General features: G+C 71.5%; 51 protein-coding genes and 1 riboswitch (1 of these 52 running past the window's edge). Of the genes, 31 read left to right on the top strand and 20 right to left on the bottom strand.

Annotated features, from left to right (window positions below):
• The 4 genes from ADL05_RS08015 to ADL05_RS08010 form a co-directional block, all read left to right on the top strand.
• Positions 1-471: the 3' portion of a GntR family transcriptional regulator gene (locus ADL05_RS08015; RefSeq protein ID WP_053616237.1), read on the top strand. It extends 288 nt beyond the left edge of the window; only the last 471 of its 759 coding nucleotides appear in the window; the start codon falls outside the window, past its left edge; it ends in the stop codon at positions 469-471.
• On the top strand, positions 426-983 hold the full coding sequence (locus ADL05_RS32390) for a GNAT family N-acetyltransferase (protein ID WP_082376196.1): 558 nt from the start codon (positions 426-428) through the stop codon (positions 981-983). Before ADL05_RS08015 ends, ADL05_RS32390 begins: the two co-directional genes overlap by 46 nt.
• On the top strand, positions 980-1,300 hold the full coding sequence (locus ADL05_RS30390; RefSeq protein WP_156365762.1) for a hypothetical protein: 321 nt from the start codon (positions 980-982) through the stop codon (positions 1,298-1,300). The genes ADL05_RS32390 and ADL05_RS30390 overlap by 4 nt, the downstream gene beginning before the upstream one ends.
• Positions 1,301-1,575: 275 nt before the next feature.
• Positions 1,576-2,661, top strand: coding sequence for a DUF1152 domain-containing protein (locus ADL05_RS08010; RefSeq protein ID WP_082376195.1), 1,086 nt, complete (start codon positions 1,576-1,578; stop codon positions 2,659-2,661).
• A gap of 77 nt (positions 2,662-2,738) precedes the next feature.
• Here the strand turns inward: ADL05_RS08010 and ADL05_RS08005 are convergent, their stop codons facing one another.
• On the bottom strand, positions 2,739-3,143 hold the full coding sequence (locus ADL05_RS08005) for a hypothetical protein (RefSeq protein WP_053616235.1): 405 nt from the start codon (positions 3,141-3,143) through the stop codon (positions 2,739-2,741).
• Positions 3,140-3,406 carry a hypothetical protein gene (locus ADL05_RS08000; RefSeq protein WP_053616234.1) on the bottom strand — a complete coding sequence of 89 codons (267 nt, stop codon included), beginning with the start codon at positions 3,404-3,406 and terminating at the stop codon, positions 3,140-3,142. Before ADL05_RS08000 ends, ADL05_RS08005 begins: the two co-directional genes overlap by 4 nt.
• 417 nt (positions 3,407-3,823) lie before the next feature.
• Here ADL05_RS08000 and ADL05_RS07995 point away from each other — a divergent pair, with 417 nt between their 5' ends.
• The 3 genes from ADL05_RS07995 (at position 3,824) to ADL05_RS32115 (ending at position 5,804) form a co-directional block, all read left to right on the top strand.
• Complete coding sequence (locus ADL05_RS07995) at positions 3,824-4,774, top strand: replication-relaxation family protein (protein WP_053616233.1); 951 nt, start codon at positions 3,824-3,826, stop codon at positions 4,772-4,774.
• A gap of 478 nt (positions 4,775-5,252) precedes the next feature.
• Entirely contained in the window at positions 5,253-5,630 is a 378-nt protein-coding gene (locus tag ADL05_RS31680) for a hypothetical protein (RefSeq protein WP_231640659.1), read from the top strand.
• 42 nt (positions 5,631-5,672) lie between these two features.
• The gene (locus tag ADL05_RS32115; RefSeq protein ID WP_255351837.1) at positions 5,673-5,804 is read left to right on the top strand and encodes a hypothetical protein; all 132 of its coding nucleotides are present in this window, start codon (positions 5,673-5,675) and stop codon (positions 5,802-5,804) included.
• Positions 5,805-5,999: 195 nt separating this feature from the next.
• Here ADL05_RS32115 and ADL05_RS31675 read toward each other — a convergent pair whose 3' ends face one another.
• The 3 genes from ADL05_RS31675 to ADL05_RS07980 form a co-directional block, all read right to left on the bottom strand.
• The gene (locus ADL05_RS31675; RefSeq protein WP_231640658.1) at positions 6,000-6,482 is read right to left on the bottom strand and encodes a hypothetical protein; all 483 of its coding nucleotides are present in this window, start codon (positions 6,480-6,482) and stop codon (positions 6,000-6,002) included.
• Positions 6,483-6,935: 453 nt separating this feature from the next.
• Positions 6,936-7,496 (bottom strand): hypothetical protein, encoded by a 561-nt coding sequence (locus ADL05_RS07985; RefSeq protein ID WP_156365761.1) that lies wholly within the window; start codon positions 7,494-7,496, stop codon positions 6,936-6,938.
• 661 nt (positions 7,497-8,157) lie between these two features.
• Positions 8,158-8,394: a hypothetical protein gene (locus tag ADL05_RS07980; protein ID WP_053616230.1), complete on the bottom strand. Its 237-nt coding sequence runs from the start codon at positions 8,392-8,394 to the stop codon at positions 8,158-8,160.
• Between the two features lie 120 nt (positions 8,395-8,514).
• Here ADL05_RS07980 and ADL05_RS07975 point away from each other — a divergent pair, with 120 nt between their 5' ends.
• On the top strand, positions 8,515-9,264 hold the full coding sequence (locus ADL05_RS07975; protein ID WP_053616229.1) for a glycosyltransferase family 2 protein: 750 nt from the start codon (positions 8,515-8,517) through the stop codon (positions 9,262-9,264).
• Positions 9,265-9,735: 471 nt separating this feature from the next.
• Positions 9,736-11,592, top strand: coding sequence for a GDSL-type esterase/lipase family protein (locus ADL05_RS07970; protein WP_053616288.1), 1,857 nt, complete (start codon positions 9,736-9,738; stop codon positions 11,590-11,592).
• A gap of 192 nt (positions 11,593-11,784) precedes the next feature.
• On the opposite strand, the gene ADL05_RS07965 is transcribed toward ADL05_RS07970, so the two are convergent.
• Both ADL05_RS07965 and ADL05_RS07960 read right to left on the bottom strand, forming a co-directional pair.
• Positions 11,785-12,405, bottom strand: a complete 621-nt coding sequence (locus tag ADL05_RS07965; RefSeq protein WP_053616228.1) for a TetR/AcrR family transcriptional regulator — start codon at positions 12,403-12,405, stop codon at positions 11,785-11,787.
• Positions 12,406-12,608: 203 nt separating this feature from the next.
• Positions 12,609-13,331 (bottom strand): glycerophosphodiester phosphodiesterase, encoded by a 723-nt coding sequence (locus ADL05_RS07960; protein WP_053616227.1) that lies wholly within the window; start codon positions 13,329-13,331, stop codon positions 12,609-12,611.
• Between the two features lie 252 nt (positions 13,332-13,583).
• Between ADL05_RS07960 and ADL05_RS07955 the strand changes: the two genes are divergently transcribed.
• Positions 13,584-14,354, top strand: coding sequence for a DeoR/GlpR family DNA-binding transcription regulator (locus ADL05_RS07955; protein ID WP_053616226.1), 771 nt, complete (start codon positions 13,584-13,586; stop codon positions 14,352-14,354).
• A gap of 103 nt (positions 14,355-14,457) precedes the next feature.
• On the opposite strand, the gene ADL05_RS07950 is transcribed toward ADL05_RS07955, so the two are convergent.
• Entirely contained in the window at positions 14,458-14,910 is a 453-nt protein-coding gene (locus tag ADL05_RS07950) for a VOC family protein (protein ID WP_053616287.1), read from the bottom strand.
• 97 nt (positions 14,911-15,007) lie between these two features.
• Positions 15,008-16,294: an MFS transporter gene (locus ADL05_RS07945; RefSeq protein ID WP_053616225.1), complete on the bottom strand. Its 1,287-nt coding sequence runs from the start codon at positions 16,292-16,294 to the stop codon at positions 15,008-15,010.
• A 214-nt stretch (positions 16,295-16,508) separates the two neighbouring features.
• On the opposite strand from ADL05_RS07945, the gene ADL05_RS32265 reads away from it, so the two are divergent.
• The 3 genes from ADL05_RS32265 to ADL05_RS07930 are packed head-to-tail and all read left to right on the top strand — an operon-like array spanning position 16,509 to position 19,510.
• Entirely contained in the window at positions 16,509-18,113 is a 1,605-nt protein-coding gene (locus ADL05_RS32265; protein ID WP_053616224.1) for a sensor histidine kinase, read from the top strand.
• Between the two features lie 55 nt (positions 18,114-18,168).
• Entirely contained in the window at positions 18,169-18,825 is a 657-nt protein-coding gene (locus ADL05_RS07935; RefSeq protein ID WP_053616223.1) for a response regulator transcription factor, read from the top strand.
• A 13-nt stretch (positions 18,826-18,838) separates the two neighbouring features.
• A complete protein-coding gene (locus ADL05_RS07930) occupies positions 18,839-19,510 on the top strand; it encodes a metal-dependent phosphohydrolase (RefSeq protein ID WP_053616222.1) in 672 nt (223 codons plus the stop codon).
• Positions 19,511-19,534: 24 nt separating this feature from the next.
• On the opposite strand, the gene ADL05_RS07925 is transcribed toward ADL05_RS07930, so the two are convergent.
• Positions 19,535-19,819 carry a DUF4031 domain-containing protein gene (locus tag ADL05_RS07925; RefSeq protein WP_053616221.1) on the bottom strand — a complete coding sequence of 95 codons (285 nt, stop codon included), beginning with the start codon at positions 19,817-19,819 and terminating at the stop codon, positions 19,535-19,537.
• Positions 19,816-20,283, bottom strand: a complete 468-nt coding sequence (locus tag ADL05_RS07920; RefSeq protein WP_053616220.1) for an Lrp/AsnC family transcriptional regulator — start codon at positions 20,281-20,283, stop codon at positions 19,816-19,818. The genes ADL05_RS07925 and ADL05_RS07920 overlap by 4 nt, the downstream gene beginning before the upstream one ends.
• A 199-nt stretch (positions 20,284-20,482) precedes the next feature.
• On the opposite strand from ADL05_RS07920, the gene ADL05_RS07915 reads away from it, so the two are divergent.
• The 3 genes from ADL05_RS07915 (at position 20,483) to ADL05_RS07905 (ending at position 24,368) form a co-directional block, all read left to right on the top strand.
• Positions 20,483-21,385 carry a tryptophan 2,3-dioxygenase gene (locus tag ADL05_RS07915; protein ID WP_082376194.1) on the top strand — a complete coding sequence of 301 codons (903 nt, stop codon included), beginning with the start codon at positions 20,483-20,485 and terminating at the stop codon, positions 21,383-21,385.
• Positions 21,386-21,498: 113 nt separating this feature from the next.
• On the top strand, positions 21,499-22,743 hold the full coding sequence (gene kynU, locus ADL05_RS07910; protein ID WP_053616219.1) for a kynureninase: 1,245 nt from the start codon (positions 21,499-21,501) through the stop codon (positions 22,741-22,743).
• A gap of 749 nt (positions 22,744-23,492) precedes the next feature.
• Positions 23,493-24,368, top strand: a complete 876-nt coding sequence (locus tag ADL05_RS07905; RefSeq protein WP_053616218.1) for a hypothetical protein — start codon at positions 23,493-23,495, stop codon at positions 24,366-24,368.
• A 160-nt stretch (positions 24,369-24,528) separates the two neighbouring features.
• Here ADL05_RS07905 and ADL05_RS07900 read toward each other — a convergent pair whose 3' ends face one another.
• From ADL05_RS07900 to ADL05_RS07890, 3 genes are read right to left on the bottom strand one after another with little or no spacing between them, the layout of a single operon-like run.
• Positions 24,529-25,947 carry a dihydrolipoamide acetyltransferase family protein gene (locus ADL05_RS07900; RefSeq protein ID WP_156365760.1) on the bottom strand — a complete coding sequence of 473 codons (1,419 nt, stop codon included), beginning with the start codon at positions 25,945-25,947 and terminating at the stop codon, positions 24,529-24,531.
• Positions 25,944-26,966, bottom strand: a complete 1,023-nt coding sequence (locus tag ADL05_RS07895) for an alpha-ketoacid dehydrogenase subunit beta (protein WP_053616216.1) — start codon at positions 26,964-26,966, stop codon at positions 25,944-25,946. The genes ADL05_RS07900 and ADL05_RS07895 overlap by 4 nt, the downstream gene beginning before the upstream one ends.
• Positions 26,966-28,078, bottom strand: coding sequence for a thiamine pyrophosphate-dependent enzyme (locus ADL05_RS07890; protein ID WP_053616215.1), 1,113 nt, complete (start codon positions 28,076-28,078; stop codon positions 26,966-26,968). The genes ADL05_RS07895 and ADL05_RS07890 overlap by 1 nt, the downstream gene beginning before the upstream one ends.
• Before the next feature lie 133 nt (positions 28,079-28,211).
• Between ADL05_RS07890 and ADL05_RS07885 the strand changes: the two genes are divergently transcribed.
• Both ADL05_RS07885 and ADL05_RS07880 read left to right on the top strand, forming a co-directional pair.
• Positions 28,212-28,649, top strand: a complete 438-nt coding sequence (locus ADL05_RS07885; RefSeq protein ID WP_053616214.1) for an Lrp/AsnC family transcriptional regulator — start codon at positions 28,212-28,214, stop codon at positions 28,647-28,649.
• A gap of 80 nt (positions 28,650-28,729) precedes the next feature.
• Positions 28,730-29,524 carry a PhzF family phenazine biosynthesis protein gene (locus ADL05_RS07880; RefSeq protein WP_053616213.1) on the top strand — a complete coding sequence of 265 codons (795 nt, stop codon included), beginning with the start codon at positions 28,730-28,732 and terminating at the stop codon, positions 29,522-29,524.
• Positions 29,525-29,758: 234 nt separating this feature from the next.
• Here ADL05_RS07880 and ADL05_RS07875 read toward each other — a convergent pair whose 3' ends face one another.
• Positions 29,759-31,513 carry a Na+/H+ antiporter NhaC family protein gene (locus ADL05_RS07875; protein WP_053616212.1) on the bottom strand — a complete coding sequence of 585 codons (1,755 nt, stop codon included), beginning with the start codon at positions 31,511-31,513 and terminating at the stop codon, positions 29,759-29,761.
• An 830-nt stretch (positions 31,514-32,343) separates the two neighbouring features.
• On the bottom strand, positions 32,344-34,074 hold the full coding sequence (locus ADL05_RS07870; protein ID WP_156365759.1) for a CdaR family transcriptional regulator: 1,731 nt from the start codon (positions 34,072-34,074) through the stop codon (positions 32,344-32,346).
• Between the two features lie 101 nt (positions 34,075-34,175).
• Here ADL05_RS07870 and lysA point away from each other — a divergent pair, with 101 nt between their 5' ends.
• From lysA to ADL05_RS07835, 7 genes are all read left to right on the top strand, one after another.
• The gene (gene lysA, locus ADL05_RS07865; protein ID WP_082376193.1) at positions 34,176-35,528 is read left to right on the top strand and encodes a diaminopimelate decarboxylase; all 1,353 of its coding nucleotides are present in this window, start codon (positions 34,176-34,178) and stop codon (positions 35,526-35,528) included.
• 185 nt (positions 35,529-35,713) lie between these two features.
• Positions 35,714-36,139, top strand: a complete 426-nt coding sequence (locus tag ADL05_RS07860; RefSeq protein WP_053616210.1) for a hypothetical protein — start codon at positions 35,714-35,716, stop codon at positions 36,137-36,139.
• Between the two features lie 32 nt (positions 36,140-36,171).
• Positions 36,172-36,477, top strand: coding sequence for a hypothetical protein (locus tag ADL05_RS07855; protein WP_053616209.1), 306 nt, complete (start codon positions 36,172-36,174; stop codon positions 36,475-36,477).
• 330 nt (positions 36,478-36,807) lie between these two features.
• Positions 36,808-37,113, top strand: a complete 306-nt coding sequence (locus tag ADL05_RS30385; protein WP_053616208.1) for a hypothetical protein — start codon at positions 36,808-36,810, stop codon at positions 37,111-37,113.
• Between the two features lie 162 nt (positions 37,114-37,275).
• Positions 37,276-39,036, top strand: a complete 1,761-nt coding sequence (locus tag ADL05_RS07845; protein WP_053616207.1) for an ABC-ATPase domain-containing protein — start codon at positions 37,276-37,278, stop codon at positions 39,034-39,036.
• 234 nt (positions 39,037-39,270) lie between these two features.
• Positions 39,271-40,197 carry a proteasome assembly chaperone family protein gene (locus ADL05_RS07840; RefSeq protein WP_053616206.1) on the top strand — a complete coding sequence of 309 codons (927 nt, stop codon included), beginning with the start codon at positions 39,271-39,273 and terminating at the stop codon, positions 40,195-40,197.
• A gap of 3 nt (positions 40,198-40,200) precedes the next feature.
• Positions 40,201-41,343, top strand: a complete 1,143-nt coding sequence (locus tag ADL05_RS07835) for a quinone-dependent dihydroorotate dehydrogenase (protein WP_053616205.1) — start codon at positions 40,201-40,203, stop codon at positions 41,341-41,343.
• 304 nt (positions 41,344-41,647) lie between these two features.
• Here the strand turns inward: ADL05_RS07835 and ADL05_RS32260 are convergent, their stop codons facing one another.
• Positions 41,648-43,189 carry a polysaccharide deacetylase family protein gene (locus ADL05_RS32260; RefSeq protein WP_053616204.1) on the bottom strand — a complete coding sequence of 514 codons (1,542 nt, stop codon included), beginning with the start codon at positions 43,187-43,189 and terminating at the stop codon, positions 41,648-41,650.
• A gap of 138 nt (positions 43,190-43,327) precedes the next feature.
• On the bottom strand, positions 43,328-44,881 hold the full coding sequence (locus ADL05_RS07825; RefSeq protein WP_053616285.1) for a polysaccharide deacetylase family protein: 1,554 nt from the start codon (positions 44,879-44,881) through the stop codon (positions 43,328-43,330).
• 259 nt (positions 44,882-45,140) lie between these two features.
• Positions 45,141-45,317: riboswitch (cobalamin riboswitch) on the top strand.
• 160 nt (positions 45,318-45,477) lie between these two features.
• On the opposite strand from ADL05_RS07825, the gene metE reads away from it, so the two are divergent.
• The gene (gene metE, locus ADL05_RS07820; protein ID WP_053616284.1) at positions 45,478-47,772 is read left to right on the top strand and encodes a 5-methyltetrahydropteroyltriglutamate--homocysteine S-methyltransferase; all 2,295 of its coding nucleotides are present in this window, start codon (positions 45,478-45,480) and stop codon (positions 47,770-47,772) included.
• A gap of 229 nt (positions 47,773-48,001) precedes the next feature.
• On the opposite strand, the gene ADL05_RS07815 is transcribed toward metE, so the two are convergent.
• Positions 48,002-49,027 (bottom strand): hypothetical protein, encoded by a 1,026-nt coding sequence (locus ADL05_RS07815; protein ID WP_053616203.1) that lies wholly within the window; start codon positions 49,025-49,027, stop codon positions 48,002-48,004.
• Between the two features lie 589 nt (positions 49,028-49,616).
• Positions 49,617-50,696: a hypothetical protein gene (locus tag ADL05_RS07810; RefSeq protein ID WP_053616202.1), complete on the bottom strand. Its 1,080-nt coding sequence runs from the start codon at positions 50,694-50,696 to the stop codon at positions 49,617-49,619.
• Between the two features lie 621 nt (positions 50,697-51,317).
• Between ADL05_RS07810 and ADL05_RS07805 the strand changes: the two genes are divergently transcribed.
• The 5 genes from ADL05_RS07805 to ADL05_RS07785 all read left to right on the top strand — a co-directional run bounded on the left by ADL05_RS07805 (position 51,318) and on the right by ADL05_RS07785 (position 56,942).
• Positions 51,318-52,274 (top strand): methionine ABC transporter ATP-binding protein, encoded by a 957-nt coding sequence (locus ADL05_RS07805; RefSeq protein ID WP_053616201.1) that lies wholly within the window; start codon positions 51,318-51,320, stop codon positions 52,272-52,274.
• Positions 52,275-52,285: 11 nt separating this feature from the next.
• Positions 52,286-53,014 (top strand): methionine ABC transporter permease, encoded by a 729-nt coding sequence (locus ADL05_RS07800; protein WP_053616200.1) that lies wholly within the window; start codon positions 52,286-52,288, stop codon positions 53,012-53,014.
• 75 nt (positions 53,015-53,089) lie between these two features.
• Positions 53,090-53,959, top strand: a complete 870-nt coding sequence (locus ADL05_RS07795; RefSeq protein ID WP_053616283.1) for a MetQ/NlpA family ABC transporter substrate-binding protein — start codon at positions 53,090-53,092, stop codon at positions 53,957-53,959.
• A gap of 388 nt (positions 53,960-54,347) precedes the next feature.
• Positions 54,348-55,772, top strand: coding sequence for a GH1 family beta-glucosidase (locus ADL05_RS07790; protein WP_053616199.1), 1,425 nt, complete (start codon positions 54,348-54,350; stop codon positions 55,770-55,772).
• A gap of 135 nt (positions 55,773-55,907) precedes the next feature.
• On the top strand, positions 55,908-56,942 hold the full coding sequence (locus tag ADL05_RS07785) for a LacI family DNA-binding transcriptional regulator (protein WP_053616198.1): 1,035 nt from the start codon (positions 55,908-55,910) through the stop codon (positions 56,940-56,942).
• Positions 56,943-57,080: the final 138 nt, after the last annotated feature.

Raw genomic sequence — 57,080 nt, 5'->3', positions numbered from 1 at the left:
GATGCGTGGGTGAGTGACAGCCAAGAACACGGGCGTGCCCCGGGGCAGCAGATTGAGGTCGGGGTCGTTCACGCTGACGCGGAGATCGCTGGCTACCTTGGTCTCAATGAGGGAGAGTCGGTCGCGGTGCGGCGGCGCTTGCGCACGTTGGATGGTGAGCCGAGCAACCTGGCCGACACCTACTATCCGATGGACATGGTGCAAGAGGTAGCCGAGATCCTCGATCCGGCCGACGTGCCACAAGGGGTTGTGGCCTTGATGGCAGAGCGCGGTCTCGTTCAGACGCGCTACCGCGACCACCTACGTTGGCGGCCGCCGACACCCGAGGAAGCTCGAAAGCTCCGCATTGGAGCGGGCGTTTCGGTGCTGGTTCAACACCGCATTGGCTATGTAGGTGATCGGCCTGTAAAGGTCAGTCGGCACACATGGCCGGGCGACACGATCGAATTGATCTACGAGCTGCCAGCATGACTCAGTGGAGAATTCGTTCTGCGGCGCCCGAGGACACGGAAGGCGTAGTCGATCTTCTCAACTACGCTGCGGATCAACTGCGGGAGCGCGGTATCAGCCAGTGGCATCCTGGTTGGATGAACTCGGAACGCATGCTCCCCATGATCCAGCGGGGCGAGACATTCGTTGTGCATGACGCCGTTGGGAATCTTATTGCTACCGTTTCTCTGAACGATAGACCCGACCAAGATTTTTGGACACCCGATGAGCAAAAGGTGCCCGCATTGTACCTGAGTAAGCTGGCAGGGCGTGTGTCAGGGGTCGGAGGATGGCTATTGGATTGGGCGGTCCAGCGGGCTTATTCCTTAGGGTATGAAGCGGTTCGACTAGATGCCTGGGCAACCAACGAGGGGCTGCACAAGTATTACAGGGAGCGAGGATGGGCGCACCTGCGGACCATGCGCATTCCTGGGCGGAACAGTGGCGCCCTCTTCGAATTCAGAACTAAAGCACCTTCAAGGAGTGCACAGTGATCACCATTCGCACTACCGTCCATGACCCTGCCGAGGAATCGGTTGCAGCGGATCCGGGGATCTCCGTTCACTATGTGCACGGTTCTTCAGTGGCAGGAGTGCATCCCTTCGTTGAAGAAGCCCACGAACTCACGCTAGCGGTCGGTGACCACCGCCAACTCTGGTACGACGGCAGGCAGTGGCGTGTGGGACAGAACGGCTGGGGGGCCAGTTACGCCGATCGCGTCATTCGTTGGGACGCGCTTAACGAGCTTGATACCGAGGGGCGTTACGTCATCTCGGACGAAGGTGATGCAGTCGTTCTAAAAGCTACTTGAGCTGAGTTTTAGTAGAGCCCGCTGTGAAGGTTCACAGCGGGCTCTGGCGTCTCACTGAGGAACACGAGCTTCATGCCCAAGCTGCCCCGGGAATGTGGCAGATCCTGTCGAGCTAGCCATTGGGGGGTGCGTTGTTCCTGTTGAGTGCATGCGCTGGATCGTCTGAGCTTCCTCTTGTTGACAGGGGAACTCGGGGAGCGGAACGAGGGCCAGGGCTCCGGTGTGGTTCGTGGAAAATGGGCACTCGTAGTCGACCACACCGCTAGTCTTTTGAGATGACCTTTTTGCTTGTGGCGGCCGGCGGTGGCGGCGATGCTCTGGGAGCTGCAATTCTGGCGCGGAGCCTGGGACTCGCCATCGAAGAAACAGTCATCGCCACGTTCGCCTGGGAGCGTCTGCGGGTCGACCCCCTTCCCGGTCCTCGCGGCACAGGTTCCTTCCATGGGTTGACATGGCGAACTCCTGACTGCGCACTCGTGACCGCACGGACTTCCCCGGTTTCGCCGTCCGGGTCCACCCTTCCGAGGCTCTCTGGCGACCTGGGGCGTCCGCTCGTCCTGTTGGACCCCCACGGCGGTGAGATCAGCCTCCGAAAGCAGCTGGTCGAAGCGGTCGACGCCTTCCAAGTCGATGAGGTCATCGTGGTCGATGTCGGTGGTGATGCCCTCGCGCGAGGAAACGAAGCCGGACTTCGTAGCCCGCTGGCGGATGCCCTGGTTCTCTCTGCTTGTGCGGCGATCGACCGGCCTGTCCACGTGAGTGTGCTCGGTCCGGGCCTAGACGGAGAGCTGTCCGAGCCCGAGGTCATGGCCAACTCGAGGGCCGCTGAGTGGCGCGTTATCGAGCGGCGGCATGTGGGGGAGTTCACTTCGATTCTGCGCTGGCATCCCTCCGAGGCCACTGGCATGCTCGCGGCGGCGGCCCGTGGGGCCCGGGGCACCGTGGAGGTACGTGGAGAGGGACTGCACGCCGAATTGACGGAGCTCAGCGCTGGCTATCTGTGGCTGCCGTTGGAGGACGTGATCGCACTCAGCGGGTGTGCACGGGCTATGAGCGGCACGTCATCGCTCTCTGCAGCGGAAGAGGCGGTCATCGCGGTGACAGGGCGTTCCGAGATCGAGTTCGAGCGGGTCAAGGCTCGGCGGCTGTCCGACACCGGTGTTCGCCAGGGCACGAGGAAAGGCTTCGCCGACAGGCTGAGGGGATTCAGTGAGGCAGCGGCCGAACGCGGGTCCGACTACGTGACCTCCCGGCGGATCGCGGAAGCGCTGGGGCTTTCCGCCTCTGACGAAGAGCTACGCGGCCGTCTGGCAGAGATCGACCCTGACCGTTACGTGGCGCCGCTGTGGCGCACTCGATGAAGCAGAGCGGCTCTCAGAGCCGATTCAGCTCGCGACCTCCCCTTGTTCCGTAAGCATCACGGACGCGTGGTCCGCACTTAAGGAAGCGTCTCGACCGGGGTGTCGGGCAGGTAGCGCTCCCACTCTTGCGCAGGGGAAGTCGTGACGATCGGCCAGCCGGCATAGCGGGTCATCGCTTCATGGACGGCATGGGCGTCAGCCAACGTCAGGCCGTCGTCTTGCCAACGGGTGGCGATGCGTGCGACCGCTGCCGCCGTGTCCCTGTCGACGTGGCCGAAGGTGAAGATCGGCCCGTCCAAGCGCTCCTCGACTCCGGCCGCGCGGACAGGCGCCACGGTGTGCAAGCCGGCGGCCAGTGCCAGTGTCGGGACGTGAAGCGGGATGACACGGCGTTGGGCGACGCCGACCAGGGCGGACATGTAGACCGAGCCTTCTGCCCAGGCGTTCAGTGCGGACGCGGTCAGGATCTTGCCACCGATCACGCGGCCTGGCCCTCTTCCCCGCCGGCGATGTCCTGCGCCCACTGCATGGCGCGCTCGTACTCCTGCGGGTCGCTCTCCCGAGCTTGGACCAGGTCCTGCTCGATGAGGAGCTGCGCACGCTCCTGGCGGCGCTTCTTCTCGGCCAGGGCTGCGTTCACCCAGGCCGACACCGACCGGGCCTCGCCGGCGTCCACGGCGGCCTCGGCGACCTCCAGGAGTTCGGGGTCCAACGTGAGCGTTACACGCTTCTTCGCCTCACTCATACCTTCATCATACTCAGCGCAGCCTTCGGGGCCAGAGCGAGCGGCCTGTGCGCTGTGCGCGGCGCGTTCGTGATCTTCGGCAACCCCTGTGCGCAACCGAGGCCGAGTGCGGCAAGGCCGGCGCTACGCCTACTACCTGTCACAAGCTGAGCATGAATCGGCTTGCCCTTCTTGAGAGGGGAAGGCACTGGCCTTGCCGACAGGGCTCGCAGGAAGGCACCTGGAAGGGCTCGCAGACGGGTGAACCCCTTCTGCCGGGCCATTCGGCTGCATGGCCTGCCACGTCAGGCTTGCGGACCTGTTGCCGACGTCGTGACATCTTCACCTCATACACGTCCCAGTTGGATGAGGTGAAGACACACTCACCACCGTGCCAGTGCACCTCTCTGTTGATGCCGTCTCGACAGACAGGACCACATGCCCTCAGCACAGCAACGCTCAGCACCCGAGCGCACCCGGCTCACCCCGATCCAGTCCGCCGTCCTGATGGTCCTCACCCATCACCGGCTCATGACCACCTCGCAGATCCAGCGACTCCTCCGTCCGGATGCCGCACACCCGCACTACCTCCGCAAGACGTTGAACCGACTCCGTGCTGTAGGTCTGGCCGACCGGGTCTTCCGCCCCCGCGGTGAGGACAGCGTGTGGTTCACCACCCCGGCTGGAGCGGAGCTGGCGCATGCCCACGGCGGTGTCCCGGAACGCCCCTACCGGATGGACGCCGCACGCGCCCGCGGACCCCTGCAGCGCCACTCACTGGCGGTCGTTGACACGGGCCTGGCCTTCCTTGACCACGCACGCGGCCAGGGCCTGTCCCTGAGCCCTTTGAGCTGGACACCCGAGGTCGCCCACCGCTACCGCAGCGGGAGATCCTTCCGGAACTCCAACCTCATCACGGACGCCGTCCTGGACTACGTCCACGTCGAAGGCGGCACCCGCTGGGACATGTCCTTCTTCCTGGAGATCGACCGGGGAACCATGCCCCTCCACCGCCTGGTGGAGAAGGTCAACCAGTACCGGCGCTACGCCGACTACGCCCCGGGCCGCCATCCCAGGGGCCGGCGCGTCCTCATCGGCGACCTGTCCACCCGCCCGGCCTGGCAGCGCCGGTACCGGTGGTTCCCCACGGTCTTGATCGTGTTCGCCAACCCGCAGGCATCCCGCATGATGCGGACCCGTCAGTACTCGCTCCAGCGCATGATGCCGCGTTGGTCCTACCGAGGGGGCACCGACACGGTCCTGCAAGCCGGTGTGGTGCTGCTGAGTGACCTCCAGGAGCACGGGCCCGCGGCGGACATCGTGGTGCCGCTCCACTACGACTCCGATGGAGAGCGCACCAGCATCGTGTTCCGGTCCAGCGGAGGCTAACGCGGAGGCTGCGGAGGCTAGCGGAGGCTGGGTTGCCTGCCCAGTCTCCGCCGTATATCGGCAGGCCAGGAGTCGTTTTGCGCGTCGTGCGGAGGCTGCGGAGGCTGCGTCTTCTTACTCTCTAAGAAGGTGAAGAGCACAGGCAGGGGGAAGCCCCCCAATGGCTAGCCCTGGATACGTCACCATCCGTTCGGGCGCGGCAGCGTCGGTGGGCTCTTCGGCTGGCGGGTTGGTTGAGCAGGCAGTGAGAGCGAGCGTTGCCGCGGCTGCGGTGGTGGTCATGGGGTTCGTATGGGGCCTCTGTTCTCGGGGTTGCTGAGACGGTAGGGCGCCGCACGGACGTTACGGGCGGGTACGCCCACATAGAGGTTCCCCAGGCGACACACTGGTTTTTCTCGCGTCGCCCGCTTCGGCGCTTCCGTCTACTGCTGGAGGCCTGATGTCTGTGTCGCGTGCGCTGGTGTGTTTGGGTGCCGTCGTGGTGCTGTCCGGATGCTCCTCGCCTGAGCCTGCCCCTGAGGAGGAGTCCACGCCGGCTGCTTCGGTGGCGTCGCCGTCCGCGCCGCCGGAGGTTGAGGTTGACCCGGAGTCAGCGAAGTGGATCTGTAACGACCTTCGGATGCGTGATGTCTACCGGGAGGCGGATGATCTGGCCCCGCACGAGGAGGCGCAGATCGTCATTCTGGAGATGGAGGCGAACACGAAGGCGTTGGAGGAGGACGCGGAGCCCGCGCTGCGGGAGATTGCGTTGGAGCACATGGGGGATTCGGAGGCGGGGGCGGACGCGATGATCCCGTGGTGTCAGGAGAACACGGAGCCGGTGGGTGACGGGATCATCGACGGTTACCCGTGGTGACTTTCTCGCTCTCAGGACGACCCGAAGCCGGAACACGCCGCGATGCTGCTCCTGCGCTCCTTCGGAATCGAGCCTGTCGTAGACCAGGTGGAAGCCCTCAAGGGCGCGATGGACCGCACCTGGGATGATGCCGACGAAGCGCGAATGAAGCGTCTACAGAGGCGCATTCTCTGACCGCGAATCACGAGAGGCCCGGGTGCATGACCCGGGCTTTCTTGTTGCTATAGCACCAGCAGCAAAGTCAGGGCTGCAGTGATATTCTTTCGGCTCGTCATCAGAGGGCACCTTCTCGACAGCGCTGACTTTTTCTGATGCACATTGATATCACGATATTCTGCCGTTTGAGATCTGCATCCTCATAAGAGTTGTTTAGGGTTTGTTTATCCATTCTACGAAACGTGCAAATCGGCCTGGTTTTCGAGTTTTCTGAAATATCATATCCTCATTATTTCGGAAGAAGTTGATCGTTGGGTGCTCGTAGTGGAAGAACTGAGATCTCTGGTCCGATGGGATTCCATCGGCCACCCACTCATATCTAATGCCCATTGATCCAATGTAGGAAGCCATGACGCATCCAATGAAGCGTGTCCGTTCGCGATCCATTATGGCCATTGTGGGGCTAATGTGCATCCCACGCCCGTATTCACGGTGCACGGAATCTGTGGAGATGATCACCATTTGCCCATCGTCCATGTCTTGCGCGCCATTCATGAAATCACGCAGTGATTGCGGTATAGGGATGCGGTCCATGGCCATGCGGCAGCCGAAGTGTTTGGCATGGTAACGGGCCAGGTCGAGTGACTTATCCTGCCAATCTGACTCGTATATCGATCCCATGTCCACCACGGGCATTATCCTCATTATATGGGTCTCGACGTGCTCCGCATAGGTGTCGTATGCTATGTCGAAGGGTTGAGACAGATCGTTGTTGCACGGAGCACACAGCGACTTTGGAAATTTTATTACACCGTATCGATCTCGCTTGATTCCGCTCTTTCCGCGAATTTCGCGTCGCTGTTTTCCATCTCTCCAAACCAACATTTGCCTGTCGTCCATCAAGCGCGTCAGGCTCGAACGCTTGTATTTGTGTTCGCCCGTGGTGGCTGGTCGAGTTCTACACCACCAGCACATTTTATCTGCGGGTGCGAGAAGATGGGCATAGATTTCTGGGGGCTCGAAATCTGTCGTACTGGATGCAGTCTCTGGGGTTGAGTCCTCGTTCCCCCTGTTTTCGGGTTTTCTGTGATTACTATCTGAGCTCATGGTGTCTCCAACCCAAAGACGTCCTTCCGCGTGTTTCGCCAGCTAGACCCCGAACTCTCTCCTTCGACGCCACTGCCACCAACGCGGTATGCTGATGGGGGATCCTAGTTCCAAGATTTTCTTGGACACCAAATCGAGAAGCTCTCCCTCATCATCGAACCGTTCATCGAAGAAGTACTCAACTGCTAACACGACATCTTTGTCGCCCGATGAGGCTGCAAGGTTCACCATGTTCTGCCAGTGATCATCGGCCATACTTGGGGCCGCACTGTTTGACAGAATGATGTAGCGCCCTCGCTCATGGAGCAACTGCTGCAAGTCTTCTCGCTTGCTGGCGCGAATGCTTCGCTGCTGTTCAATGGCTGCGTCTTGGAGGACGTACCGACGCTTCCTACGCTCATTGAGACCAGTGGCAACCCCCGTCCCGACGGCCCCGACGAGGACCAGAAGGATTGGCTCGAGAACTTCCACAAGTGCGAGGAACGCTTGCATGAGGGCTCGCTTTCTCAGGCTACTCGTCCGCCCCGTCTGCCTCTCATACTCCCCCTTTGACATGTCGGTCCGGGTAAGGACATGGCCAAGCCCATGGCCGGTAGCGGACACGCGAACGGTCCCCAGAGCGTCGCCTGAGGGCTGTTGGCGCGGTCGTCCGGCCTTGGTGAGCGGGCACGCACAAGGCCCCGCGGGAAAGGGGACGACGCTCAGTCCGCAGCCAGGTCCGGGGCGGCCTCCCACAGCAAGTCCACGGCTGAGTCCGTCTGAGCGTCCACCTCCGCTCGGCGCGCGCATCTCCCGGGGCAGAGACTCGCTATCCGGGACGGTTTTGTCCCCGGCCGCGCTCCTTGCTAGCGCCGGCTGCCAGCCCTCACCACTGGGGGAGAAGGGCGGCCTGCAGTGGAGGTCTGTGCTGAATGCATGTTGAAAAATCGTGAGTCCATCCCACTCTGGGTGCTCCTTCACAGGTCAGGATGGGTGTGCCGTCGTCACGGTCGGTGGACTCATAATCCCTGGGTCGCGGGTTCGAGTCCTGCCCGGCCTACCCCCTGTGAACTGCGGCGGAGTCCATCCGGGGCTCCCGTGTGCCCGGGTTCTGACAGCCATTTTGACACCCTGGGCCCTGCAAGTCAGCGCGAACGGCACGCCCTCGGCGGCGTGCCGCCTGCCCCTTCTCCACGTGCGCCCGCACCACGCTCATGACATGGCCCGTCCGCGGCCTCGACGGATGTGCGGGGACTCGCTGGCGGATGCCCAGACCTGAGGGTCGTCACAGGTGGATGTCGCCGTAGAGGGCGTCCGTCTGGACGACGGTGCCGGTCGACCGGCCATCGATGATGTTGACCGTCGGGAGCCGGTCGTCCGGGAACGTCAGCTCCACCCGTCCGCTTCCGGGATCGGTCCCCACCGCGACCAGCGGTCGGCCGCTGCCGGAGGCGACGACGATCGCGTCGTCGGGCAGGTCGGCCAGGGCTTCGCGCAGGGCGGCGACGGTCATGAGTTCCATGGGACTCTCCCGCAGTGTGGTGGGGCTGTCTCCGGCATCCTCTCGCGGGGGCCGGGTACCGGGAACCACTCCTGCGGGCCGGAGAGCGGGTCGAGGCCCGGCCACGGCAGGATGGCGGGTATGACCAGGACCGTCACCGTCGTCACCGCCGTGCACGCCCCCGCCGCCCGGTACCTGACCGAGGCCTATGCCTCCCTGGCCGCCCAGCGCCTGCCCGACGGCTGGGACTGGCAGTGGGTCGTCCAGGAGGACGGGGAGACCGGTGACGTGGCCCCGTACGTGCCCGACGATTCGCGCGTGGCCTTCGGGCAGGGCCGCCCCGGCCGCGCGGCGACGGCGCGCACGCTGGCGCTCTCGCGTGCCGTGGGGGAGTTCGTGCGCGTGCTCGACGCCGACGACCGGCTCACGCCCGGCGCGCTCGCCCGTGACGTCGCCGCGCTCACGCGGGAGTCCGGTACCGGATGGGCCGTCTCGCGCGCGCTCGACCTGCTTCCCGACGGATCGACGGTCGCCGTGGACGACGGTCCCCCGGAGGGCCCGATCGCTCGCGGAACCGTCCTGGCGGCCTGGCGCGAGCGGGACTTCCTCCCGCCGGTGCACCCGGCCACGCTGTGCGTCCGGCGCGACCTGCTGCTGGCCCTGGGCGGCTGGATGGCCCTGCCCGCCTCCGAGGACACCGGGCTCCTCCTGGCACTGGACGCCGTGAGCCCGGGCTGGTTCACGGCGGAACCGGGCCTGTTGTACCGCAAGTGGCCCGGCCAGGCGACCGCGGCCGCCGCGCACAGCGACGCCGGGGAGCGGGCCGCGCGCGCCGCGGTCATGGCGGACCGGGCCCGTGCGCTGGCGAAGCTGGGATGGAGGGCACCCTGAACCCGGTCGGGCACCTGCCTGGCACCTCAACCGCGCACCCGGTCGGCCCCACTCCAGAGCCTCAACCGCGCACCCGGTCGGGCTCGTTCCCGACACCCCAGCCCCGAATCCGGTCGGGCGCCTGCCTCGGTATTCCTGCCGTGCATCCCGTCGGGCCCAACCCCGGCGCCACCCCTTGCGCCCGGGCGACGGCGGGCCCCGACACCCAAGCCGTGAACCCGGCCCGGACCGTGCCTCGATAGCGGTGGAGAAGACCGACGGACACTCCGGACTTTTCTCGACGCACCCGGGTCGGCGACCCGGTTCCCCTAGACTGATCGACGGTCGAGGGACGTGGTGGTACACGTCTCGACAACCACCGCGCATCCGGCGTCGTCCGATCGGTCGGTGGACAGATGCCTCCGGGAAGGGCGTGTGGTGGGCGGGAGCGGGAAGCACAGGTCCGGCCAGGCCCGGCCCCGGGGCCGGCGGATGTGGACCCATCTGCTGCGGGGCACCGGGGCACTCGTGATGCTGGTGGTGCTGCTGATCGTCGTCAACAGCACCGTCTTCCGCGACGTCGACGCCCGCCCCCGGAGCGAGCGGCCGTCCGGTCCGGTCCCCAAGGCCTTCTCCACCTTCATCGACCGGGCCGGGATCTCTCCCGACGGAGCCGCCACCTCCGCCGACCTCGACGGCTCGGGCAACAGCCTCTCCGCGCGGTCGCTCGCCGCGGCGGGCTGGGTGCCCGGCGGCGACGTCGTCCTCCTGGGGACCCCCTTCCGGCTCCCCGCCTACTCCCGGGGCCGCCCCGACCACCTGCTCGCCGACGGCCAGCCGGTCGTCCTGGAGGACACGCGTGTGCGCTCGGTGGGGTTCCTGGTGACCGGCTCCCGGGTCGGGGGCGGCGGCGACGACGTCCTGGGCACCGGCACGGTCGTCTACGCCGACGGCACCGAGCAGGACTTCACCCTCAGCGTCCCGCACTGGACCGAGGGCCCGGCCGGGGACGCCGTGCTCACCCTGCCCTACGCCAACTCCTCCAGCGCCATCGAGAACGATCCCTCCGGGCCCGTGCGCCTGTACGCCCGCAGTGTGCCGGTCGACCCGCTCCGCGAGGTCGACCACGTGGTCCTGCCCGAGGTGGCGGAGGACTCGGCGCGCATGCACGTGTTCTCGGTCGGCGGCCGGTCCGCGGGCGAGGACTGGACCGGGACCTGGGCGCGGGCCACCTCCGGGTACATGGAGGTCGGCCCCTGGGAGGACCAGACCCTGCGGCTGGCGGTGCGCTCCACCGCCGGCGGCCACCGCGTCCGCATCCGGTTGGACAACACCTTCGCCGAGCGTCCCGTCCGGGTGGGTGCCGCCTCGCTGGCCCTGCGCGGGCAGGGCGCCGCCACGCGGGGCTCGGCGCTCCCGCTCGCCTTCGGGGGCAGGTCCGAGACGGTCATCCCCGCGGGCGGGCAGGTCTTCAGCGATCCGGTGGAGATCCTGCTCCCGCCGCACACCGACGTCCTGGTCTCCCTCCACCTGCCCGACCGGGTGACGGCGGCCCCGGTCCACTACGCCTCCGTGGACACCAACTTCACCAGTGCCCCCGGCACCGGCGACCAGACCCTCGTCGCCGGCGGGGAGCCGTTCACCGGGCGGGTCGACCAGTGGCCGTTCCTCGCCGGGGTCGAGGTCCTGGACGGGCCCGGCGCCGTGGTCGCGTTCGGGGACTCCATCACCGACGGGACCCGGTCCACCCGCGACGCCCACGCGCGGTGGCCCGACGTGCTCAGTGCCCGGCTGGCCGAGCAGCCCGAGCTGCCCAACCTGGGTGTGCTCAACATGGGCGTGGCCGGGAACCACGTGGTGACGGACGGATACCCGGGCTCTGGGGTGTCCACCTACGCCAACGGCGTCGCGATGACCCACCGCGCGCAGCGCGACGTGTTCACCCGTGAGGGCGTGGGCACGCTCATCGTCTTCGCCGGGATCAACGACCTGCGCTGGGGCACCGACCCCCGTGAAGTGATCGCCGGGCTGGAGTCCATCGCGGACACGGCCGACGAGCACGGGGTCCGGGTGTTCGTGGCCACGCTCGGCCCGTGCGGCGGCGAGGCCCGCTGCACGGAAGCGGTGGAGCGGGCCCGCCAGCTGGTCAACACCCACCTGCGCGGGCAGGCCGACGACCCCGCCAGTGTCTTCGCCGGGGTCTGGGACTTCGACGCGGTGCTGCGCGACCCGCAGGACCCCGCCCGGATGCGTCCGGAGTACGACTCGGGCGACCACCTGCACCCCGGCGACGCGGGCCTGCGCGCCCTGGCGGAGTCGGTGGACCTGCACCAGCTCGTCGGGGTGTGAGGCCGGGCGGTGTCAGGACGGCGACCCCACCAGGACCGCGGTCACGAGCGCCATCGTGCCCACGACGACGCGCGTCACCCCGAGTGCCCTCGCCTCCACTCCGCCGCCGCTATGACCGGGGCCGGGGCGGGCACTGCGGCCGGGGTGCCCGCCCCGGCGGTACCGGTGGAACCGGCCGCGCGGGGCCGCGGCTCAGCGCGGGCTCTTGAGGTGGTGGTGGATCACCAGGTCCACGTAGACGGTCGCCAGGTCGGGCAGGCTGAGCCCGCCGTCGGGTTCGTACCAGTGCAGGACGGAGTCGAGCGTGTCCAGGATGTCGTCGGCCGTCCGGCCGGCGTCGCGGACCTGGAAGGCGCCGGAGGCCACGCCGCCGACGATGATCTCCCGGACGTGCTCGCGGTAGGTGCGCGTCAGCGCCGTGATGTCCCGGTGCCGGGGCGGGTCGATGGCCCGCAGGACCGGCAGGATCTCCTCACGCAGCGCGGTGGCCGACCGGTGCTCCCAGCCCGTCTGCACGTGCCGTCTGACCAGGAACGACATCCGGTCGGTGGGACACGCGCGGACGTCGTCCTCGGCCAGTTGGCCGTTGACGCGTTCCCGGGTCGAGCGCAGCACGACGGCGAACGCCAGGTCGAACCGCGTGGGGAAGGCACGCCTCAGGGAGGCGGTGTCGATCCCGGTGTCGGCGGCGATCCGGTGGGTCAGTGCGGACATGGGCATGCCGCGCGAGCCGTGCTCGGCGAACAGGCGCGCCGCGCAGTCCAGGACGGGAGCCGTCGTGCGCAGCACGTGAGGGGAGATATCGGCCGTCATATGAAGGTGTCTCGTCGCTCGTGGTACCGCCGTGAAGGGGAGGGCGGCGCATGGTCGATTCGCGGAGAATCCTTTTCGAGCTTAACCCTGGGCGGCCGACGAAACGCGTAGAACAACAGAACTCGTCGAAGAATGTGGCGGTTGTGTGGCGCATGATGCCCGAGTGTCCCGCGTGCCCTACTACGTGCGGCTTTCCCGCTTTCTCACATCGCTCCCGCGGTCGCGGCGTCCCCCAGTTCACGTCCCGTTGTCAACGACACCAGGTCGTCCACCCGTTCCGTGGCCAGGGCGTCGACGCCCATTCCGATCAGGCGGGCCATCTCCGGGAACTCGTTCACCGTCCAGGCCGTGACGCGATATCCCGAACGGTGCATTTCGGCGATGAGATCACGCGTCAGCAGAGTGAAGTGAGTTCCGAGAAAGGCGGGGCGCAGGGTGCGGGTCAGTTCCTCGGGCGGCATCCCGGACTGGTCCCAGGCGAGCAGCAGCGGGACCTCCGACGACCGCTCGCGCAGTGCGGTGAGCGTCTCGGTCGTCCCGGTGAACAGCACCTGGTCGGCGAGTCCGCGCTCACGCAGCAGGGCGTCGGCGGCCAGCGCGGCCTCCGTCGACCCGGCGTCGAGCAGCAGCGGCGGGACGTCCTCGCCCCGGTGCTCGGCCAGGACCTCCATGAGGGTCGGCACGCGCCGCTCGACGTCCTCCCTGGCGGCTGCGAGTTCGGCCAGGGTCTGGTCGGCCACACGGCGGGGCGGGGAGCCCGGCGGGCCCATGACCCGCTCGTCCGCCAGGACGGGGTAGCCGTCGGCGGTCAGGTGGAGGTCCACCTTGACCAGGTCGGCCCCGGCACGCAAGGCTGAGCGCAGGGCCGGGAGCGTGTTTCCCGGATGGTGTGCGGTGTCGCCGCGCAACGCGATGGACAACGTCATGGTGCCAGGGTGACAAAAATGGGCGCTCCACGTGACGCAAACTGGAAAAACTGCCCGCAAGGTGAGACGAGAGGGGCCTGTGGGGCGGAAGCGGTGGACGTGGCGCATGCGTCGTGAGGGCGTCGCGGCATGAGTGCGAGAGGACTCACGTCGCGAGATCGACCTCTGGGGTGCGCCGTACTGGGAAACTTTGTTACATGACGTCGTGACAGCACGGTGTCCCGAGCCCGGCCCCCGAACGTGAGGCGAACGATGATCCCGGACCAGCGGCGAGAGCACATCCTCAAGCTCCTCCAGGAGCGCCACGTGCTGAGCATCAACGAGCTCACGTCGATGCTGTCCGTGTCCCACATGACGGTCCGGCGCGACATCCAGGCGCTGGAGAACGACGGCAAGGTCCTGTCGGTCACCGGCGGGGTGCGGCTCGCGGCGCGGCTGAAGAGCGAGCCCTCCTACCTCGCCAAGGCACAGCTGGAGGTGCCCGCCAAGCGGGCGATCGCCAGGGCGGCGGCGGACCTGGTGCGCGAGAACTTCACCATCTACCTGGACGCCGGCACGACCACCCTGCAGATGGTCCCGCTGCTCACCGACAAGGTCGGGCTGACCGTCATCACCAGCGACTTCAACGTCGTGGGACACCTGATGGAGTACCCGGGGATCGAACTGATCCACACCGGGGGCGTGGTGTCGCACTCCGACCACTCGTCGGTGGGCCGCTTCACCGCCGACTTCCTGCGGCAGGTCAACGTGGACCTGGCCTTCATCGCGAGCAGCTCGTGGGACGCCGAGCGCGGTTCGACGACCCCGTCGGAGGCCAAGGTCGTCGCCAAGCAGGCGCTGCTGCGGATCGCCTCCAAGAGCGTCCTGACCGTCGACAGCACCAAGTACGGCAAGTTCGGCACGTTCCGGGTCGCCAGCCTGGAGGAGTTCGACCTCATCATCACCGACGACCGGCTGCCGCGTACCGCCGTGGAGGAGTTGGCCGAGCGCGACATCCGGCTGAAGACCGTCGCCGCGGAGTAGGCGCGCGTCCGCCCCGTGCGTCACCGCCCGCGCGTGACCGCTCCGCGCGGGCACAGGGGCCCGTGAGCGCACCCGCGCGAAGGCGCGCTTGGCCGCGCCGGGGTCAGTCCTCGCGGCCGTCGACCTCGGCGGGCGCGTAGAGGGCCAGCTCGGTGCCGTCGGGGTCGTAGAAGAGGATCTTGGACCCGGCCTCGCCGTGCATCACGGGGGAGTGCTCCACGTCCATGTCGCCGAAGCGCTCCTCCCACGCCTCCAGCTCGCCCAGGTTCCGCACGCCCAGGGTGAGCCGGTCCAGGCCGCAGTGGCGCCGGTCGAACCTGTTCTTGAAGTGGTCGCGGTGCTGGATGAGGGCGATCAGCAGCCCCGAGGCGGGGTGCTGGCACTCGGTACGGAGCGTGCCGCCCTCGTCACGCTTGTTCTGTACCTTGAATCCGAGGACCGTCTTGTAGAAGCGGACGCTTTCGTCACGGTCGCGGACCGACAGGGTGACGCGCGCGAGCCCGGTGAGCTGGGGCACGGATACCTCTCTTCGGCGGCGGGAGTTCTTCGAGTTCATGGTGGTCAGTAGGTCGAGCACGATCCATGAGCCTAGGGCCCGTGGATGAGTCCTGGACCGCTCTTTAACGCGCGCTTAACGCCCGATGTTCCCCGTCTCACCCCGTGGCGGCGCCGGCGCCCGGCGTGTTCGGTCCGGGCGTGGCGGATCGGACACCGGAACCGGTCCGCGCGGGCTCCGCGCGCTCGTACCAGCGGGCCCTCAGCACGAGCACCGTCACCGTCAGCGAGACCAGGCCGCCGACCGTGGCCAGCGCGAACGCGCCCTGGTGCCCGAACCCGTCGGCGAGCGCCCCCGCCACCACCGACCCCAGCGACTGGCCGAGGATGAGGCTGCTGAGGACGACCGCCATCGACTGCGACAGGCGGCTCGGCGGCGCGGCGCGCTCGATGAGCCCGAACAGGCTCACGATGTGCGGGCCGATCGCCGCCCCCAGGACGAAGATCGCCACCGCCAGTCCCACCGCGCCGAGCGGCAGGTAGAGCGGCAGGGTGAACAGGAACAGCGCCCCCGCCGCGATCCTCGTGCGCGCCGTGAGCGTGAACCCCGCGGGCAGGGAGGCCATCATCAGCCCGGCGGTGGCGCTGCTGACCCCCATGACCGCGTACATCAGCCCCGACAGGTCGGCGTGCCCGGAGGCGGCGGCGAAGGCGGTCACGCCCGTGGACATCCCGCCGAAGAACAGCCCCTGGCAGAACATGGGCACGGTGAGCAGGAGCAGGGCCGGCGTGGCGATCCGGTCGCCCCCGCCCCGCACCGGGGCCGAGCCGGGCGGGGCGGTGGGGTGCAGGGCGAAGTGCGCGCCGAACACCCCGATGAGGACGCCGGCGCCCAGGACGCTCGCCGCCGGCGACAGGGTCACCGTGAGCACGCCCACCAGCGCCGGGCCCAGCACGAAGGCGGCCTCGTCCAGGACGCCCTCGACGGCCATCGCCGCGCCGACCGAGCGCTCCCGCTCGGCTCCCCGCCAGGGACCGCGCTTGATCAGCACCACCCAGCGGGTGCGGGCCATCGGGCCGATCTGGGGCATGCACGCGCCCCCGACGGCGGCCAGGGCGGTCAGGGCAGCCAGGGGTGCCCCGGCCGTCACCGCCGCGACCAGCGCACCGATCAGGACCGCGTCCACGACCGACATGACCAGGACGGGCCGGCGCTGTCCGTGGCGGTCGGCGAAGCGTGCGATGACGGGTCCGCCCACGGCGCCGCCGAGTGCGAAGGCGCCCGCCACGATCCCGGCGCTGCCGACACTGCCGGTCGAGGAGGTGACGAGGGTCAGCAGACCGATCAGCGCCATGGAGATCGGCAGCCGTGCCAGGAAGGAGGCCAGCAGCAGCGGCCGGCCAGCGACCTCGTGCATGCGTCGCAGGGTCTGCAGTGGTGACATCCGCCCTCGTCCCGATCGGGTACCGCGCCCTCTGGATTCCAGCACGGCGGTCGGGCGCGGGGCATCGTCAGAGAGACCAAAATTCATCCCATGATATGGGCGGTCCGCGCGCGGAACGCCGGTCGCTCCGGGGCCTTCCGTACGACCATCCGGTGCCCGACCTCCTGACTTTCGAGGGTGCCGGGGGCCGTGCACCGGTCTGTAGGTTCACCCCATGGACTTCTCCGAGCCGATCCGGACCGTCCGGCGGGTGCTGGGCCCCGTGGGCGGCCGACCGACCCGGCGCGCGCTCGTGTGGGACGGGGCCCTGGCGCTGACCGCCGCCCTCGGCGTCGCCGCGGAGGCCTACGCCGCCCTGGCCTGGGTGGTGCCGTCCGCGCCCGCCCCGGCCTGGATCACCCTGGCCCTGATCGCCTCCTGCGTCGTGGCCGCCGCGTCCATGCGCCGGTACCCGCTCCTCGCGGTGGTCGTCCTCCTGCCGGGGTCGATGGAGTCCATCACCCTGTCCCTGCTGCTGATCTACGCGTCCTACCAGCTGGGGCGGCGGATGCCCCGGGTGTGGCCCGCTCTGGCCGCCTTCGGACTCGGCCTCGGCCTGTGGCTGCCGCACGTGCTCGTCCTGTGGGCGGACGACACCTTCGTGTGGGTGGCCACCGTCGTCACGTTGGCCGTCAACCTCGCCCTGCCCTGGCTCGTCGGCGTGTACCGCCGCCAGCACCAGGAGCTGGCCGAGTCGGGCTGGGCCCACGCCCGCCACCTGCAGCAGGAGCAGCGGCTCGTGGCCGACCAGGCACGGCTGCGCGAGCGCTCGCGCATCGCCCGGGACATGCACGACTCCCTCGGCCACGAGCTCGGCCTCATCGCCCTGCGCGCCGGCGGCCTGGAGGTGGCCCCCGACCTCGACGACCGGCACCGGCGGTCGGCCGCCGAGCTGCGCGCCACCGCCGTCAGCGCCACCGAGCGCCTGCGGGAGATCATCGGGGTGCTGCGCGACGACGCCGATCCGGTCCCCCTCGTGCCCGTGGACGAGGGCGTGCCCCACCTGGTCGAACGCGCCCGTGACTCCGGGATGCGGGTCATGCTCGTGCGGGACGGCCCCGTGCGGGACCTGCCGCCGATGGTGGACCGGGCGGTGCACCGGGTGGTGCAGGAGTCGCTGACCAACGCCGCCAAGTACGCCCCGGACGCGGAGGTGACCGTGTGGCTGGCCAGCACCGACGAGCGTCTGGAGGTGGGCGTGACCAACGCCGAGCCGAGCGGCGCGCTCCCGCCCGGCGGGCAGGGCGGGCGCCGGGGCCTGATCGGGCTGCGCGAGCGCGTGCGCCTGGCGGGAGGCACGTTCGCGTCGGGACCCCGGGAGGGAGGCTGGGAGGTTCGCGCGACCCTGCCGCTCGTGGGCGCGGCGGCGCAGGACCCCGAGGAGGACGAGGCCGCCGAACTCGACCAGTTGCACAGGGTCGCCCGCCGCCGGGTGCGCGGATGGACGCTCGCCCTCGTCGTCCTGCCGGCGGCGGCCATGGCGGCTCTGATCGCGATCGGGGCGCTGGCCTTCGCGGAGACCGTGCGGGACTCGACGCTGGAGCCGGAGGTGTTCGACTCGCTCACCGTCGGGGACGCGCGGTCCGACGTGGAGGAGGTGCTCCCGCCCGTCACCGTGGAACCGGGTCGCGGCGATTCGGCGGAGGACGCCGTCCCCGAGGGCACCACGTGCCGCCACTACCGCGGCGGCGCGGGCCCGTTCGACCTCGACCACGTGACCTACCGGCTGTGCTTCGCGGAGGGGCGGCTGTCGAGCAAGGAGGAGGCCCCGGTACGGTGACCGCGCGGACACGGCCCGGCGGTCTCCGGAGCCGGGATCGAGGAGGGACACGGCAGTGATCAGAGTGCTGCTCGCCGACGACGAGGCGATGATCAGGGCCGGTGTGCGGGCGATCCTGGCCAGCGACCCGGAGATCGAGGTGGTCGCCGAGGCCGCCGACGGGCGCGAGGCGGTGGACCTGGCGCTCTCCCACCGCCCCGATGTGGTGCTGATGGACATTCGGATGCCGAGGCTGGACGGACTCGCCGCCGCCGCGGAGATCCACCGCCTGGCCACCGGCACCGCCGTGGTCATGCTGACCACGTTCGGGGAGGACGAGTACGTCTCCCAGGCGCTGGGCGACGGCGCCAGCGGCTTCCTGCTCAAGGCGGGCGACCCGCGCGAGCTGATCACCGGCGTGCACGCCGTCGCCGACGGCGGCGCCTTCCTCTCGCCCAAGGTCGCGCGGCAGGTGATCGCGCAGTTCGGCGGCGGCCGCGCGGCGCGCCGGTCGGCCGCCGCGGCCAGGGTCGAGGAACTCACCGAACGCGAGCGCGACGTGCTCGCCCTCATCGGCGCCGGGCTGTCCAACGCCGACATCGCCGCGCGCCTGTTCCTCGTCGAGGGCACGGTCAAGAGCTACGTCAGCGCGATCCTCGGCCGGCTGGGGATGCGCAACCGGGTGCAGGCGGCCATCCTGGCCTACGAGGCGGGACTGACCGCCCACACGTGAGGGGAACGACGGAGTGAACCGTGATCACGGACCCGGAGACGGGCGGCACGAGCCGGCGCTGGTGGCCGCCTGGCGCGACCTGGCCGGGACGACTCCCGAGGCGGTGGCGGTCGGTACCGAGCTCCTGGACCGGTGGAGCGAGCCCCACCGCCGCTACCACACGGTCGCGCACCTGTGGGAGACGCTCACCGCCGCGGAGCTCCTGCGGGGGGAGTCCCGCGACCCCGACGCCGTGCGCTACGCCCTGTGGTTCCACGACGCCGTCTACGAGGGCCGCCCGCTGGAGGACGAGGAGGAGAGCGCCGCCCTGGCCCGGCGCCTGCTCGCCCTCATGGGGGCGCCCGCGGCCCTGGTGGCGGAGGTGCCGCGCCTGGTGCTGCTGACCAGGACGCACCGTACGGAGGAGGGCGACGCCGACGGCGCGGTGGTGTGCGACGCGGACCTGGCCGTGCTGGCGGGCACGCCCGACGCCTACTTCACCTACGCCGCCGCGATCCGCGCCGAGTACGGGCACGTCCCCGACGAGGCATTCCGGCAGGGGCGGCTGGGCGTCCTGCGGAACCTCCTGGCGGCGCCCCACCTGTACCGCACCCGGCACGGCCGGGAGCACTGGGAGGCCCGGGCCCGGTCCAACCTCCTCGCCGAGGTCCACCGCTGGGAGACGGGTACGGAACCGCCGCCGTGAGGTGTCGGCGGCGTCGCGGGAGGGTCAGGCGCTCGGCCGGGGCGCGGTCCTCTTCCTGGGCCGGCGCAGCCCGGCGGCCCGCAGCCGGGTGACCAGCTCACGCCCGCTCACGTGTTCGGCGCCCAGGGCCAGGGCACGCTCGTGCAGGTGAGCCGGGATGTCGTAGTGGTCGCGGTCGAAGGCGCGCCCACTCACGCCGAGACCGCGCGCGAACGCGTGGAGTTCGTCGTGGGAGCGGTCGCTGACCATGTGGCAGAACAGCCAGCCGTACGGCCCGGGCCAGACGGGCGTGTCGATGAGGACGCTCATGAGGTGCGCGCCGCCGTGACGGCGCGCCAGGGCACCGGGCTGGACAGGACCATGGTGCTGGAGGGGCGGCCGTGTTCGGCCAGCTGGTCGATGACCTCCTCGAAGTGCTCCATGGAGCGCACCGCGATGAGCAGGACGCAGCACGCGTCGCCGGTGACCCGGTGGACCTGGAGGATCTCCGGGAGCTCCATCGACGCCCGCTCCCGCAGCAGGCACGTGGCGCCGAAGCACTCCATGCGCACCAGCGCCGTGACCGGCAGGCCGGCGGCGGCCGGGTCGACGTGCGCGTGGTAGCCGGTGATCACCCCGCGGTCGGTCAGGCGGCGGACGCGGTCGGCCACGGCGGGCGCCGAGAGGTTGACGCGCCGGGACAGCTCGTTGAAGGACAGGCGGCCGTCCTGCTGGAGCTCGGAGAGGATCCGCAGGTCAACGCCGTCCAAGGGGGTGGTCAGTCCTGAGGCCATACTTTGCGATCCCAAAGTCGAAGGGCGAGACGTGTGATGAATGCTAACCGAATGTCCGACTTGCGTGTGCGTCGTCCCTTCCTTGTTCCGGTGATTTGTTCGATCATGTGAACTCGCGTACACAGCGTGGTGCACCGGGTCCCCGGGGCTCCGCGCCGGATGCGCCCACCGGTTCCGCGCAGTACCACGAGAGGTCTCCATGCTCACCACGACGTCCGCCCAGCAGTGCCCGTTCATGCCGGGGGGTGAGGGCGGTGACGCCGCCCCCGAGCAGGGGGCGGGCGCGGAGCGGGGCGGCCCCACCCTGTCCTTCGGCGGCACCACGCCCTACGTCGACTACGCGGGCATCGACACGCTGCTCGGTCTGCAGCGGACCCGTACCGACGAACCCGCCGAGACCGCCTTCCTCATCGCCACCCAGGTCATGGAGCTGCTGTTCACGCTGGTCCGGGAGCGCTGGGAGGCCGCCCGCGACGCGCTGGAGGCCGACGACGTCCCCGGCGCCCTGGCCTGGCTGCGCCGCGCGTGCCACGCCCAGGACGTGCTCAACGACTCCTGGGGCCTGATCAGCGACATGACCCCCACGGAGTTCAACCGCTTCCGCGACTCCTTCGGAGAGGCCTCCGGCTTCCAGTCCTACGGCTACCGCAAGCTGGAGTTCCTGCTCGGCAACAAGTCCTCGGCGATGATCCGCCCGCACAAGGCGATGGAGCCGGTGGCCGACGAGCTCACCCGCCTGCTGGAGCGTCCGAGCCTCTACGACGCCGCGCTGCGCCTGCTGCACCGCCGCGGTCTGCCGGTCCCCGCCGACCGCTTCGAGCGCGACTGGACGCAGGCCTACGAACCCAGCCCCGACGTCGAGCGGGCCTGGGCCGACGTCTACGCCGACGACCGGCCCGGCAACGACCTCTTCCTCCTGGCCGAGGCGCTCATGGACGTCGCCGAGCGCGTGACGCGGTGGCGGCACCTGCACCTGGTCGCGGTCAAGCGCACGATGGGCGGCAAGCCCGGCAGCGGCGGCTCCAACGGTCTCAACTGGCTGGCCCGCCACGTCGAGCAGGACGTGTTCCCCGAACTGTGGTCGCTCCGCAATACCATCTAGCACCCGCCCGCCGCCCATCACCGCCCGCCGCCGGCCACCGCTTTCGACGGAGGCCCGAGGCCCGGCGCCGCCCGTTCGTTCACCGTCCACAGGCCGGCAAAGGAAGCAGGACCATGACGCCCACCACCCGCGCGGACTGCGTCGAACTCGACCGCACCGATCCGCTCGCCGCCTTCCGTGAGGAGTTCGTCCTCCCCGAGGGTGTGATCTACCTCGACGGCAACTCCCTGGGGGCGCTGCCGCGCGCCACACCCGGCCGCGTCGCGGACATGATCGAGCGGGAGTGGGGCCGCGACCTCATCGCGAGCTGGAACACCGCGGGCTGGTGGGACAAGCCGCGCACGCTGGGCGCCAAGATCGCCCCGCTGGTGGGCGCCGACCCCGACGAGGTGATCGTCGGCGACGGCACCTCCACCAACCTGTTCAAGGCGGTGGTCGCCGCCCTGCGGATGTCCGACCGCGACGTCGTCCTGGGCGAGTCCGGCAATTTCCCCACCGACCTCTACGTCACCGAGGGCGCGGCGGGTCTGACCGGGGCCGTCCAGCGCCGGGTCGACCCCGACGGCCCCGAACTGGCCGCAGCCCTGGCCACGGGCGAAGTGGCGGTCCTGCTGCTCAGCCACGTCGACTACCGCAGCGGCACCCTGCGCGACCTGCCCGCCATCACCCGCATGGCGCACGAGCACGGCGCGCTCGTGGTCTGGGACCTGTGCCACAGCGTCGGCGCGGTGCCGATCGAACTCTCCCGGTCCGGCGCCGACTTCGCGGTCGGGTGCACGTACAAGTACCTCAACGCCGGGCCCGGCGCGCCCGCGTTCCTGTACGCCGCGCGGCGCCACCACGCCGTCGCCGACCAGCCGCTGAGCGGGTGGCACGGGCACGCGAACCCCTTCGACTTCGCGCCGGACTACGAGCCCGCCCCCGGGGTGTCGCGCTTCCTCAGCGGCTCGCAGCCGCTGGTGGCCGACGCCGCGCTGGAGGCGAGCCTGGACGTGTGGGCCAAGGCCGACATGGCGCAGGTGCGGGTCAAGAGCCTGGCGATGACCGACCTGTTCCTGCGGATCACCACCGGGGGGCGGGCGGGGCTGGAGTCCGTCACGCCGCTGGACCACGCGCACCGGGGGAGCCAGGTGGCGCTGCTCCAGCCCGAGGCGGGCGCCGGATACCCGATCGTGCGGGCGCTGATCGAGCGCGGCGTGATCGGGGACTTCCGCGCGCCGGACGTCATGCGGTTCGGGTTCACACCGCTGTACCTGCGCTACGTGGACGTCTACGACGCCGCGACCGCGCTGGTGGAGGTGGTGGAGTCGGGCGAGTGGCGCCAGGAGCGGTTCTCGCGGCGCGCGCAGGTCACCTGAGCCGAGCGCCGCGCCGCGGCACGGAATCGGGACCCCGGAGAAGCAACCCTCCGGGGTCTCTTTGCGTTCGGGTGGGGTCGAGCGGCCCCGGGGTGACCTCGACAGGGGCGCGGGGTGGCGTGGCCTTTACCACGGCTGGCGCCGGAGGTCCACCACGGTGTGTCCCCGTGTCACCGTGACCGACTGTCGCGTATCGACCGCCCAGGGCGGTTTGTCCGCCAACTCGGCTCCTTCTCCGCCACGCTATGACGCGCGCCACGCAGAATCGTCCGGTCTGCGTCGCCGACCCGCGACAGGCCCTGTGAGCAGGGCTTTCTCGTCTTCCGTCCGGGGTGGGGCGAGTCCGTCCGGGTGTGTCGGCGCGGACACGGCCCGTCATTTTACTCGTAGGGCTTGCGCATTTTGCCCAAACCTGGGTTAGTGTCCATCGTGATCGGTTCGTTACGAACCCGTGGTGAACCGATGCCGAGCCCTTGTCCGGCCGTAGGCCGCAAGGGAGTCGAGACCCTCACCGGGAAACAGGGCCGCGCGAATCCACGCGCCTGTGCCGGCGGAGCACCGATCCCATCGGTGACTCCCGTTCCCACCCCGCTATTCGCTGCCGGCGACGCGGGAGCCCCATGCCATGGCGCCCATTTCAGGGCGCGCTTCGAGCGTGCGCGAAGCACGCGCTCCGAGCGTGCCCGAGGCGTGCCCGTGCGCCATGGCACCGGTCTTCTCGGCCCTGTCGTCAACCTGGCACTTACTTCATGAGCAACGACACTCCCATTCAGTACGGCGAAGTCACCGCGACCTACTTCTGGGACGACGGTTCCGGCATCAACGGCGACACGGGTGCTCCCGCGAGCGGCGAGCCCATGCAGGAAGGCCTGTTCTCCAGCCCGAGCTGGCCGCTGGGCACCGAGGGCTACATCGTCTACGAAGGCGAGGAGTACGACTTCTTCATCGGGGACCGCGGACCCGGAGAGCCCTCCCACGACTGCGACGTGCTGCTCGACATCGACGGCAAGACCTTCGCCAAGATGATGGGCACCGACTTCGACGAGACCTCCCTGACCGTCGGCGGCGGCAACGGCCACGCCGAGGTCGAGTACTACATCACCGAGTGGGGCGACGGCGCCGGCACCGAGGGCGCGCCCCACCCCTTCATGCAGGAGGGGAACAGCTGCGAGAACGCCGTCTCCCCGATCCCAGAGGAGGCCGAGGCGGCCGAGGAGGAGGCCTCCGAGGACACGTCCGAGGACGAGGAGTCCCAGGCGGAGGAGTCCGAGGAGTCCGCTGACGACGGCTCCGACGAGCAGGACGCCCAGGAGGAGGAAGTGTCTGAGGAGTCCGCGGCCCCCGCGGACGAGTCCGACGACGGCGGGGTGTCCGCCGAGACCGCGGCCAACGACCTCTCGGGCGCCGAGCTGACCGGCGCCGACAGCGGCATGCTGAGCGGTACCGGCCTGCTCACCCTCGCACTGGTCCCCGCCATCCTCGTCGCCGTGCTCTTCGTCTGGAGCCGCCGGGCGGCCGGCGCGCACGCCGGTGCGGCCGACGGCCGAGGCAAGGGCCTGATGGCCGCGAGCGACGGGCGGCACAGCCTGGGCTCCCTGCTCGACAGGCTGCGCGGCAGGAAGTAGCCGGGGCCGCGTCCGCTCCCGGGACCCTCACGGGTTCGCGGGCGCGTCCGGCACAGCCAGGGGCCGCGGTCGGCGACCGCGGCCCCTGCGCGTGTCCGAGGGGAGCGGGGGCGCGGGGGAGGGAGGTACAGGCGACGGGACCGGACTCCCGAGCCGGGCGTCAGACGTCGCCCACGAGCAGCTCCGGCCGCTCCACGCGGTCGGCCACGTACCGCAGGAAGCCGCCCGCGACACCGCCGTCGCAGACGCGGTGGTCGAAGGCCAGCGTCAGCTCCGTGACCGGCCGGGGCACCACGGAGTCGCCCACCACCCACGGGCGGCGCACGATCCGGCCCAGGCCGAGGATCGCCGCCTGCGGGTGCGGGATGATCGCGGCGGACCCGTCCACGCCGAAGACTCCGTAGTTGTTGACCGTGAACGTCCCGCCGACCATGGCGGACGGCTCCAGCGTGCCCGACCGCGCCGCCTCCGCGGTCTCGGCCAGGCGGGCGGAGAGCCGCCGGGTCGACAGGGCCTGTGCCTCCCGTACCACGGGAACCACCAGGCCGCGCGGCGTCTGGGCCGCGAACCCCAGGTGCACGTCGTCGAAGCGCACGACCTCACGGCGTTCCTGGTCGAAGTGGGCGTTCAGCTCGGGGAAGCGCTCCAACCCGGAGACCGCGATCCTGGCCACCAGTGCCAGCACGCTGACCGGCTGGTCGGGACCGGCCTCGTTCAGCGTGCGCCGCAGTTCGACCAGGCCGGTGGCGTCGGCGTCCACCCACACGGTCGCCTCCGGGATCTCGCGCCGGGACCGCTCCAGGCGCTCGGCCATCGTGCGGCGACCGCCGCGCAGCGGCGTGCGGTGGGTACGCGGCGGGTCGGGCCGGGGTGCCGGAGCCCGGCGGGCCTCGATCGCCGCCGCCACGTCGCGGCGCAGGACCAGGCCGCCCCCTCCACTGCCGGTGACCGAGGCGATGTCCAGGCCGTGCTCTCGCGCCATCCTTCTGACCAGGGGGGACACCACTCTGACGGGTTCTGGGGAGGGGCCGTCCGACTGTGCGGCCGGATCCTCCGGAAGCGGGGGCGGGCCGCCGGTCGCCGTCGACCGTGGCGGCCCACCCGCCCCACGGGCGCGCCGACGCGGGGTCCGCGCGCCCGATCCCGTGCCGTAGCCCACCAGGACGGCGCCCGATCCGGCGTGGTCTTCGGCGGCGCCGTTGCCGCCCGCCGGATCGGACTCCCTCCGTGTGCTCGGCACGGTGGTCTGCTCGGTCGCGGTGTCCCGCACCGGCTCCGACGTGCCCCGCACCGGCTCCGACCCGTGGCGGGCCCGCGGCACCGGAGCGGCGGCGGAGGGCTCGGCGACCGTGATCAGCGGGGCGCCCACGGCGACCGTGTCGCCCGCCGACCCGTGCAGCCGGGTGACCGTGCCCCCGTACGGGCTCGGCACCTCCACCGAGGCCTTGGCCGTCTCCACCTCCACGACCGGCTGGTCCACGGCGACCTCGTCGCCCTCGGCGACCAGCCAGGACAGGATCTCGGCCTCGGTCAGGCCCTCACCGAGGTCGGGCAGGGCGAAGGAGCGCTCGGTGCTCACGGCCGGACCCGCCCTTCGCCGTCGTCGGTCCACTCCGACTCCCACTGGAGCCGGTCCACCGCGGCCAGGACGCGGTTCGCGTCGGGCAGGTGGTGGTGTTCCAGCTTGGGCGGGGGATAGGGGACGTCCAGGCCGCCGACCCGCAGTACCGGGGCCTCCAGGTAGTGGAAGCACCGCTCCCCGATCCGCGCGGCCAGTTCGGCGCCGTACCCGCCGAACACCGACGCCTCGTGCACCACGACCGCGCGTCCGGTGCGGCGCACCGACGCTGTCACGACCCCGTCGTCCAGCGGCGCGAGCTGGCGCACGTCCACGACCTCCAGCGACCGCCCCTCGGCGGCGGCGGTCTCGGCGGCCTCCAGCGCGGTCTCCACCATGGGGCCGTAGGTGACCAGGGTCGCGTCGGTGCCCGGGCGCCGGACCACCGGGGTGGCCATGGGCTCGGTGCGCACCGGCAGGTCCACCTCCTGGCGCGACCAGTACCGGCGCTTGGGCTCCAGGAACACGACCGGGTCGTCGCACTCCACGGCCTCGCGCAGCATCGAGTAGGCGTCGGCGGGTGTGCCCGGGGTGACGACCCGCAGCCCGGGGGTGTGCGTGTAGTAGGCCTCGGAGGAGTCGCTGTGGTGCTCCACGCCGCCGATGCCGCCGCCGTAGGGCACCCGCAGGACGACCGGGAGCGCGACCGCGCCCCGGGTGCGGTTGCGCATCTTGGCCAGGTGCGAGACGACCTGCTCGAACGCCGGATAGGCGAAGGCGTCGAACTGCATCTCCACCACGGGCCGCAGCCCGTACATCGCCATGCCGATCGCGGTGCCGACGATTCCCGCCTCCGCCAGGGGCGAGTCGAACACCCGCTCCGGTCCGAACTCGCCGATGAGGCCGTCGGTGATCCGGAAGACGCCGCCCAGCGGCCCGACGTCCTCGCCGTAGACCAGCACGTCGGGGTCCTGTTCGATCGCGTCGTGCAGGGCCCGGTTGAGGGCCTCGCCCATGGAGACGCCGGGCGCGGCCGCCATCAGACCTCCCGCAGCTCGTCGGCGAGCACCGCGCGCTCCTGCTCCAGCAGGGGTGGGACCGTGGCGTAGACGTCGGTGAACAGGGACCGCGGATCGAGCTCTTCCGCGCCCGCCAGCCGTTCGCGCACGGTGTCGGCGATGGCGTCGGCCTCGGCGCCGAAGGCGGCCAGCGCCCGTTCGGTCTCCTCGGCGTCGCCGAGCAGGCCCTCGTCGCGGATCAGCCGCTCGGACCGGATCAGGGGATCGCGTTCCTTCCAGTGCTCGACCTCGGCGGGGTCGCGGTAGCGCTGGGGCGCGTCGGCGTTCGTGTGCGGGTCCACCCGGTAGGTGACCGCCTCCACGATCGCGGGCCCGCCGCCGGCGCGGGCCTCGGCCAGGGCGTGGGAGACGACCGCGTACACGGCGGCGGCGTCGTTTCCGTCCACGTGGTAGCCCTTCATCCCGTACCCGACGGCCTTGTGCGCGAGGGTGGGCGCCGCGGTCTGCCGGTGCAGCGGCACGCTGATCGCCCAGTGGTTGTTCTGCACCAGGAACACCACGGGGGTGTTCCACACCGCGGCGAAGTTGTAGGCCTCGTGGGCGTCGCCCTCGCTGGTGGCGCCGTCGCCCATCATCGCGAGCGCGGCCACGTCGCGGCCCTTGCGGCGGGCCGCGTAGGTGAGGCCGACCGCGTGGGAGGCGTTGGTGGCCAGCGGCGTGCACTGCGGCGCGCACCGGTAGCGGTGCGGGTCGTAGCCGCAGTGCCAGTCGCCGCGGAAGAGGGTGAGGGTGCGGACCGGATCGACACCGTGCGCGACCAGTGCCACGCTGTCGCGGTAGGTGGGGAAGAGCCAGTCCTGGTCCGACAGGGCCAGCACGCCGCCGACCTGGGCCGCCTCCTGTCCCGTCGAGGACGGGTACACGGCGAGGCGGCCCTGGCGGGCGAGCGTGCCGGCCTGCTGGTTGAAGCGGCGGCCGATGAGCATGGCGCGGTGGAGTTCGACGAGTCGCGCGGGGTCGGGAGCGGTGAACGAGGAGTGACCCACACGGCGGCCGTGCCGGTCCACCAGACGCACGGGCTCCCTGGTCGGGAGTGCGGGAGCCGGACGAGGTCGCTCATCGGTGTGCTTCATGTCTTGAATATGCGGTGAATTACCCCATATTGTCGACATCACATCGCCGATGCTGGACGAACTGCTCAGTAAGCCCGGGCTCGGCGCCATACATCTGCCGTGACCGCAGTGCGAGTGGTGTGAGGTAAGACACATGGCCGTGCCGTTGGACGACACCGACCGCCGCATCATCGCCCTTCTGCGCGGCGACGGTCGCATGTCCATCCGCGCGGTCGCGGAACAGGCGCACATCTCCCGCGCCAACGCCTACTCCCGGCTCGAACGGCTGCGCGACGAGGGCGTCATCCGCGGCTTCACCGCCGTCATCGACCCGGAGAAGTACGGCACCTCCCTGTCGGCGTACGTGTCCGTGCGCATCGAACAGCACTCCTGGGACCGGTTCCGCGGCTACCTGCGCGACATCCCCGAGGTCGACCACGCCGCGCTGGTCTCCGGCGACGTCGACCTGCTCCTGCTGGTCCGCGTCACCGACGCTGCGGCACTGCGCACCTTCGTCCTGGAGCGCCTGCAGCGCATCCCCGAGGTCAAGAGCACGCAGACGATGTTCATCCTCGACGAGCCGCAGCTGTGAGGGGCCACGAAACCGAACCGGTCCACTCGACCGCGATTGGCCCTGTCCAGCGCGGGACCGGCGTTCCTAGACTGAGCGCCATGCCTGAGTACACCGTGGTCGACGCCTTCACCGACCGGCCCCTGGCCGGCAACCCCGCAGCCGTGCTCGTCCTGGACGGCACCTACCCCGACGAGTGGGCCCAGGGGGTGGCCGCCGAGTTCAACCTCTCCGAGACCGCCTTCGCCCGCCCCGTGGACGACGCGGACGCCGACTACGAGCTGCGCTGGTTCACGCCCAGCGTCGAGATCCACCTGTGCGGCCACGCCACCCTGGCCACCGCCCACACCCTGGGCGAGCGGGGCGTCCCCGGGCCCTACCGCTTCACCACCCGCAGCGGGATCCTCACCGTCACGCCCGGCGAGGGCATGCTGTGGATGGACTTCCCGGCCATGCCGGCCGCGCCGTGCGAGGCGCCCGACGGGCTGGCCGCCGCTCTGGGAGCCGAACCGCTCTCGGTGGGGCGCGGCGGCACCGGCGACCTGCTCGTGGAGGTGGCCGACGAGGCGACCGTGCGCGGTCTGGCCCCGGACATGACCGCGCTGGCGGCCGTGGAGGCGCGGGTCGTGATCGTCACCGCCCCCGGCAAGGAGTACGACTTCGTGTCCCGCGTGTTCGGGCCGCGGGTCGGTGTGACCGAGGACCCGGTCACCGGCAGCGCGCACACGGTCCTGGTGCCGTTCTGGGCCGAGCGCCTGGGCCGCACCGAGTTCCTCGCCCACCAGGCCTCCGCGCGCGGTGGCGACCTGCACCTGCGCCTGCCCGGGGACCGGCCCGGCCGCGTGCTCATCGGCGGTCCGGCGGTCTCGGTCGCCCACGGCACCCTCCACCTGTAGCGCCGCCGGTCGCGGCCCCGCCCCGGACGTGGACGGCCGTCGCCGGTCGAACGACGACGGCCGCCGCGCGGGTGGGTGGTGGCGGCGCGTGCGGTCACGCCCGGGTGCTGTCAGGTTCTGGTGGGCGGTCGGCTGCGTCCGGGTCGGTGGTCGCTCCTGCCCGGGTGCACGGTCATGTCCCGTGGCCGGGCGGTCGCTCCCGCTTTGGTGACGGTCAGGTTCGACCGATGGGGATCACGCCCGTGGGCCGACCGGGTCGGGCTCGCCGACGGCGGCGTCCACGCGGCGTCCGATCAGCATCAGGCCGCCCAGGGTGGCCGCCCCGCTCAGCGCCAGCCCGGCCCACCAGGGAAGTCCCAGCCCGACCGGCAGCAGCCCGAACACGATCACCGTTCCGGCGACGAAGAGGGCGTAGGGAATCTGCGTGCGCACGTGGTCGATCACGTCGCACTGGGACGCCAGCGCCGAGATGACGGTCGTGTCGGAGATCGGGGAGCAGTGGTCGCCCCAGACCGACCCGGCCAGGATCGTCGACACCGACGCGAACAGGATCGGATGCCCCTCCGCCGCGGCCAGCCCCTGGGCGTCCAGGACCGCCCAGGCCAGCGGAACCGCCAGCGGGGTGAGGATGCCCATCGTCCCCCAGCTGGTCCCGGTGGCGAAGGCGATCGCCGCCGCGATGACGAACAGCAGCGCGGGCAGCAGGAACACCGGCAGTGCGGTGCCGAGCGCGCCCGCCAGGAAGTCCGCGGTCCCCAGCTCGCCGGTCAGCGCCGACAGCGCCCAGGCCAGGGTCAGGATGATGACGACGTACAGCACCGACTTCACCCCGGCGAACCAGGCGGTGACGACCTCGGCGAGCGTCAGGATCCCCTGCGCCACACTGAGCACTCCGGCGACCAACAGCCCCAGGAGCGATCCCCACAGCAGGGAGGAGAACGGGTCGCCGTCCCCGATGATCTCGATGACCGAGGCGCCCTCGCCGGTCGCGAACAGGCCCACGACCGTGGTGGCGACCAGGACGAGGATGGGCAGCAGCGCGTTGACCAGGCGTCGCGGTGTCCGCTCGGGCGGTGTGAGCTCGTCCTCCAGCGCGGCCGCCCCCGGGGCGATACTGTGCAGGCTGACCTGGCCGGTCGTGCGGGCCCGCCGCTCCGCCCGCAGCATCGGACCGAAGTCGCGCCCGGTCAGCGCGATGGCGAACACCAGGCCGATCGCCAGGATCGGGTAGAAGGCGTACTTGAGCGATTCCACGAAGACCGCGAAGCCGTTGAGCGCCAGCCCGGTGTCGGCGACGGCGTCGTCGATCAGCACCACCTGGAACCCGATCCAGGTGGACAGCAGGGCCAGCGTCGCGACCGGCGCGGCGGTGGAGTCGACCAGGTAGGCGAGCTTTTCGCGCGACACGCGCAGCCGGTCCAGGATCGGGCGCATCGTGTTGCCGACCACCAGCGTGTTGGCGTAGTCGTCGAAGAACACGGCCACGCCCAGTCCGCCGGTGGCCAGCTGCCCCCGGCGCGGCGTCGACGCCCACCGCGTCACCAGGTGCACGATCCCGTCGGTGCCCCCGTTGCGGCGGATGACGCCGACCAGCCCGCCGATCATCAGCGTGAACACGATGATCATCACGTGGTCGGGGTCGGCGATGGCGTCGACGGTGTAGACGCCGGCGGAGTCCAGGAGCGACGTCACCAGGCCCTGCGTGCTCAGCCCCTCCACCAGCCAGGCGCCCAGCCAGATGCCGACGAAGAGCGCGGGCAGGATCTGCCGGGTCGCCAGGGCCAGGGCGATCGCCAGGACCGGGGGCAGGACCGACCACCAGCGGCCGGTGGGGAGCACGGTGTCCGCCGGGACGAGGAGGCTCACCACGACGGCCAGCGCGACCACCGCCGCGCAGGCCACGAGGACCGCGAAGCGGCGACGGGGCGAGACGTTCCCCGGATCGCCGTCCGCGTCGGAGGGGCCGTCGGGCTGGTGGGTCTCTGTCATGGTTCTTCCTTCGTGACGGGGGGCGAGCCTGGCCACGCGCGCCGCGAGACGCGCCGGGGACCGCTGCCGTAGGCGGCTGGGCTGGCACCCATCCTGTGTGAGGGGTACCACAAAGTCCTTGGAGATATCACTCAAGGAAGCGGCATGGCTTGTACGGGATCGACAATGTTCTCGTCGGTCCCCGGCCGCTGCCGGTGCGCGCTCTGGGCGCCACACGAACTCTCCCGCCGGGACCCCCGGGTCGGCGCCCGTGGTCGGGATGGCGACCCGGACGGGACGTGCGCGAGCTCTCGGGCGTGCCCCGGGGCCACCCGCGCCGCACGTGCACCACCTGCCGCGCACGAGAGGGGGTGCCGGTCGGCGCCACGGTTCTGCGTTCCCAGGGCTGGGAGCGTTCGGTGGGGAGCGCTGTTGCCGGGGTTCAGGGCGACCGGTCCTGTGTTCCCAGGGCGGAAGAGTTCAGTGGGGCGGAGGGGAGTGCTGTTGCTGGGCCCTCGGGCCCCGGATCCAGGGCGGACAGACCTGCGTTCCCAGAGGGCTGGGAGCGTTCAGTGGGGCGGAGTGCTGTTGCTGGGACCTCGGGCCTTCGGGGTGCGAGACGGCCGGTCCTGCGTTCCCAGGGGCGGGAGTGTTCGGTGGGTCGGAGGGGAGCGCTGCTGTCGGGGTCCAGGGCGGCCGGTCCTGCGCCCCTTGGGATGCGTGTGCTCGGCGGGTCCAAGGCGGCGCTCTTCCCAGGGCCCGTGCGCTTCAGTGCAGCCGGATCCCTGACCGGTGCGGCGCGAGTCGTCGGCGGGTTGCGGGGGAGCCCTGTGGCCGGGAGCCAGTGCGGTTCAGGGCGACCGGTCCTGCGATTCCTCGGGCGGGGCCGTCGCCAGGCGCAGCTGGATCCAGCACGAGAGCCGGTCGTCTGCGTCGTCCAGATCGAGTCCGAACAGCTCCCTGGCGCGGCGCAGCCGGTACTTCATCGTGTTCGGATGGACGTGCATCCGCCGTGCCGCGTCCCCGAAACTGCCCACCGCGTCCAGCCACGCGGTAACGGAAGCGGCGTAGGCCGTGCCGTGGTTCCGGTCGTGCGCGAGCATCGCGTCGATGCCCGGGTGGCGCAGCCGGGGCAGGCGCGCCAGCTCGTCCGCCACGTGGGCCAGCAGCACCCGAGCGTGGGTGTCGGTCAGTTCGGCCACCTCGGGCGCGCGCGGGTCGGTCGAGATGACCCGCAGGATGTCGTCGGTCTCCGCCCGCATCAGGGGGATCTGCCCCAGGTCCGTGCTCGGTCGGCTCAGCGCCGCGCGCATCCGCAGTCCCAGCACCCTCTCCACCACCGTCAGCGTCTGCGCGGCCAGTCGGCGGACCGCCCCGTCCGCCCCCTCCGGCACCAGGACGTAGACCGCGCGCGCCGTGCTCGCCACCGCTGCCTCGGGTTGCACCGCCGACCAGTGCCGGGCCACGGCCGCGCCCGCCCGCGCGGTCAGGGCGGCGGTGTCGGCGTTCCCCGACAGCGGCGCCAACCCCACCAGGGTCACGGGCGTGCCCGCCGACAGTCCCAGCCGGGCGCGTGTGTCGGTTTCGCTCGCGGCGCCCTCCAGCGCGCCCCGCAGAGCCTGCTCGCGCGCCTGCAGTTCTATCTCCGGCCCGCTGCGGCGGCGCAGCATGTGCAGCGCCGCGAGCCGGGCGCCGTCGGCGAGGGCGCGCTCACCGGCTGCGTCGATCGGGGAGCCGCCCTCGATCACCCAGATCGTGCCCAGGGGCAGGTCGCCCGCACGGATCGCGACGGCCGCGCGCGGCAGCTCCTCGTCGCCGAGCGGCGGCATCCGCAGCATCCCGGGCGCGTTGAGCACCTCCCGGTACTGCCGTACCTGCTCCGCCAGCACCGGGACGCGCCGGTCCAGGATGCCCCGGCGGCGGAACTCGTCGATGGGCTGGCCCGGCAGCGTCGAGTAGGCGAGCACGTGCTGTTCCAGGTCCTCGATCACGACCGGGCCCCCGACCGCGCCCGCCAGGGCGTTGGCCAGAGTGAACAGCTCGTCGCCCGACGCCGTGTTCGCCCCCGGGGAGCGCTCGCCCGCCCCGGAGGCCCCGAGCGCGGACGACAGCAGCGCGTCCACCTGGCGCCAGGCCGCGTCGTCGGGCGTGGCGAGCAGGGCGACGCCCGCGGCGCGTGCCGCCCTGGCCAGCACACGGCCGTTGCCGCCCCGCAGCTTGACGACGGCCGCCACGTACCCGGCGGCGGCCGCCTCGCGCACGGTCTCCACGGTCTGCGGGGCCTCGGCGTCCGCGCCGACCAGCAGCAGGACGGAACCGGTCCCATCGGGGAGGGGGTCGGCGGCGTCGTGGATCACCGTGCGCAGGACGCGCGCCTCCAGCCCCGCCCGCCGCTCGCCGCCGTCCGCCGGGTGTGCTTCGCGCGGGGGAGGGCTACCGCGCCCAACGGGCGCCCGTGGCGCACCGGTCTCCGGCGCGTCCAGCACGGTGAGCATCACCGGGCCGACGGACTCCAGCACCGAGCGCAGGGACGCACCGGGCTCGGCGTCCTCGCCGTCGTTTGGCGAAATCCAAGAGTCCATGACGCGAGCTTAAGCGTGTGCGCCAATGCCTGGCCAGGGTGCGCCGATCAGGATGGGGAAACCGCCGTACGGCGGCCGGCGACGACGAGGAAGGCCCGACCATGTCCGTGGGGACCACCACGCCCGCACCGCTCTCCCTGTTCCCTCCGGGAAGCGCGGTCGACTCCGACGGATCCCTGGTGATCGGCGGCTGCCGCGCCGAGGATCTGGCCGACCGCTTCGGTACACCGGTGATGGTCGTCGACGAGGGCGCCCTGCGCGCCCGCGCCCGCCGCTACGTCCAGGGGCTGGCCGAGCGGTGGCCGGACTCCCGGGTGGTGTTCGCCTCCAAGGCCTTCCCCTGCACGGCGATCGAGCGGGTGCTGGTCGAGGAGGGTCTGGGCATCGACGTCGTCGGCGGCGGCGAGCTCGCCGTTGCGCTGCGGGCGGGCGCGGACCCGGCGCGGCTGGTGGTGCACGGCAACGCCAAGACCGACGAGGACCTGCGCGACGCGCTCGGCGCCGGTGCCGGGCTCGTCGTCATCGACAACGACGACGACATCGACCGGCTCGAACGCCTCACCACCGGGGAGCAGGGCGTCCTCGTCCGTGTCACCCCCGACATCCGCCCCGACACCCACGAAGCGGTCTCCACCGGTCGGCGCGGCTCCAAGTTCGGCTTCGATCCGGAACGGGCCAGGGAGGTGGTCGCCCGGCTGCGGAGGAGCGACCGGTTGCGCCTGGACGGCGTTCATGTCCACGTCGGCTCGCAGATCCTGGACACCGATCCGTTCGCCCGGGCGGTGGAAGCCGTCGCCGGCCTCGGGACGTTCGCGGTCTACGACCTCGGGGGAGGGCTCGGCGCCCGGTACACCTACGACGACCACCCGCCCAGCGTCGAGGAGTACCTGGACGCCCTGGTCGGCGTGGCCCGCGCCCGTCTGCCCGCCGACGCGCGGATCATCATCGAGCCGGGGCGGTCCCTCGTGGCCGAGGCCGGGGCCACCCTCTACCGGGTCGTGACGGTCAAGCCCGGCGCGCCGGACACCGTCGCCGTCGACGGCGGTATGGGCGACAACATGGAGGTGGCCCTGTACGGGCAGCGGTTCGAGGCGGTCGTGGCCGCGCGGGTCGGCGGCGGCGACCCCTGCCACCTGGTCGGGCGGCACTGCGAGTCCGGCGACCGGCTCAGTGCCGGTGTCCCGCTCGCCGACCCGCGTCCCGGCGACGTCGTCGCCGTGCCCGTGACCGGCGCCTACTGCTACTCCCTGGCCAACAACTACAACGGCGCGCGCCGGCCCCCGGTGGTCCTGTGCCGCGACGGCCGGGCCCGTGAGGTCGTTCGACGCGAGACCTACGCCGACCTCACGCGTCGCGACGTCGACGGGGAGGCCGTCGTGCTGGGCCCGCGCCAGGGCTGTTCCGTGCAGGCCGCCCGCCGCGAGAGGCGGAACCGCGTCGCGGACGTCCGTTGAGCGTGGCGGCGGACGACGGGAGGGGTGTCCAGTGGTGCTCTCCCGAGGCCGAAGGAACAGCCGGGGGTTCCCAGCCGACCGATGGGAATGCCGCGGGAGGGCCGCCGAGGCGCCGCGCAGCGGGGGCGGGTGTCCGCGGAACATGCCCTAGTGTCGGGGTCCGAGCGAGAGAAGGGGCGGGTGCCATGGAGCAGTGGGCCACCAAGGAAGAGATCATCGCCGCGCGCGAGCGCATGGAGAGCTCCCATCCGGGATGGGAACGGCCCGCGGCCTTCGCCGTGGGGGTCGTCCGCGACGGCGAGACGACCTTCGGGCTGACCAACGCGGGCGGCAACTACCTCCCGGCCATCGTCCTGGCCCGCGTGGTGGGCCACGCCTCGGGCACCGCCACCTACCCGCTCTCCCGCGGGCAGCTGGAGACGGCCGTCGCCGAACTGTCCCCGGCCGAGGCGTGCACCGAGTTCGAGCACCCGAACCTGATGCACTGGCGTGCGCTCCTGGAGGAGGTCGCGGACCAGGGCGGGCAGCTCGTCGCGGTCTTCGTCGGGTCCCTGGACGACCCGCCCGTGGACGAGCACGACCGGGCTCTGCGCGCCACCGTGTCGAACTAGCGTTCGAGAGCGGCGTCTGCCATCATGGCGCCGTGGACTTCGCACTGGTGTTCGTCGACGTCCCGTGCAACGTGCTGGAGGGCGCGTCCCCCGTGCCCGAGGCCGACACGGTGCGCCCCGCGCTGTCCGGGCTCCCCACCCGGGCCCGCGCCGCCGGGGCGCGTCGACGCCACCGGCCGGGCCGCCCCGGACGAGGGCTACGGCGTCGTCCTGGCGGCGGGGCGCACGCCGCGTGTTCCGGCTCGTCCGACGCCCGCGAGACGGCCGCCGCCGTCGAACGGGAACTCCAGGCCTACGGAATCAAGGTTTCCCCCGCGCAGGACCTCTACTTCCGGTAAGAATGAACCAAGGCACCTCTCCACCCCTCCCGGAGAGGTGCGGCGCCCCAGCGGTAGCCCGGCACACCCCCTTGGTGTCGGCATGGCAGGGGCGTTTCCAAGATCGGCCCCGGTTCTGCCCCGGGGCCGATCTTCTTTGTGCCCCGGGCCTGGCCGGACCCGCCGGTCCGCACCCGTACGCCCGCCCTCGGTCCCCGGCGCACCGCGGAGCCCGGCCGCCCGGACCTTCCGATCCAGGCCGCGTGTTGTGCGCCGCGTGGAGCGATGCGTGCGGGGTCCCATGACGGCCCCCAACCGGGAACCGTGCACTTCCCCCGGAACGCGAACGCCATGACCCTGCGGCTCTACGAGGACGTCCTGGTGTACGGCCCGGCCCCGGAGGACGTCCGGTGGGTGCTGGAGCGGATCGGTGCCCGGACCTGTTCCACCATCCTCGAGGACGAGGCGGGCGGGTTCGTGCAGACGGCCACCGGCCAGGCGGCACCCGAGGGGCGCTTCGCCGTCGAGTACCGGGACGGGGAGCAGTACCAGGCCCTCGCCGACGACCTGGCACAGGTCCGCCCGGTGTTCGAGGCCTTCCTGCGCGGTGACCGGGCGTGGCGGACCGCCCTGGACCTCGCCGTCCAGGATCTCTGAGGCACGGCGCGACGAGGGTCGTGCCCGGCACGGGAGACGCACGGCCGCCGTGCGACCGACCGGTTCCGGTGCGGCACGCGGGTTGTCCACAGGCCCTCGGCGGCGGGTCGCCGAACGCCCTAACCTGGCGGCAGACGTGAATCGAACACCAAGGGGGCACTGATGGCGGGACGCGACGGAGGCGGCGGCCGGGGCGGCCGCCACGGCGGCGGTCGTGGCGGCGGGGGCGGCGGGCGCAGGCCCGAGCCGGAACCCATCCGGGGCGTGCGCGACGACGCGCGGCTCTCGTCCGAACTGCTCAAGATGGACGGCGCGTCCTACGGCCGCTACAAGACCCTCAAGGGCGACTGGGACTTCGGCGACTTCACCCTGACCGTGGAGCGCGTGCAGGCCGACCCCTTCGCCCCGCCCTCGCGGGTGCGGGTGCTCGTGCCCGACAGCGGCATCCCCAAGAGCGCCTGGGGCGACCCGGTCCGCCGCCGCGCCACCGCCGACTACCTGGGCCGCCGGGCCCGCCGCCTCCTCAAGGGGTCGCTGCTCAAGATCGACACCGGCGGCCAGGAGGTCATCGAACGCTCCTCCTGCCGTCTCACCGACGGCGGCTTCGACCTGCGGATCGGCATCGACCTGCCCGGCCACGGGCGGCGCATCGACGGCCGCGGGGCCGAGCGCGAGTTCTGCCGCACCCTGCCGGACCTGGTCGACGACCTCGACTGGGAGGAGATCGACGAGGCGGAGGCGGTCGCCTTCGCCGACAGCGTCGCCGACACCGTGGCGCTGCGTTCCGGGCTCGCCGAGCGCGGCCTGGTCGCGTTCGTGGCCGACGGCGCGGTCCTGCCCCGCCGCAGCGGCGTCAGCGACGAGCCCCTCACCAGCGGAGCCGTCCCCTTCGACTCACCCGAGTCCCTGCGGGTCAGCGTCGACCTGCCGCACCGCGGCACCGTCACGGGCATGGGCGTCCCCGAGGGCATCACGCTGATCGTCGGCGGCGGCTTCCACGGCAAGTCCACCCTCCTGCACGCCCTGGAACGCGGCGTCTACGACCATGTGCCCGGCGACGGCCGCGAACTCGTCGTCACCCGGGACGACGCCGTCAAGATCCGCGCCGAGGAGGGTCGCCGGGTCGAACGGACCGACGTCAGCGCGTTCGTGCGCAACCTGCCCACCGGCGCGGACACCAGCGACTTCCGCACCGAGAACGCCTCCGGGTCCACCTCCCAGGCCGCCAACATCTGCGAGGCCGTCGAGGCGGGCGCCCGCACCCTGCTGGTGGACGAGGACTCCACCGCCACCAACCTGATGATCCGCGACGAGCGCATGCAGGCCCTCGTCCACGGCGACCGCGAGCCGCTGATCCCGTTCATCGACCTGGTCCGCCCGCTCCACCGCGAGCACGGCGTGTCCACCGTCCTCGTCATGGGCGGAAGCGGGGACTACTTCGACGTCGCCGACCTGGTCGTCATGCTCGACGCCTACCACCCGCACGACGTCACCGCCCGGGCCCGCGCGCTGGCGCACGACCGCGCCGACGCCGACTTCGCCATGCCCCGCGCCCGTGTCGTCGACCCGGGGTCGGTGGACGACAGCACCGCGCGCGGCCGGGGCAGGATCAAGCGCCGAGACATGGACGTGCTGGTCTTCGGTGACAGCGACATCGACGTCCGCGCCCTCGAACAGTTCGTCGACCCCGGACAGATCACCGGGGCCGGTCTGGCCCTGCGCGCACTCGTGCGCGGCGGCCACCTGGACGGCACCCGCACCCTCGCGGAGGCCCTCGACGCCCTGGACCGGGCCCTGGCCGCGGACGGGGTCACCCTGCTCGGCGGCGACTTCGGCGGCGACTACGCCCTGCCGCGCCGGTTCGAGATCGCCGCCACGCTCAACCGCCTGCGCACGCTCAGGGTCCGTGACCTCCACAGATGAGCCCGCGACGGGGGTGCTGTGAGCGCGCTCACCGCGGGGTGAGACGGTCGCCCCACGGCCCGCGGCCACCGCTGGGGGGTCGGTATTGTGGACAAGCAGGGCACAGCGGTCCAGGCGCGGCGGTCCCGGGGCGACCCGGACAGACCCGCGCCGACACGCGTGCCGCGGCGGCCCAGCCGCGGTGCGGACGTCGCGGTCCCTGCGATCCCGACCAGTTTTGGAGACGAGAACCCGGTGCGTGACCCCGCAGATCTGTACCAACTCCATCCCGGATTCGACGACGTCGCCGGTCTGGCGATGCTGGTCTGTCTGGACGGCTTCGTCGACGCCGGACACACCGGGCGCCAGATGGCCTCGGAGCTGTTCGACCGGTCGACCGCGGAGGAGATCGCGACCTTCGACACCGACCGCCTCGTGGACTACCGCTCCCGGCGCCCGACGATGACCTTCGTGGAGAACGTCTGGACCGACTACGACGCTCCCAAGCTCGCCCTCTACCGCATGTTCGACCAGGACGACGTCCCCTTCCTGATCCTGCACGGGCCGGAGCCGGACCGTGAGTGGGAGGGCTTCGTCGCCGCCGTCGCCGAGCTCGTCGAGCACTTCTCCATCACTCTCACGCTCAGCGTCCACGGCATCCCGATGGCCGTGCCGCACACCCGGCCGGTGACCGTGACCCCGCACTCCACCCGGCCCGAGCTGGTGGCCGGCCACACACCGTGGATCGGTCGTGTCGAGGTGCCGGGCAGCGCGGTGTCGCTGCTGGAGTACCGCCTGGGGGAGCGCGGCCACGACTTCATCGGCTACGCCGTGCACGTGCCCAGCTACCTCGCCCAGTCCCCGTATCCCAGGGCGGCCATCGCCGCGGTGGAGTTCGTGGCCGGAGCGACCGGGCTGGCCCTGCCCAGCCAGGGGCTGGAGGACGTCGCGGGGGCCACGGACGTCGACATCGCCGAGCAGGTGGCGGCCTCCGAGGAGGTCCAGCGTGTCGTGGCCAACCTGGAGCGGCAGTACGACGACATCATGTCCTCACGGACCGACCCCGAGGAGCGCACCACGCTCCCGTTGGCCGAGGAGGAGGCCGGTCTGCCCACCGCCGACGAACTCGGCGCGGAACTCGAACGCTACCTCGCCGAGCGCGAGGGCGACGGAAACGGATAGCCGTTGTTCTACCAGATTCTCTTCCGCTCGGCGCTGCGCCACCTGGACGCTGAGAAGGCGCACAAGCTGGGCTTCGCGGCCCTGCGCGGCGCGGCGGCCGTACCCGGTGTGGCCGCCGCCATGGGCGGGGTCCTGGGACCGCGCGAGCCGGAGCTGACGGTGCGCGCCCTGGGACAGGAGTTCCCCGGACCGCTCGGACTCGCGGCGGGCTTCGACAAGAACGCGGAGAGCCCCGACGGCCTGGCCGCGCTCGGCTTCGGGTTCGTGGAGATCGGCACCGTCACCGCCCAGCCGCAGCCGGGCAACCCCAGGCCCCGGCTGTTCCGCCTGGTCCAGGACCGGGCGATCATCAACCGGATGGGCTTCAACAACGAGGGCTCCGCCCTGGTCGCCGAGCGCCTGCACCACCAGCGCGGCCGCCGCCGTCCGGTGCTCGGCGTCAACATCGGCAAGACCAAGGTGACGCCCGAGGCCGAGGCCCCCGCCGACTACGCCACCAGCGCCCGCCGTCTGGCGCCCTACGCCGACTACATGGTGGTCAACGTCAGCTCGCCCAACACTCCGGGCCTGCGCAACCTGCAGGGCGTGGAGCAGTTGCGCCCGCTGCTGGCCGCGGTGCGGGAGGCACTGGCCGAGTCCGGGCACGCGTCGCTGCCGCTGCTGGTCAAGATCGCTCCGGACCTGGCCGACGAGGACATCGACGCGGTCGCCGACCTGGCCCTGGCCGAGGGGCTGGACGGCATCATCGCCACCAACACCACCATCTCCCGCGAAGGGCTGTCGGCCTCCGCCGAGGAGGTGGAGGCCGCCGGTGCGGGCGGCCTGTCCGGCGCTCCGCTCAAGCAGCGGTCGCTGGAGGTGCTGCGCCGCCTGCGCGCCCGTGTGGGCGGCCAGGTCACGCTGGTCGCGGTCGGCGGCATCGAGACGCCAGAGGACGCCTGGGAGCGGATCCGCTCCGGGGCGACCCTGGTGCAGGGCTACACGGGGCTGATCTACGGCGGTCCGTTCTGGCCGCGCCGGATCCACCGGGGCCTGGCCCGGCTGGTCCGCGCCGCCGGGTACGCCTCCGTCGGCGAGGCCGTGGGAGTGGACGCCCCGGTTCCCGCGCTGACCCTGGCCAAGGAGGCCGAGGCCAGGACCGCCTGACCCCGCGCAGCCGGTCCTGACCGGCCGTCATCGATCGGCGCCCCACGGAACCGTCCGTGGGGCGCCGTCGTGCGCCGTCGTGCGTCGCTGGTCGCCGCACCCGGCCCCGTCGGGGGGAAGGTGGTCCAGGGGCCCCGGGTACCTTTCAGATGCCCCTGCGGCTCCAGGCGCCTCCCGTGCGCCAGGCGCCCCAAGCACCTCGGGTTCGAGCCCTTCGGGCGCACTTGAACTCGGGGTCCCCGGGCGCCTCGCGCTGGCCCGGGGGGGCGTGCGCGCTACGGCGGTGTCCCCGGCGGGGGGACACTCAACCGTCGATCTCGGGGACGTTCTCGCCGTCGGGGTAGGACTCGCCGATCTCGGGGTCGACCAGGGTCTCGCTGACCGTCGCGAACTCGTAGCCGTCCTCGCGCAGCCGCTCGACGATCTCCGGAACGGCCGCCAGGGTCGCCGGGAGCGTGTCGTGCAGCAGGACCACTCCGCCAGGTTCGGCCTGCTTCAGCACCTGCTCCACGATCTCGTCGCGGTCGATCTCCTTCCAGTCCTCGCTGTCCGAGCTCCACAGGACCTCGGCCATGCCCTGGTCGCCGATCTCCGCCAGGACCTCGGGCGAACTCGCGCCGAACGGCGGCCGGAACAGGTCCACGGTGTACCCGGTGTTGCGCCGCACGATCGCGCTCACCACCGCCATCTCCGCGGTCAGCCGGTCGGCCTCGTACTCGGGCAGGTGCTCGTGCAGGTCGTTGTGGTTGGCGACCTCGTGCCCCTCGGCGTAGGCGCGGCGCACCACGTTGGGGGAGGTCAGCGCCGGGTTCCCGTTGAGGAAGAACGTCGCCGGCACGTCCTCCTCCGCCAGGGTGTCGAGCAGGTGGGGTGTGGTCTCGGCCGGCCCGTCGTCGAAGGTCAGCGCGATGCACTTGGCGTCCTCGGCGGCGCAGTCCACGCCGTTGCCCGCCGTGATCTCACCGGGGACGTCAGGGCGCTCCTCGTCCTCGACGCTCGGCTCGGGCATGTCGAGGTCCGGCTCCTCCGCCAGCGACGCCGTCCGGGCCCGCTCACCCAGGTCGGACAGGAGCGGGGCCACCTCCTCGGACTCCAGGACGGCGGTGATCCGGCCCGGTTCGGGGTCGGGCGGGTGCCCCTCCCGGGGCGGTGACAGGTGGCCGTCGTCGAACTCCACGACCAGGTCGCCGTCGGAGTTGAACCCCATCGAGTCGTAGGTCGCCAGCACCGGGTACAGCACCTCGCCACCGACGGCCGGGTCGTCGGCCAGATCCGCGGCCACCAGACCGTTCAGCTCCTCCAGTGCCGTCTGGTCGCGGACGAGTTCGGTGGCGTAGCGGGTCAGACCGCTCCGCGCGTCGTACCAGTAGGTCCCGTACGCCTGGCGCGTGCCGTGCAGGTCCGTCTCGGTCCGGATCAGGCGCACACCCAGGACGTCGTCACCGGCGGCGACCACCTCCCAGTCGATGTCCAGGCTCACCGGGTCCCGGCTGGCCCCGCGGAAGTCCTGGACGTCCCGGTCGACCTGCGCGGCCAGGTCCGTGGAGAACCGTTCCGCCGCCCCCGCGAACGCCGGGTGGGCGACACTGAGCTCCACGCCCTCCGGCCGGTGGGGATGGTCCTCGAAGTCACCGGCCGCGCCGGTCCACTCGTCCACCGCCGCCTCGGCAGCGTCGGCCGGATCGACCAGGACCGTGATGTCCTCGGGTTCGCCGGCGCCCCCGGTGATCGTGGCGCAGGCGGCCGCCGGGAGGAGTACCGCCGCGAGGGCGGCACCGGTCCTCCACAGCCGGACTGGCCCCGGGCTGTACCCGGCCCTGACCTGGGGAACTCGGGTCGCTGACACTTGCGGACTCCCTCGGACCGATTCCACGCTCGCTTTGCCAGCAACATAGAACACGGAGCGTGCCGCCCAGGTGTCCTGACCACAAGTGGTCAGGACACCTGGGCGAGTCATCCCCGCTTACGCCCTTTTCGTCTGTTCCTACTCGTCGCCGTGGTGTCCGTCGTCCCCGTCGGGGGAGGGGCCGTCCTCGGGCGGCGCGGGGACGCCGTCGACGTAGGTCTCGCCCGGTTCGGTGGCGCCGAGCAGTTGGGACACGGTGACCATGGTGTAGCCCCGCGCGTCCAGTTCGCGGATGATCCCCCTGGAGGCGGCGACCGACGTCGGATGGATGTCGTGCATGAGGATGATGGCGCCGTCGGAGGCGCCGTTCAGCGCCCGGCCCTTCACCACCGCCGCGTCGCGGTCCTTCCAGTCGTTGGTGTCGATGTTCCACAGGATCTGGGCCAGTCCCATGTCCGCGGTCACGGACGCGACCGTCTCGTCGGTCGCGCCGTACGGCGGACGCATGAGGTCGGGGGTGTAGCCGGTCTCGCGGTAGATCTGCGCCTGCACGGTGGCCAGCTCCGCCCGCACACCGCTCTCGCTCAGCCCCGTCAGGTCGGGGTGCCCGAGGGTGTGGTTGGCGATCTCGTGTCCCTCGGCGTAGGCCCGCCGCACCGTCAGCGGGTCCGCCATGACGGGTCCACCGGTGACGAAGAACGTGGCGCGCGCGTCGTACTCCGCCAGCGTGTCCAGCAGCGCGGGGGTGCCCCCGCCGGGCCCGTCGTCGTAGGTCAGCGCCACGCACTTGGTCCCGGGGTCGGAGCAGTCCACCTCCTCGTCGACGGGCGACAGGTGCCCCGGCTTCGGGTCGTCCTGGCCGTCCTTGGCCGCCTCGGGCGGTCCGGCGATCGCGAACTCCCGCACCCCGACGGTCGACGCGTCGCGTACGCGCGCGCCCAGATCCGAGAGCAGGGGCCCGGTCTCCTCGCGGTCGACGACCGCGTGCACGCGGCCCTCGTCCGGCGCCGCCACCTGCCCGGCGTCGAACTCCACGACAAGGTCGCCGTCCGGGTTGAACCCGACGGAGTCGTACAGCGCGGCGACCGGGTGGATGGTGTCGGTGTACGCGGTGTCCGGCACACCCTCCTTGACCAGGCCGTTGACCTCCGCCAGCTCCTCCTGCCCGCCGAACAGGCGCGTCGACTCGAACGTCTGCCCGCTCGCGGTGTCGTACCAGTACGTGGTGTGGCACTCCCGCGTGCCCTCGGAGTCGGTCTCCAGGCTCGTCACACGCACGCCCACGAGGTCGTCGTTGGCCGCGGTGAGCTCCCACTCGGCCTCGTAGGACTCCGCGCCCGGGTTGGCGGCGTCGAACGCGTCGACGCTCGCGGCCAGGGTGCGGTCGAGGAAGTCGGTGAGCGGTTGGGCGTTGGGCAGGACGGGGTAGCGGACCGCCACGTCCAGGTCGCCGTCGTAGGCGAGTTCGGCCTCGTCGAGGCCCACGACGTGGTCGGGGTCCACCACCGTCAGCTCGTCGGGGTCGCCGGTCGCGGGCACCTCGCGCGCGCTCGCGTCCTCGCCGGACTCGTCGGAGGTGGTCTCCGAGTCGAGGTGCGCCATCGGCCCCGAGGGACGGGTCGCCAGCAGCACCAGTCCCAGCAGGACCACCATCGCGATCACGACCGTGACCAAGGGGCGATCTGGTGCCATCGTGGGGTGGGACGGCTTCTTCACCAGGGGTTCTCCACGTTCATCTGCAGACGAACGTTCGCACGGAGCCGGGGTGCTCTCGCGCGCAACGCTAGTTCATGTGTTGTGTGACGCCCGCCACGGTAGGCGGGTTCGCACCGAAACGGGCACGTGGCACGGGGTTTCGGCGCCGGGTGCGGGGGCGAAGCGGGGGTCTCCCTATACTTGCAGGCGTGGAAGGTACACGGTCCACGAACGCACCGGGCCGCGCCCGGAAGGCGGTGAACCGTGTCGCAAGAGGGAACCCGGTGCGAGTCCGGGACTGCCCCGCAGCGGTGAGTGGGAACGAAAGTCGCCATGAGCACTGGTACTCCGACCGGAACGGTCGGCGGCTGGGAAGCGGCGTCGAGTAGGTGAGCCGGTCGACCGGCGGCGCCCACGAGTCCGAAGACCTGCCTCCGCCCGGCGGCGCACCCGTGCCGCCGGTGGTCCCGTGCCCCGAGGGAGGGCCGAGGGCGGGTGCAGGCGTGCGCGTCCCCGACGCGCTCCCACGCGTGCCCGCGTCCCTCTCCACCTCTCGCGGCCCGGACCCGGCCTTCGACGAGGGAGAGAAGATCATGACCACGACCCCTGAGGCCCCGCGGCCGCCCGTGCGCTCGACCGTGCACGGCTACCCGAGGATCGGCCCGCGCCGCGAACTGAAGCGCGCCTGCGAGTCCTACTGGAAGGGCGCCATCGACGCCCACGAGCTCGACGCCGTCGCCTCCGGACTGCGCTCGGGCGTCCTCGCCCAGCTGCGCGCGGCGGGCGTCGACGACCTGCCCTCCAACGCGTTCTCCCTGTACGACCACGTCCTGGACACCGCGGTCCTGTTCGACCTGGTCCCCTCGCGCTTCGCGTCCCCGGCCGCCGCGGCCGACCGCGACGAGGAGCTGCGCCGGTACTTCGCGATGGCCCGCGGCGAGCAGGGCGCCCCGCCCCTGGAGATGACCAAGTGGTTCGACACCAACTACCACTACCTCGTCCCCGAGCTCTCCCCGCGCACCCGGCCCCGCCTGGTCGGCGACAAGCCCGTCGCCGAGTTCCGTGAGGCCGCCGCGGCGGGGTTCCACACCCGTCCGGTCCTGCTCGGGCCGCTGACGTTCCTGATGCTGGCCAAGGCCGCCGACGACGCACCCGAGGGCTGGGACCCGCTCACCCTGCTCGACCAGCTGCTGGACGCCTACGCCCTGCTCCTGGCCGAGCTGAGGTCGGCCGGGGCCACCGAGGTCCAGCTCGACGAACCGATCCTGGCCACCGACGAGGGACGCGCCGCCACCGACCGCCTGGAGCGCGTCTACCAGCGGCTGGGATCGCTCACCGAGCGCCCCGCCCTGCTGGTGTCCACCTACTTCGGCTCCATCGGCGCCCCGGCGCTGCGCGTGCTCAAGGAGTCCCCGGTCGAGGCGGTGGGGCTGGACCTGGTCACCGACGACGAGGCCGTCGACGACCTGGTGCAGGTCTCCGGGCTGGGTTCGACCCGGCTGGTGGCCGGGATCGTGGACGGGCGCAACGTGTGGCGCACCGACGTCCGGGCCGCCGCGGCCACGCTCGGCACGCTGCTCGCCCTGACCGACGAACTCACCGTCAGCACCTCGTGCTCCCTCCTGCACGTGCCCCTCGACCTGGAGGCGGAGACGGCCCTGGAGCCCGAACTGCGCGCCGCGCTGGCCTTCGCCAAGCAGAAGGCCGCGGAGACGGCCCTGCTCGCCCGTGTCCTCTCCGAGGGGGGCGAGGTCGACGACGCCTCGGCCACCCGGCCCCCGTCCTTCACCGACGCCCGCGTGCGCGCACGCCTGGACGCACTCGGGCCACAGGCGCAGCGGCGCACCAAGGTACGGGGCCTGCCCACGGACACGTCCCTGACCACCACCACGATCGGGTCCTTCCCCCAGACCCCCGACCTGCGCCGCGCCCGCGCCGCCCACCGGCGGGGGGAGCTGCCCGACCAGGACTACACCAAGCTCCTGCGCGAGGAGATCGACCGCGTCATCGCCCTCCAGGAGGACATCGGCCTGGACGTCCTCGTGCACGGTGAGCCCGAGCGCAACGACATGGTGCAGTACTTCGCCGAGCAGCTGCGGGGCTACGCCACCACCGAGTTCGGCTGGGTGCAGTCCTACGGGTCCCGGTGCGTGCGCCCGCCGATCCTCTACGGGGACGTCTCGCGCCCCGAGCCGATGACGGTCGAGTGGATCACCTACGCCCAGGGCCGGACCGACAAGCCGGTCAAGGGCATGCTCACCGGGCCCGTCACCATGCTGGCCTGGTCGTTCGTCCGTACCGACCAGCCGTTGGCCGAGACCGCACGCCAGGTCGCCCTGGCCCTGCGCGACGAGGTGGCCGACCTGGAGCGCGCCGGGATCCGGCACATCCAGGTGGATGAGGCCGCCCTGCGCGAACTGCTGCCGCTGCGCAGGGAGCGGCGCCAGGACTACCTCGACTGGGCGGTGGGCTCGTTCCGCCTGGCGACCTCCGGTGTCGCCCCGACCACGACCGTCCACACGCACATGTGCTACTCGGAGTTCGGCCTGATCGTCGACGGCATCGAGGCGCTCGACGCCGACGTCACCAGTGTCGAGGCCGCTCGTTCGCGCATGGAGCTGGTGGCCGACCTGGGCCGTCGCGGCTACCGCCGGGGGATCGGTCCGGGCGTGTACGACATCCACTCCCCACGCGTGCCCACGGTGGAGGAGATCGAGGAGTCGCTGCGTCTGGCGGTCGCCCACATCGACGCGGACAAGCTGTGGGTCAACCCCGACTGCGGGCTCAAGACCCGCCGCTACGCCGAAGTGGAGCAGGCCCTGCGCAACATGGTCGAGGCCGCGCGCCGCGTCCGCGCCGACCTCGCGTCCGGTTCCCCCGTCGACTGATGGGAACGCGGCGAGAGTGCCGCTGGGGCGCCGCGCAGCGGGGTGAGTGTCCGCGGAACACGCCCTGGACCCGGTCCGCTTCCAGGCGGGGCGGGCACCGGAAGGCGTGAAGGCCCCGGCCCCGAGGAGCCCGGGGACGGGGCCGAAGCGAGGATTCAGCGAAGGCCCGGGAAGGACACGGAAGGGGGCCGCGGCATCGTGCCGCGGCCCCCTGTTCGCCTTCGCCGGATCAGGTGCCGACGAGTGCGAGCGCGTCGTTGGCGGCGCCCATCATGATGTCCTCGACGTTGTCGGGGAGGGTGACCTCCGCGTCCTCGTTGCTGAAGGGCGGGTTCACCTGGTACTCGATCCGGACGTTCAGGTTCGCGGTCCGGATGAGCACGACGGCCTGCGGCACCTCGGTGCCCACGTAGTCGTAGACCGTGGTGACGTACTGGGCCTGGTCGCCCAGTTCGATCTCCTTGTTCTCGTCGAGACCGTCGGCGACGTAGTTCGTGTAGTCGGACTGGCCGGTCACGTCCTCCAGCGCCGTGTTGAAGTCGTCGGTGGCGGCTTCGACGGAGTCGGCGGCGGAGTAGGGGACCTGGTAGTTGATCTCGAAGCTCGCGTAGCCGTCCGCGGGGTTGCCCTCGGGCGGGTCGGCCAGGAGGCTGCTGCACGTGGACGTGTTGTCCTGGACGGACTTGGTGCCGCCCTCGGTCAGCAGGAAGTCCGCCTGGACCTGCTCGGTGAAGGCCTCGCAGGGCTCGGTGGGCACCTCGTAGGGCGGCTCACCGTTGGGCTCCGCGTCGGGCTCGGCGGTGTCGTCACCGCCCTCGGGCTCCTCCTCGCCGCCGGTCCCGGCCTCGGCCTCGGAGGCCTCGACCTCCGGGTCCGCGACCTCGGTGCCCCGCTCGTTGCCGTTGGTGACGAGCATGACAAGGACGGCGATGACGAGGACGACGATGATGGCGCCGCCGCCGATGACGACCCACAGGCCGGCCTTGCCGCCACCGCCCTGGGGCTGCTGCGGTGGCGGGGGGTAGCCGGGGCCGACCGGACCACCGGGGCCGCCGTAGGGCGGCTGGCCGCCCGCGTACATCCCCTGGTCCTGTCCGCCGGTGTAGCCGCCGTAGCCGGGCTGGCCACCGGTGTTGGGATCGCCGCCGAAGGGCATGCCGCCCTGGGGCTGGCCGTAGGGAGGCTGGCCCGGGCCGGGCTCCCCACCACCGTAGGGGTTCTGCGGTGGCTGGTTGTAAGGTCCGTTTTCGCTCATGGCTCCCCTCGCCCGGTGATGTGCTGACCGTGTTGTCTGGGACGCGTGTGCGCCGCCCTGAGTTCTCACGACTTCCGACCGCCCGTTCGCGGCTCAGCCGGGAAGGGGGACGGGGGTCGCGCGGGGAGGTCGCCTCCCGTGGTCACCGAACCGCGGGCGAGAGCGGGCGGGTGGCGGGTGGGCGGGTGTTCCCCGTGTGTGGAGGAGGCCCCCAGAAGTGCTGGGGGCACCGACCGCCGACGCGGAGCCGGGTCGCTACTCGCGGGCAGGGGCCGGAACCTGATGCATCCTAACCGGGCGGACCGTCGCCCAGCAGGGCCGGGTCCATGGTAGAGGGGGGAATCGTCACCGTTTTGTGCTGGTCGCGCACCTGGGGGCGGAGCCCGTAATGGGATCGTGACGCCTCGGGGTGGACGCGCGGACGGCGTCCGGGGTAGTGGAGTCGGGCCGCAGTGGTGCCGTCGACCGGTCGGGGGCCGACCGTGCGGGCCCACACTGGTCGCGCAGGGCGCCGGAACGACTCTCGCAGGTCACGGCGGGGGCCGGAGGTGGCCGGATCCGGCCACCTCCACCGCTCGGCGGTCCGGGCCTAGAACATCGAGATGTGCACGTGGTCGAAGTGGTTCTCCGTGATGCTGCCGCGGTCGGCCATGTCGCGCCAGCCGGTGTCGCCGCGTCGGACGTCCCAGATCTGCTGGCGGTAGATGACGTACATGATCCCCAGGTCATCGGCGTTGTCCCGGGCCCACTCGGCGATGGCCCAGCCGCGGTCGATCTGGTTCTGCGGGGGCATGGACCCGTTGGCGTCCACCATGAAGTCGCAGGCCCGGCCCTTGGGGTGCTCGCCGACGACGTAGCCGCCGACCGCGCGGAAGCAGCCCCAGCCGCCCACGTCCTCACCCGGGCCGAAGTTCTCGATCACCAGCTCGCGCATCTGGTTGGTCCGCGGCGTGATGTTGAGCGGGCCGCCCATCTCCTGGACGGGGTAGTCGGCGATCATCCGCTGTACCTCGCGCCGGCGCTCCTCCAGCTCGTCCAGGTCCGCCTCGACCTCCTCCAGCTGTTCGTTCGCGTTTTCCTGTGCGACCTCGTCGCGCGACAGCGCCTGGTTCAGCTGGTCGATCTTGTCCTGGTTGCTGGTCGAGAGGTAGTCGACGACGATCGCGCGGTCGATGACCTCGTCCGGCTCGGCGTCCACGAACAGTGACATCGACGGGTCGATCCCGCTGCCCGTGTAGGTGGCCACGGCCAGCGAGCGCACCTGCGCCTGAGCGGCCTCGACGTCCTCGCGGGCGCCCTCCGCGCGGGCCTCGGCGCGTTCGGCGTCCTCGATCACGCCCTCCATGTCGCGCAGCTCGCCCTGGTACTCCTCGCTCAGGGCCTCGGACCTCTCGCGGAGGGTGTCCAGGTTCTCCGTCGGCACACCCGGCACGGCCGCCCAGGCCGGGGCCTGCGGGACGGCCAGCATCGCGCCGACCAGTGCCACGGCCGCCGCGGCGGTGCGCGCCCGGCCGGCGGATGCGGGCCGCGGCGCGCGCGGCAGGACCGCGTCCACGGCGTCGGCCCAGGTCCAGACGTTGGGGTCGGGTGCCCAGAAGCTGGCGAAGGGGTCCGCCGCGTCGTCACGCACGGAGGCTTCGTCCACTCTGTTCAGATCGTCGGACTGCACGGTGGGTCGCTCCTCGTGCCCGTGTGCGCCCGCCGCGGAGGCGGTGGGCGCGATGGGCGCAGATACTCGTCTTGTCCGGCCGGACCCGGGGCCTGTGGGGAGGCCGGGCCCGCTCCCTCGCGCACGCCGTCCACAGGGGCGAGAGTCACGGGACGGTAATGAGTGTAGGCACTCACGCGGGGATCGGGGCTGCCTCGTTCGGCCCCAGGGCTCTGACAAGGCACGATGTGGCACAAATTACCCGAAACCGACCGCTGGATCTGGCGCCCCGACCCCGGTGTCCGTGGTTGGCTGGTGTCCGTGAAGGCTTCAGTGCGCGACTCGTCCAGCCACGCCGCGGCCCCGGCGCACACCACTCGGTGGTGTCGGCCGGCCCCCGGCGGGCGTTGTCGCGCGCACTTCTAGCGGCCCCCGGCCCGACCGCCGCCGCACCGCCTCCCCGGCTCCGGGGAGCGCCCGCCCGCACGCCGCTCCGGCGCGTCGCCGCCGCCCGCGTGCCGGGCCCTCCGTACGCTCTGACGTGGGCGTCCACCCACGCTGAGTCCTCGCGTCCCCGTGTGCCGCCACCGGGTGCCGTGACTCCACCGCTGAGACGTCGATGGGAAGACCGTGATTGACGCAGTGGGCCTGCACAAGGTCTACAGGTTGAAGAAGCGCCGGGTGACCGCCCTCAACGGGGTGGACCTGCGCGTCGAGCCCGGCGAGATCTACGGGGTCGTGGGCCAGAGCGGTGCCGGCAAGAGCACCCTCCTGCGCACGGTGAACCTCCTGGAGCGCCCCGACGCCGGGACCGTGCGCGTGGCCGGCGAGGACCTCACCTCGCTGCGCGGCGCCGGGCTGCGCAGCGCGCGCCGCCGCATCGGCATGGTGCACCAGCACTTCGCGCTGCTCGCCTCGCGCACGGTGGCCGGCAACGTCGCCTTCCCGTTGGAGGTCGCCGGGGCGGGTCGTGCCGAGCGCCGCGCGCGGGTGGGTGAACTCCTCGAACTCGTGGGGCTCGCCGACAAGGCCCGCGCCCACCCCTCCCAGCTCTCCGGCGGGCAGAAGCAGCGCGTGGGCATCGCGCGGGCGCTGGCCTCGCGCCCCGACGTCCTGCTCAGCGACGAGGCCACCTCCGCCCTGGACCCCGCCACCACGGACTCGATCCTGGCCCTGCTGCGCCGCCTGCGCGACGAACTCGGGCTGACCATCCTGCTGATCACCCACGAGATGGACGTGATCAAGCGGATCTGCGACTCCGCGGCGATCATGGAGGAGGGCGAGTTCCGCGAGTCCGGACGCGTGCTCGACCTGATCGGCACCCCCGGTTCGCTCCTCGCGCGCTCCCTCTTCCCGCTGCCCGACCGCGGCGGACCCGACACGGTCGTGGTCACCTACCCGCGGTCCTACGACGAGCCGCTGATGTCGGAGCTCACCCGCCGCTTCGACGTCGACGTGAACATCCTGGGCGGCGGTGTGGAGCAGGTCGCCGGGCAGTCCGTGGGCCGGCTCATCGTCGACCTGCGCGGCGCCCGCCGGGCACAGGCCCTGTCGTACCTGGCCGAGCACGGCCTGCTGGTCGAGGAGGCCGGACAGTGACTTCGCATGCCATGACCCCCGCTCTCACCCTCGCCGACGCCTCCGCGGAGCAGGGTCCCCTGGGCGCCGTGGCGTCCTTCCTGCGCGCGTGGCCCGAGATGTGGCCCAGCCTGTGGCTCGCGACCCTGGACACCGTCTACATGGTGTGGTGGGCGAGCGTGTTCAGCGTGCTCGTCGGCCTGCCCCTGGGCGTGCTCCTGGTCGCCACCGACCGCGGCGGCCTCGTCCCGGCGCCGTTCGTGCGCGCCCTGCTGAGCGCCATCGTCAACATCGGCCGCTCGCTGCCGTTCATCGTCCTGATGGTCGCGGTGCTGGCGCTGACCCGCTTCCTGGTCGGCACCACGCTGGGCCCCACGGCCGCGATCGTGCCCCTGAGCATCGGCGCGATCCCGTTCTTCGCCCGCCTGGTGGAGACCGCGCTGCGCGAGGTCGACCGCGGGGTCGTCGAGGCCGCGCACGCCATGGGCACGCGCCGGATCACCATCGTCGGCAAGGTGATGCTGCCCGAGGCGCTGCCCGGGCTGATCGCCGGACTCGTGATGACCGTCGTCACGCTGATCTCCTACTCGGCCATGGCCGGTGCGATCGGTGGCGGCGGCCTGGGCGACCTCGCCATCCGCGAGGGCTACCAGCGCTTCAACGACCACTACCTGTGGGCGACCGTGATCCTGCTGATCGTGGTCGTCCAGGTCGTGCAGAGCCTGGGCGACCTGTGGGTGCGCCGCCTGGCCCGGCGCTGACCGGCCCGCCCCTCACCTTCCACCACCACCCCCCGACCCCCCGGACCCGTTGGAACCCACCTGAAAGGGATGCAGATGATCAGGAGTGCGAGTGCGCGTGCGGCCGGGGTCGCGGCGACCGCCACGGCGGCGGCCGTGCTGCTGGCGGCGTGCGGAAGCCCCAGCGAGCGGATCGAGGACGGCGACGGCGGCGGAGAGGGTCTGACCACGCTGCGGGTCGGCGCCACGCCGGTGCCGCACGCGGAGATCCTGGAGTTCGTCGACGAGAACCTCGCCGAGGACGCCGGGCTGGCCGTCGAGGTCGTGGAGTACACCGACTACAACCAGCCCAACGCGGCCCTGGCCGAGGGCGAGCTGGACGCCAACTACTACCAGACGGTGCCGTTCCTGGAGGAGTACCTGGAGGGCAACCCCGACGCGGACCTGTCCTGGATGTCGGACGTACACGTGGAGGCGTTCGGGATCTACGCCGACGGGATCGACGACCTGGCCGACCTGCCGGAGGGCGCCCAGATCGGCGTGCCCAACGACGCGGCCAACATGGCCCGCGCGCTGGACCTGCTCGCGGCCGAGGACGTGATCACCCTGTCCGAGGACGCCGGCGGCACGCCCTCGATCGACGACATCGACGACAACCCGCTCGACGTCACGGTCACCCCGGTCGAGGCGGCTCAGCTGCCGCGGTCGCTGGAGGACCTGGACGCCGCCGTGGTCAACGGCAACTACGCCCTGGAGGCGGACCTGCCCGAGACCGCCAACGCACTGGCCTGGGAGAGCACAGAGGACAACCCGTACGCCAACGGGCTCGTGGTGCGCGCGGAGGACGCCGGCTCCGAGGCCCTGGCGACCCTGGACGAGCTGCTGCACAGCGACGAGGTGCGCGAGTTCATGGAGGAGCGCTGGCAGGGGATCGTCATCCCGGCCGACGGCACGCCCTCGGAGTGACGACCGGGCGCCCGGGCCGCCCCCGCGACGGAACGGGGCCGGTCCGGGACGCGCCAGTCCCCGCACCTCCGAGGGGCCGTCCCGCCGGTCCCCGGCCGCCTCCCCGGGCGGAGGAAGGGTGTGCGAAAGGCCCCGCAGGAGCCCCACGGGACCCCCGCGTGACTCCCGTAGGGCTCCTGGGAGCGAGACGGGTCGTCCGGCCTGCCGTGACGCAGGGGGCGGAAGCGGACCACGAGCATAGGCTCGGCAAGAACACAGCGCGCCCCCGACACCAGTAACGGTTGCGTTGCGGCGTTGAAACTATCGATTGACTTCGCGGTGCCGTTCTGCTTCCGTTGTGGGAGCGCTCCCAAGCCTCACGTCTCTCCTGGAAGGTGCGTCCCAAGCAGTGAGCACAAGTAACGAGTTCCCCGAGGACTTCCTCTGGGGGGCGGCCACCGCCTCATTCCAGATCGAAGGCGCCACCACCGCTGACGGCCGCGGCCGCAGCATCTGGGACACCTTCTGCGACACCCCCGGCAAGGTCCTGGGCGGCGACACCGGCGAGCCCGCGGACGACCACTACCGCCGCTACGCCGAGGACGTCGCGCTCATGAAGCGCCTCAACCTGGGCGCCTACCGGTTCTCCATCGCCTGGCCGCGCATCGTGCCCGACGGTTCCGGTGAGGCCAACCCGGCCGGCCTGGCCTTCTACGACCGCCTGGTGGACGAGCTGCTGGAGCAGGGGATCCAGCCCTGGGCCACCCTCTACCACTGGGACCTGCCCCAGACACTGGAGGACGCCGGCGGCTGGCCCGCGCGCGACACCGCCTACCGCTTCCGCGACTACGCCCAGGTCGTCGCGGACGCCCTGGGCGACCGGGTCGAGCACTGGATGACCCTCAACGAGCCCTGGTGCGCGTCCTTCCTCGGCTACTACGACGGCCACCACGCCCCCGGCCACAAGGACCCCCAGGCCGCCCTGGCGGCGACCCACCACCTCCTGCTGGGCCACGGCCTGGCCACCGAGGCGATCCGCTCCACCGGACGCCCGGCCAAGGTCGGGATGGCCCACAACCAGGCCGTCATCCGCCCCCACGGCCCCAGCGCCGAGGACGCGCGGGCCGCCCGCCGTGCCGACGGCGTGCGCAACCGGATCTTCATCGACCCGGTCCTGCACGGCCGCTACCCCGCCGACGTGGTCCAGGACCTCGCCGCCATCAGCGACTTCTCCTTCGTGCGGGACGGCGACCTGGAGACCATCGCCCAGCCGATCGACTTCCTGGGCGTGAACTACTACACGCCCGAGTGGGTCGCGGCCTCGGCCAAGGGCCTGGACCCGGACATGGTCAGCGGCGAGGGCGAGGCCTGGCTCGGCGCCGAGCCCGAGGAGGTGCACGTCTCCCAGGGCCTGCCCGTCACCCACATGGGCTGGGAGATCGACCCCACCGGCCTGTTCGACGTGCTCCAGCGCCTGGCGGGGGAGAGCGGCGGCATCGACCTCTACGTCACCGAGAACGGGTGCGCGTTCGAGGACACCGTCACCGCCGAGGGGGCGGTGCACGACACCGACCGCCTCGCCTACTACGAGGGCCACCTGCGCGCGGCCCGCGAGGCCATCCACGCCGGGATCCCCCTGCGCGGCTACTTCGCCTGGTCGCTGCTGGACAACTTCGAGTGGGCCTGGGGCTACTCGCGCCGCTTCGGCCTCGTGCACGTCGACTACGACACGCAGGTGCGGACCGTGAAGGACAGCGGCCACTGGTACGCCGAGCTCGCCGGGACGGGCAGGTTCCCCGAGCCTGGCCGCACCGCCGCGGGCGCGGGAGAATAGGGCCACGGACCGGTCGCCGACCCGACCCGGCCGCCCCCCGCGGGCGTCCGTGGTGAAGTAGGGTCCAGCGATTGCGCAACGACCGCCGCCCCGGTCACCGGCCGGGGCGGCGGAACCTGATCAAGGAGTTTCCCTGTGGCCAAGAGCGGTGATGGTCGGCGTCGCCCGACCCTCGAGATGGTGGCCGAACGCGCGGGCGTGGGCCGCGGAACCGTCTCCCGGGTGATCAACGGGTCGGCCCAGGTCAGCCCCCGGACCCGCGAAGCCGTGCACAACGCCATCGCGGAACTCGGCTACAGCCCCAACCAGGCGGCCCGAACCCTGGTCACCCGGCGTACGGACACGGTCGCCCTCGTCGTGTCCGAGCCGCGCGACCTGCTGTTCACCGACCCCTTCTTCGCCGACATCATCCGCGGTGTCAGCTCGGTCCTGCACGAGCGCGACCTGCAGCTGATGCTCACCACGGCCCGCACCGACGCCGAGCACAAGCGGATCGGCGACTACCTCGGCGGCTCCCACGTGGACGGCGCGCTCCTCGTGTCCATGCACCGCGACGACCCGCTGCCGACCCGGCTCGCCGAGGCGGGCGTCCCCGTCGTCCACGGCGGTCGGCCGCACTCGCCGACCGAACCGACGCCCTACCTGGTCGACATCGACAACGTCGGCGGCGCGCGGCTGGCCACACGGCACCTCGTGGACTCCGGCCGGCACCGGGTGGCCACGATCACCGGCCCCATGGACATGAACGCCGGTCTGGAGCGCCTGCGCGGATACCAGGAGATCCTGGTCGAGGCCGGTCTCGGTGTGGACGAGCGCCTCGTCGTCCAGGGGGACTTCACCGCCGAGAGCGGCGCCGAGGCGATGGAGCGCCTTCTCGACGCGGGCGGGGAGCCCGACGCCGTCTTCGCGGCCTCCGACCTGATGGCGCTGGGGGCCCTGCGCGTACTGCGCCAGCGGGAGATCCGGGTCCCCGAGGAGGTCGCGGTGGTCGGGTTCGACGACTCGATCATGGCCCAGCACAGCGAGCCCTCGCTCACCACCATCCACCAGCCCACCGTGCGGATGGGGCAGGAGATGGCCCGTCTGCTCGTGGACGTGGCGATCCCGGGAGGAGCCGAGGCGGAGACGGTCGTGCTCGACACCCACCTGGTGATGCGCGGCTCCGGTTAGCGCTCGGGCGCCTTGAGAACGGGAACCTTCGGCCCTGGAGGTGCACGCCCTCGTTCCTCGGGTGTGCACCTCCAGGGCCTCCAGAACCCCGTCGGCGCCCTCGCCGTGCCTTCTTTGGGCCTCCGCTCGTTCCTCGCT

The sequence above is a fragment of the Nocardiopsis sp. NRRL B-16309 genome, assembly GCF_001279585.1.
Taxonomy (GTDB): domain Bacteria; phylum Actinomycetota; class Actinomycetes; order Streptosporangiales; family Streptosporangiaceae; genus Nocardiopsis.
This window is presented reverse-complemented; position numbering and strand designations above follow the sequence as displayed.

Excerpts from the sequence above, each read along its gene's own strand:
- ADL05_RS07800 (WP_053616200.1), top strand. The coding sequence starts at position 52,286 with ATGACCCCCGCTCTCACCCTCGCCGACGCCTCCGCGGAGCAGGGTCCC.
- ADL05_RS07795 (WP_053616283.1), top strand. The coding sequence starts at position 53,090 with ATGATCAGGAGTGCGAGTGCGCGTGCGGCCGGGGTCGCGGCGACCGCC.
- ADL05_RS07950 (WP_053616287.1), bottom strand. The coding sequence starts at position 14,910 with ATGAACTCGAAGAACTCCCGCCGCCGAAGAGAGGTATCCGTGCCCCAG.
- ADL05_RS07920 (WP_053616220.1), bottom strand. The coding sequence starts at position 20,283 with ATGGCCTCAGGACTGACCACCCCCTTGGACGGCGTTGACCTGCGGATC.
- ADL05_RS08010 (WP_082376195.1), top strand. The coding sequence starts at position 1,576 with ATGACCTTTTTGCTTGTGGCGGCCGGCGGTGGCGGCGATGCTCTGGGA.
- ADL05_RS30385 (WP_053616208.1), top strand. The coding sequence starts at position 36,808 with ATGACCCTGCGGCTCTACGAGGACGTCCTGGTGTACGGCCCGGCCCCG.
- ADL05_RS32115 (WP_255351837.1), top strand. The coding sequence starts at position 5,673 with ATGCTGCTCCTGCGCTCCTTCGGAATCGAGCCTGTCGTAGACCAGGTG.
- ADL05_RS32265 (WP_053616224.1), top strand. The coding sequence starts at position 16,509 with ATGGACTTCTCCGAGCCGATCCGGACCGTCCGGCGGGTGCTGGGCCCC.
- ADL05_RS07875 (WP_053616212.1), bottom strand. The coding sequence starts at position 31,513 with ATGACAGAGACCCACCAGCCCGACGGCCCCTCCGACGCGGACGGCGAT.
- ADL05_RS07905 (WP_053616218.1), top strand. The coding sequence starts at position 23,493 with ATGAGCAACGACACTCCCATTCAGTACGGCGAAGTCACCGCGACCTAC.
- ADL05_RS07885 (WP_053616214.1), top strand. The coding sequence starts at position 28,212 with ATGGCCGTGCCGTTGGACGACACCGACCGCCGCATCATCGCCCTTCTG.
- metE (WP_053616284.1), top strand. The coding sequence starts at position 45,478 with ATGACCACGACCCCTGAGGCCCCGCGGCCGCCCGTGCGCTCGACCGTG.
- ADL05_RS07870 (WP_156365759.1), bottom strand. The coding sequence starts at position 34,074 with ATGGACTCTTGGATTTCGCCAAACGACGGCGAGGACGCCGAGCCCGGT.
- ADL05_RS07955 (WP_053616226.1), top strand. The coding sequence starts at position 13,584 with ATGATCCCGGACCAGCGGCGAGAGCACATCCTCAAGCTCCTCCAGGAG.
- ADL05_RS07815 (WP_053616203.1), bottom strand. The coding sequence starts at position 49,027 with ATGAGCGAAAACGGACCTTACAACCAGCCACCGCAGAACCCCTACGGT.
- ADL05_RS31675 (WP_231640658.1), bottom strand. The coding sequence starts at position 6,482 with ATGCCCGTGGTGGACATGGGATCGATATACGAGTCAGATTGGCAGGAT.
- ADL05_RS07980 (WP_053616230.1), bottom strand. The coding sequence starts at position 8,394 with ATGGAACTCATGACCGTCGCCGCCCTGCGCGAAGCCCTGGCCGACCTG.
- ADL05_RS07995 (WP_053616233.1), top strand. The coding sequence starts at position 3,824 with ATGCCCTCAGCACAGCAACGCTCAGCACCCGAGCGCACCCGGCTCACC.
- ADL05_RS07860 (WP_053616210.1), top strand. The coding sequence starts at position 35,714 with ATGGAGCAGTGGGCCACCAAGGAAGAGATCATCGCCGCGCGCGAGCGC.
- ADL05_RS08000 (WP_053616234.1), bottom strand. The coding sequence starts at position 3,406 with ATGAGTGAGGCGAAGAAGCGTGTAACGCTCACGTTGGACCCCGAACTC.
- ADL05_RS32390 (WP_082376196.1), top strand. The coding sequence starts at position 426 with ATGGCCGGGCGACACGATCGAATTGATCTACGAGCTGCCAGCATGACT.
- ADL05_RS07970 (WP_053616288.1), top strand. The coding sequence starts at position 9,736 with ATGTGGACCCATCTGCTGCGGGGCACCGGGGCACTCGTGATGCTGGTG.
- lysA (WP_082376193.1), top strand. The coding sequence starts at position 34,176 with ATGTCCGTGGGGACCACCACGCCCGCACCGCTCTCCCTGTTCCCTCCG.
- ADL05_RS07845 (WP_053616207.1), top strand. The coding sequence starts at position 37,276 with ATGGCGGGACGCGACGGAGGCGGCGGCCGGGGCGGCCGCCACGGCGGC.
- ADL05_RS07975 (WP_053616229.1), top strand. The coding sequence starts at position 8,515 with ATGACCAGGACCGTCACCGTCGTCACCGCCGTGCACGCCCCCGCCGCC.
- ADL05_RS07960 (WP_053616227.1), bottom strand. The coding sequence starts at position 13,331 with ATGACGTTGTCCATCGCGTTGCGCGGCGACACCGCACACCATCCGGGA.
- kynU (WP_053616219.1), top strand. The coding sequence starts at position 21,499 with ATGACGCCCACCACCCGCGCGGACTGCGTCGAACTCGACCGCACCGAT.
- ADL05_RS07925 (WP_053616221.1), bottom strand. The coding sequence starts at position 19,819 with ATGAGCGTCCTCATCGACACGCCCGTCTGGCCCGGGCCGTACGGCTGG.
- ADL05_RS07880 (WP_053616213.1), top strand. The coding sequence starts at position 28,730 with ATGCCTGAGTACACCGTGGTCGACGCCTTCACCGACCGGCCCCTGGCC.
- ADL05_RS07965 (WP_053616228.1), bottom strand. The coding sequence starts at position 12,405 with ATGACGGCCGATATCTCCCCTCACGTGCTGCGCACGACGGCTCCCGTC.
- ADL05_RS07945 (WP_053616225.1), bottom strand. The coding sequence starts at position 16,294 with ATGTCACCACTGCAGACCCTGCGACGCATGCACGAGGTCGCTGGCCGG.
- ADL05_RS07895 (WP_053616216.1), bottom strand. The coding sequence starts at position 26,966 with ATGGCGGCCGCGCCCGGCGTCTCCATGGGCGAGGCCCTCAACCGGGCC.
- ADL05_RS07915 (WP_082376194.1), top strand. The coding sequence starts at position 20,483 with ATGCTCACCACGACGTCCGCCCAGCAGTGCCCGTTCATGCCGGGGGGT.
- ADL05_RS07825 (WP_053616285.1), bottom strand. The coding sequence starts at position 44,881 with ATGGCACCAGATCGCCCCTTGGTCACGGTCGTGATCGCGATGGTGGTC.
- ADL05_RS07890 (WP_053616215.1), bottom strand. The coding sequence starts at position 28,078 with ATGAAGCACACCGATGAGCGACCTCGTCCGGCTCCCGCACTCCCGACC.